The organism is Streptomyces sp. NPDC093510 (genome assembly GCF_040683555.1).
Classification (GTDB): domain Bacteria; phylum Actinomycetota; class Actinomycetes; order Streptomycetales; family Streptomycetaceae; genus Streptomyces.
The window spans coordinates 6,978-62,592 of record NZ_JBFBEE010000043.1 but is presented as its reverse complement, the minus strand read 5'-3'; the positions used below and the strand labels follow the sequence as shown (position 1 = coordinate 62,592).

Annotated in this window: 53 protein-coding genes and 3 pseudogenes; 22 read left to right on the top strand and 34 right to left on the bottom strand. The window is 70.0% G+C overall.

Going from position 1 to position 55,615, the window contains the following annotated elements; genetic code table 11:
* Positions 1-353 precede the first annotated feature (353 nt).
* From AB0N81_RS40150 to AB0N81_RS40130, 5 genes are all read right to left on the bottom strand, one after another.
* Entirely contained in the window at positions 354-992 is a 639-nt protein-coding gene (locus AB0N81_RS40150; RefSeq protein ID WP_365367566.1) for a TetR/AcrR family transcriptional regulator, read from the bottom strand.
* A 320-nt stretch (positions 993-1,312) separates the two neighbouring features.
* Positions 1,313-2,707, bottom strand: coding sequence for a dicarboxylate/amino acid:cation symporter (locus tag AB0N81_RS40145; RefSeq protein WP_365367556.1), 1,395 nt, complete (start codon positions 2,705-2,707; stop codon positions 1,313-1,315).
* A 354-nt stretch (positions 2,708-3,061) separates the two neighbouring features.
* Entirely contained in the window at positions 3,062-3,355 is a 294-nt protein-coding gene (locus AB0N81_RS40140) for a DUF4229 domain-containing protein (RefSeq protein WP_365367554.1), read from the bottom strand.
* A gap of 126 nt (positions 3,356-3,481) precedes the next feature.
* Entirely contained in the window at positions 3,482-4,645 is a 1,164-nt protein-coding gene (gene mqnE / locus AB0N81_RS40135) for an aminofutalosine synthase MqnE (protein ID WP_365367552.1), read from the bottom strand.
* A 90-nt stretch (positions 4,646-4,735) separates the two neighbouring features.
* Positions 4,736-5,191 carry an Lrp/AsnC family transcriptional regulator gene (locus AB0N81_RS40130; RefSeq protein WP_365367564.1) on the bottom strand — a complete coding sequence of 152 codons (456 nt, stop codon included), beginning with the start codon at positions 5,189-5,191 and terminating at the stop codon, positions 4,736-4,738.
* A gap of 133 nt (positions 5,192-5,324) precedes the next feature.
* On the opposite strand from AB0N81_RS40130, the gene AB0N81_RS40125 reads away from it, so the two are divergent.
* A complete protein-coding gene (locus tag AB0N81_RS40125) occupies positions 5,325-5,447 on the top strand; it encodes a hypothetical protein (RefSeq protein ID WP_365367550.1) in 123 nt (40 codons plus the stop codon).
* Here AB0N81_RS40125 and AB0N81_RS40120 read toward each other — a convergent pair.
* Genes AB0N81_RS40120 through AB0N81_RS40110 form a run of 3 tightly spaced genes read right to left on the bottom strand, consistent with a single transcriptional unit; the run spans position 5,444 to position 8,503 of the window.
* Positions 5,444-6,142, bottom strand: coding sequence for a UbiX family flavin prenyltransferase (locus AB0N81_RS40120; protein WP_365367548.1), 699 nt, complete (start codon positions 6,140-6,142; stop codon positions 5,444-5,446). The genes AB0N81_RS40125 and AB0N81_RS40120 overlap by 4 nt on opposite strands.
* 1 nt (position 6,143) lies before the next feature.
* Positions 6,144-7,046 carry a menaquinone biosynthesis prenyltransferase MqnP gene (mqnP, locus tag AB0N81_RS40115; protein ID WP_365367546.1) on the bottom strand — a complete coding sequence of 301 codons (903 nt, stop codon included), beginning with the start codon at positions 7,044-7,046 and terminating at the stop codon, positions 6,144-6,146.
* A complete protein-coding gene (locus tag AB0N81_RS40110) occupies positions 7,043-8,503 on the bottom strand; it encodes a menaquinone biosynthesis decarboxylase (RefSeq protein WP_365367544.1) in 1,461 nt (486 codons plus the stop codon). Before AB0N81_RS40110 ends, mqnP begins: the two co-directional genes overlap by 4 nt.
* Before the next feature lie 89 nt (positions 8,504-8,592).
* On the opposite strand from AB0N81_RS40110, the gene AB0N81_RS40105 reads away from it, so the two are divergent.
* Positions 8,593-8,913, top strand: coding sequence for a PLD nuclease N-terminal domain-containing protein (locus tag AB0N81_RS40105; protein ID WP_365367542.1), 321 nt, complete (start codon positions 8,593-8,595; stop codon positions 8,911-8,913).
* Positions 8,914-8,919: 6 nt separating this feature from the next.
* Positions 8,920-9,810 (top strand): annotated as a pseudogene (locus tag AB0N81_RS40100) (LysR family transcriptional regulator); the annotation flags it as partial.
* Here the strand turns inward: AB0N81_RS40100 and AB0N81_RS40095 are convergent.
* The gene (locus AB0N81_RS40095; RefSeq protein ID WP_365367540.1) at positions 9,713-10,693 is read right to left on the bottom strand and encodes a DMT family transporter; all 981 of its coding nucleotides are present in this window, start codon (positions 10,691-10,693) and stop codon (positions 9,713-9,715) included. The pseudogene AB0N81_RS40100 and the gene AB0N81_RS40095 overlap by 98 nt on opposite strands.
* Positions 10,694-10,815: 122 nt before the next feature.
* Here AB0N81_RS40095 and AB0N81_RS40090 point away from each other — a divergent pair, with 122 nt between their 5' ends.
* Positions 10,816-11,748 (top strand): 2-oxoglutarate and iron-dependent oxygenase domain-containing protein, encoded by a 933-nt coding sequence (locus AB0N81_RS40090; protein WP_365367538.1) that lies wholly within the window; start codon positions 10,816-10,818, stop codon positions 11,746-11,748.
* 54 nt (positions 11,749-11,802) lie between these two features.
* On the opposite strand, the gene AB0N81_RS40085 is transcribed toward AB0N81_RS40090, so the two are convergent.
* The 9 genes from AB0N81_RS40085 to hemL form a co-directional block, all read right to left on the bottom strand.
* Positions 11,803-12,717: a CU044_5270 family protein gene (locus AB0N81_RS40085; RefSeq protein WP_365367536.1), complete on the bottom strand. Its 915-nt coding sequence runs from the start codon at positions 12,715-12,717 to the stop codon at positions 11,803-11,805.
* The gene (locus AB0N81_RS40080) at positions 12,714-13,349 is read right to left on the bottom strand and encodes an RNA polymerase sigma factor (RefSeq protein WP_365367534.1); all 636 of its coding nucleotides are present in this window, start codon (positions 13,347-13,349) and stop codon (positions 12,714-12,716) included. Before AB0N81_RS40080 ends, AB0N81_RS40085 begins: the two co-directional genes overlap by 4 nt.
* An 81-nt stretch (positions 13,350-13,430) precedes the next feature.
* Positions 13,431-14,528 (bottom strand): c-type cytochrome biogenesis protein CcsB, encoded by a 1,098-nt coding sequence (ccsB, locus tag AB0N81_RS40075; protein ID WP_365367532.1) that lies wholly within the window; start codon positions 14,526-14,528, stop codon positions 13,431-13,433.
* A complete protein-coding gene (locus tag AB0N81_RS40070; RefSeq protein ID WP_365367530.1) occupies positions 14,525-16,285 on the bottom strand; it encodes a cytochrome c biogenesis protein ResB in 1,761 nt (586 codons plus the stop codon). Before AB0N81_RS40070 ends, ccsB begins: the two co-directional genes overlap by 4 nt.
* 3 nt (positions 16,286-16,288) lie before the next feature.
* Positions 16,289-17,053, bottom strand: coding sequence for a cytochrome c biogenesis protein CcdA (locus AB0N81_RS40065; protein WP_365367528.1), 765 nt, complete (start codon positions 17,051-17,053; stop codon positions 16,289-16,291).
* Positions 17,053-17,688 carry a TlpA disulfide reductase family protein gene (locus tag AB0N81_RS40060; RefSeq protein ID WP_365367526.1) on the bottom strand — a complete coding sequence of 212 codons (636 nt, stop codon included), beginning with the start codon at positions 17,686-17,688 and terminating at the stop codon, positions 17,053-17,055. The genes AB0N81_RS40065 and AB0N81_RS40060 overlap by 1 nt, the downstream gene beginning before the upstream one ends.
* A gap of 87 nt (positions 17,689-17,775) precedes the next feature.
* Positions 17,776-18,993 carry a hypothetical protein gene (locus tag AB0N81_RS40055; RefSeq protein ID WP_365367524.1) on the bottom strand — a complete coding sequence of 406 codons (1,218 nt, stop codon included), beginning with the start codon at positions 18,991-18,993 and terminating at the stop codon, positions 17,776-17,778.
* A 209-nt stretch (positions 18,994-19,202) separates the two neighbouring features.
* Positions 19,203-19,895, bottom strand: a complete 693-nt coding sequence (locus AB0N81_RS40050) for a histidine phosphatase family protein (protein ID WP_365367522.1) — start codon at positions 19,893-19,895, stop codon at positions 19,203-19,205.
* Positions 19,892-21,217, bottom strand: coding sequence for a glutamate-1-semialdehyde 2,1-aminomutase (hemL, locus tag AB0N81_RS40045; RefSeq protein ID WP_365367520.1), 1,326 nt, complete (start codon positions 21,215-21,217; stop codon positions 19,892-19,894). The genes AB0N81_RS40050 and hemL overlap by 4 nt, the downstream gene beginning before the upstream one ends.
* Before the next feature lie 335 nt (positions 21,218-21,552).
* Between hemL and AB0N81_RS40040 the strand changes: the two genes are divergently transcribed.
* The gene (locus AB0N81_RS40040) at positions 21,553-21,990 is read left to right on the top strand and encodes a hypothetical protein (protein WP_030565229.1); all 438 of its coding nucleotides are present in this window, start codon (positions 21,553-21,555) and stop codon (positions 21,988-21,990) included.
* A 7-nt stretch (positions 21,991-21,997) separates the two neighbouring features.
* On the opposite strand, the gene AB0N81_RS40035 is transcribed toward AB0N81_RS40040, so the two are convergent.
* On the bottom strand, positions 21,998-22,594 hold the full coding sequence (locus tag AB0N81_RS40035; protein WP_365367518.1) for a CE1759 family FMN reductase: 597 nt from the start codon (positions 22,592-22,594) through the stop codon (positions 21,998-22,000).
* Positions 22,591-23,709: an LLM class flavin-dependent oxidoreductase gene (locus AB0N81_RS40030; protein WP_365367516.1), complete on the bottom strand. Its 1,119-nt coding sequence runs from the start codon at positions 23,707-23,709 to the stop codon at positions 22,591-22,593. Before AB0N81_RS40030 ends, AB0N81_RS40035 begins: the two co-directional genes overlap by 4 nt.
* Before the next feature lie 177 nt (positions 23,710-23,886).
* On the opposite strand from AB0N81_RS40030, the gene AB0N81_RS40025 reads away from it, so the two are divergent.
* From AB0N81_RS40025 to AB0N81_RS40005, 5 genes are all read left to right on the top strand, one after another.
* Positions 23,887-24,375 carry a GNAT family N-acetyltransferase gene (locus AB0N81_RS40025; protein ID WP_365367562.1) on the top strand — a complete coding sequence of 163 codons (489 nt, stop codon included), beginning with the start codon at positions 23,887-23,889 and terminating at the stop codon, positions 24,373-24,375.
* A gap of 171 nt (positions 24,376-24,546) precedes the next feature.
* On the top strand, positions 24,547-24,882 hold the full coding sequence (locus AB0N81_RS40020; protein ID WP_365367514.1) for a YnfA family protein: 336 nt from the start codon (positions 24,547-24,549) through the stop codon (positions 24,880-24,882).
* 355 nt (positions 24,883-25,237) lie between these two features.
* Positions 25,238-26,002 carry an SDR family NAD(P)-dependent oxidoreductase gene (locus AB0N81_RS40015; protein WP_365367512.1) on the top strand — a complete coding sequence of 255 codons (765 nt, stop codon included), beginning with the start codon at positions 25,238-25,240 and terminating at the stop codon, positions 26,000-26,002.
* A gap of 2 nt (positions 26,003-26,004) precedes the next feature.
* Positions 26,005-26,214, top strand: a complete 210-nt coding sequence (locus tag AB0N81_RS40010; RefSeq protein ID WP_365367510.1) for a hypothetical protein — start codon at positions 26,005-26,007, stop codon at positions 26,212-26,214.
* A 182-nt stretch (positions 26,215-26,396) separates the two neighbouring features.
* Positions 26,397-27,233, top strand: a complete 837-nt coding sequence (locus AB0N81_RS40005) for a hypothetical protein (RefSeq protein ID WP_365367508.1) — start codon at positions 26,397-26,399, stop codon at positions 27,231-27,233.
* A 50-nt stretch (positions 27,234-27,283) separates the two neighbouring features.
* On the opposite strand, the gene AB0N81_RS40000 is transcribed toward AB0N81_RS40005, so the two are convergent.
* Entirely contained in the window at positions 27,284-28,477 is a 1,194-nt protein-coding gene (locus tag AB0N81_RS40000) for an RtcB family protein (protein ID WP_365367506.1), read from the bottom strand.
* A 201-nt stretch (positions 28,478-28,678) separates the two neighbouring features.
* Here AB0N81_RS40000 and AB0N81_RS39995 point away from each other — a divergent pair, with 201 nt between their 5' ends.
* The 5 genes from AB0N81_RS39995 to AB0N81_RS39975 all read left to right on the top strand — a co-directional run bounded on the left by AB0N81_RS39995 (position 28,679) and on the right by AB0N81_RS39975 (position 33,369).
* Complete coding sequence (locus AB0N81_RS39995) at positions 28,679-29,572, top strand: DUF3558 domain-containing protein (RefSeq protein ID WP_365367504.1); 894 nt, start codon at positions 28,679-28,681, stop codon at positions 29,570-29,572.
* Between the two features lie 144 nt (positions 29,573-29,716).
* Positions 29,717-30,637, top strand: a complete 921-nt coding sequence (locus tag AB0N81_RS39990; RefSeq protein WP_365367502.1) for a DUF3558 family protein — start codon at positions 29,717-29,719, stop codon at positions 30,635-30,637.
* Between the two features lie 218 nt (positions 30,638-30,855).
* Positions 30,856-32,142, top strand: a complete 1,287-nt coding sequence (locus AB0N81_RS39985; RefSeq protein ID WP_365367500.1) for a DUF2637 domain-containing protein — start codon at positions 30,856-30,858, stop codon at positions 32,140-32,142.
* A gap of 86 nt (positions 32,143-32,228) precedes the next feature.
* Positions 32,229-32,954, top strand: coding sequence for a TetR/AcrR family transcriptional regulator (locus tag AB0N81_RS39980; RefSeq protein WP_365367498.1), 726 nt, complete (start codon positions 32,229-32,231; stop codon positions 32,952-32,954).
* A 76-nt stretch (positions 32,955-33,030) separates the two neighbouring features.
* Positions 33,031-33,369 carry a hypothetical protein gene (locus AB0N81_RS39975; protein ID WP_365367496.1) on the top strand — a complete coding sequence of 113 codons (339 nt, stop codon included), beginning with the start codon at positions 33,031-33,033 and terminating at the stop codon, positions 33,367-33,369.
* Between the two features lie 85 nt (positions 33,370-33,454).
* Here the strand turns inward: AB0N81_RS39975 and lysS are convergent, their stop codons facing one another.
* The gene (lysS, locus tag AB0N81_RS39970; protein WP_365367494.1) at positions 33,455-35,233 is read right to left on the bottom strand and encodes a lysine--tRNA ligase; all 1,779 of its coding nucleotides are present in this window, start codon (positions 35,231-35,233) and stop codon (positions 33,455-33,457) included.
* 156 nt (positions 35,234-35,389) lie between these two features.
* On the opposite strand from lysS, the gene argS reads away from it, so the two are divergent.
* Positions 35,390-37,156 carry an arginine--tRNA ligase gene (argS, locus tag AB0N81_RS39965; RefSeq protein ID WP_365367492.1) on the top strand — a complete coding sequence of 589 codons (1,767 nt, stop codon included), beginning with the start codon at positions 35,390-35,392 and terminating at the stop codon, positions 37,154-37,156.
* A gap of 64 nt (positions 37,157-37,220) precedes the next feature.
* On the opposite strand, the gene AB0N81_RS39960 is transcribed toward argS, so the two are convergent.
* From AB0N81_RS39960 to AB0N81_RS39950, 3 genes are all read right to left on the bottom strand, one after another.
* Complete coding sequence (locus AB0N81_RS39960) at positions 37,221-38,150, bottom strand: hypothetical protein (protein WP_365367490.1); 930 nt, start codon at positions 38,148-38,150, stop codon at positions 37,221-37,223.
* A 116-nt stretch (positions 38,151-38,266) separates the two neighbouring features.
* On the bottom strand, positions 38,267-39,484 hold the full coding sequence (locus AB0N81_RS39955; RefSeq protein WP_365367488.1) for a PLP-dependent aminotransferase family protein: 1,218 nt from the start codon (positions 39,482-39,484) through the stop codon (positions 38,267-38,269).
* A 113-nt stretch (positions 39,485-39,597) separates the two neighbouring features.
* A complete protein-coding gene (locus tag AB0N81_RS39950; RefSeq protein WP_365367486.1) occupies positions 39,598-40,899 on the bottom strand; it encodes a helix-turn-helix transcriptional regulator in 1,302 nt (433 codons plus the stop codon).
* A gap of 180 nt (positions 40,900-41,079) precedes the next feature.
* On the opposite strand from AB0N81_RS39950, the gene AB0N81_RS39945 reads away from it, so the two are divergent.
* The 3 genes from AB0N81_RS39945 to AB0N81_RS39935 all read left to right on the top strand — a co-directional run bounded on the left by AB0N81_RS39945 (position 41,080) and on the right by AB0N81_RS39935 (position 43,372).
* A complete protein-coding gene (locus tag AB0N81_RS39945) occupies positions 41,080-41,724 on the top strand; it encodes a DUF4232 domain-containing protein (RefSeq protein ID WP_365367484.1) in 645 nt (214 codons plus the stop codon).
* Between the two features lie 137 nt (positions 41,725-41,861).
* Positions 41,862-42,335, top strand: a complete 474-nt coding sequence (locus tag AB0N81_RS39940) for a carboxymuconolactone decarboxylase family protein (protein WP_365367482.1) — start codon at positions 41,862-41,864, stop codon at positions 42,333-42,335.
* Positions 42,336-42,487: 152 nt separating this feature from the next.
* Complete coding sequence (locus AB0N81_RS39935) at positions 42,488-43,372, top strand: NAD(P)-binding domain-containing protein (protein WP_365367480.1); 885 nt, start codon at positions 42,488-42,490, stop codon at positions 43,370-43,372.
* Between the two features lie 28 nt (positions 43,373-43,400).
* Here AB0N81_RS39935 and AB0N81_RS39930 read toward each other — a convergent pair whose 3' ends face one another.
* The 7 genes from AB0N81_RS39930 to AB0N81_RS39900 all read right to left on the bottom strand — a co-directional run bounded on the left by AB0N81_RS39930 (position 43,401) and on the right by AB0N81_RS39900 (position 51,274).
* The gene (locus tag AB0N81_RS39930; protein WP_365367478.1) at positions 43,401-44,381 is read right to left on the bottom strand and encodes a zinc-binding dehydrogenase; all 981 of its coding nucleotides are present in this window, start codon (positions 44,379-44,381) and stop codon (positions 43,401-43,403) included.
* Between the two features lie 103 nt (positions 44,382-44,484).
* Positions 44,485-45,474 carry a porphobilinogen synthase gene (gene hemB, locus AB0N81_RS39925; RefSeq protein ID WP_365367560.1) on the bottom strand — a complete coding sequence of 330 codons (990 nt, stop codon included), beginning with the start codon at positions 45,472-45,474 and terminating at the stop codon, positions 44,485-44,487.
* A 128-nt stretch (positions 45,475-45,602) separates the two neighbouring features.
* Positions 45,603-47,258, bottom strand: a complete 1,656-nt coding sequence (locus AB0N81_RS39920) for a uroporphyrinogen-III synthase (RefSeq protein ID WP_365367476.1) — start codon at positions 47,256-47,258, stop codon at positions 45,603-45,605.
* On the bottom strand, positions 47,255-48,214 hold the full coding sequence (hemC, locus tag AB0N81_RS39915) for a hydroxymethylbilane synthase (RefSeq protein ID WP_365367474.1): 960 nt from the start codon (positions 48,212-48,214) through the stop codon (positions 47,255-47,257). Before hemC ends, AB0N81_RS39920 begins: the two co-directional genes overlap by 4 nt.
* Positions 48,211-49,917 carry a glutamyl-tRNA reductase gene (locus tag AB0N81_RS39910; protein ID WP_365367472.1) on the bottom strand — a complete coding sequence of 569 codons (1,707 nt, stop codon included), beginning with the start codon at positions 49,915-49,917 and terminating at the stop codon, positions 48,211-48,213. Before AB0N81_RS39910 ends, hemC begins: the two co-directional genes overlap by 4 nt.
* Positions 49,914-50,669 carry a redox-sensing transcriptional repressor Rex gene (locus tag AB0N81_RS39905; RefSeq protein ID WP_150170720.1) on the bottom strand — a complete coding sequence of 252 codons (756 nt, stop codon included), beginning with the start codon at positions 50,667-50,669 and terminating at the stop codon, positions 49,914-49,916. The genes AB0N81_RS39910 and AB0N81_RS39905 overlap by 4 nt, the downstream gene beginning before the upstream one ends.
* Positions 50,670-50,974: 305 nt before the next feature.
* Positions 50,975-51,274: a glutaredoxin family protein gene (locus AB0N81_RS39900; protein WP_365367470.1), complete on the bottom strand. Its 300-nt coding sequence runs from the start codon at positions 51,272-51,274 to the stop codon at positions 50,975-50,977.
* Positions 51,275-51,403: 129 nt separating this feature from the next.
* Here AB0N81_RS39900 and AB0N81_RS39895 point away from each other — a divergent pair, with 129 nt between their 5' ends.
* The 3 genes from AB0N81_RS39895 to AB0N81_RS39885 all read left to right on the top strand — a co-directional run bounded on the left by AB0N81_RS39895 (position 51,404) and on the right by AB0N81_RS39885 (position 55,011).
* The gene (locus AB0N81_RS39895; RefSeq protein ID WP_365367468.1) at positions 51,404-52,357 is read left to right on the top strand and encodes an HAD-IB family hydrolase; all 954 of its coding nucleotides are present in this window, start codon (positions 51,404-51,406) and stop codon (positions 52,355-52,357) included.
* Positions 52,358-52,657: 300 nt separating this feature from the next.
* The gene (locus AB0N81_RS39890) at positions 52,658-53,506 is read left to right on the top strand and encodes an ECF subfamily RNA polymerase sigma factor, BldN family (protein WP_365367466.1); all 849 of its coding nucleotides are present in this window, start codon (positions 52,658-52,660) and stop codon (positions 53,504-53,506) included.
* 239 nt (positions 53,507-53,745) lie between these two features.
* Positions 53,746-55,011: a DUF5667 domain-containing protein gene (locus tag AB0N81_RS39885; RefSeq protein WP_365367464.1), complete on the top strand. Its 1,266-nt coding sequence runs from the start codon at positions 53,746-53,748 to the stop codon at positions 55,009-55,011.
* Between the two features lie 87 nt (positions 55,012-55,098).
* Here AB0N81_RS39885 and AB0N81_RS39880 read toward each other — a convergent pair.
* Both AB0N81_RS39880 and AB0N81_RS39875 read right to left on the bottom strand, forming a co-directional pair.
* Positions 55,099-55,347: pseudogene (locus tag AB0N81_RS39880) on the bottom strand (glycerol acyltransferase); the annotation flags it as partial.
* A 103-nt stretch (positions 55,348-55,450) separates the two neighbouring features.
* A pseudogene (locus tag AB0N81_RS39875) lies at positions 55,451-55,615 on the bottom strand (glycerol acyltransferase); the annotation flags it as partial.

Sequence of the window (55,615 nt, the reverse complement as noted above, 5' to 3'; positions counted from 1 at the left end):
AGCCGCGAACCCACCCCGTAAGCCCAAAACCCCCAAACCCGCCGCTTCGCGGCGGATGTATCCCACCCACCCACCCGTGCACCCCGCGACGTCCCCGCAGGAGTAGGGGCGGGTGGGCGGGGTGTTCCCCGCGACGCCCTGCAGGGGTAGGAGCAGTAGGGGGGTGACCCTCCACCGGCCGGCAGTCGCGAAACCGGCCCGAGGGGACGTGGGGGTATGTGCGCACGGAGCACCGAGCACACATTGGCGTCTTTGGACTTGAGGCGTGGCGAAGGGATAGCGAGTACGTACATACCCCCACGGCCCCGCCCCACAGACGGGCGGAAGGCGAACCCCGCCCAAGGCGTCGCGCCTCACGGGGACGCGGGAGCCGAAGGGCACAGCCACCGGCGCCCCTCCATCAGCCCCCCAAGCCCCGCCCACGCAAAGTTCATGAGCGTGGCCGCCGCCTCCCGCGCCGACACGGACCCGTCCGTATTGGCCCACCCGGCCAGGGACTCCGCCGCCCCCACCAACGCCTGGGCCAGCCCCGCGACCTCCCGCTCGGGCAGCGACGGGTCCCCGTGCGCCGTCCGCGCCGCCTCCGCGATGAGCGAGGTCACGTAGGCGACGATCTCCTCCCGCATCGCGGCCACCTCGGCCGCGAACGGCTCCCCCTGCGTCCGCGCCTGGCTGTGCAGCACGGCCCACCCGTCGGGCCGTTCCGCGGTGTGTGTGAAGAACGCCCGCAGTCCGTCCCACAGTTGGCGGTCGGCGGGCTCACCGACGGAGCCGCCGGCACCCTCCCGCACCGCGGCGACGAGCGCGGCGGCCTCCCGCCGGATGCACGCGCTGAAGAGCTCTTCCTTGGAGTTGAGGTACAGGTACACGAGCGGCTTGGAGACCCCCGCGAGCTCAGCGATCTCGTCCATGGAGGCGGCCCGATACCCCCGCTGCCCGAAGGTCCGCACCGCCGCGTCCAGCATCTGCTGCTCACGCACGGCCCGCGGCATCCGCTTCTGCCGCCGCTTCCCACCCACGCTCACATCCGCGCCCACACCCGCGCCCACACCCGCGCCCACACCCGTGCCCACGCCCACCCCGGCCCCCGCCTTCCCACGCTGTCCGTTCACACGTCAGCGTACGGTCAACGGAAGCCGGGGCACGATTACCGGATGGACCCGCCCACCGGCACGATCAACGCGTCGTCGAGACGCAGCAGCTGGGAACCGGAGCCAGAGCCGGAACCGAAGCCGAAGCCGCGGAAGACTCAACGCCAAGGCCCCTGCACGCCGAAGATGCGTGCAGGGGCCCTGAGCTGACCCTGGGAACGTCAGGCGGCGGCAGGCACCGCACGCGACGACGGCGTCTCGTCGGCCACGTCGGACCCGTCGGACCCGTCGAACTCGTCGAGCGGCGACGCCGACGCACTCTCGTACGCCTCGTGGTCGAGGATCTTCTCGCGGGCCGCGACGATCACAGGCACCAGCGCCTGCCCGGCGACGTTCGTCGCGGTGCGCATCATGTCCAGGACGGGGTCGATGGCGAGGAGCAGACCCACGCCCTCCATCGGCAGGCCGAGCGTCGACAGGGTCAGCGTCAGCATGACCGTGGCGCCCGTCAGGCCCGCCGTGGCGGCCGACCCGACGACCGACACGAACGCGATGAGCAGGTACTCCTTGATGCCCAGGTTCACATCGAAGATCTGCGCGACGAAGATCGCGGCGATCGACGGGTAGATCGCGGCGCAGCCGTCCATCTTCGTCGTAGCACCGAAGGGCACCGCGAAGGACGTGTACTCCTTCGGGACGCCGAGGCGCTCGGTGACCTTCTGGGTGACCGGCATGGTGCCGACCGAGGAGCGGGAGACGAAGGCGAGCTGGATCGCGGGCCAGGCGCCCTTGAAGAACTGGAGCGGGTTGACCTTCGCGACGAACGCGAGCAGCAGCGGGTAGACGCCGAAGAGGACCAGGGCGCAGCCGATGTAGATGTCCGCGGTGAACGTCGCGTACTTGCTGATGAGGTTCCAGCCGTAGTCCGCGATGGCGAAGCCGATGAGGCCGATGGTGCCGATCGGGGAGAGCTTGATGACCCACCACAGGGCCTTCTGGAGGAGGGCGAGAACGGACTCGCTCAGTTCCAGGATGGGCTGCGCCTTGTCGCCGATCTTGAGGACGGCGATGCCCGCGACGGCGGCCATGAAGACGATCTGGAGGACGTTCAGCTCGGTGAAGGGCGTGATGACGTCCTTCGGGATGATGCCGGTCAGGAAGTCGATCCAGGAGCCGGCGTGCTCGGGCGCCTTGCCGTCCTTCGGCGTGAGGCCGGTGCCGGAGCCGGGGTTGGTGAGCAGGCCGATGGTGAGGCCGATGGCGACCGCGATCAGCGACGTGATCATGAACCACAGCAGGGTGCGGGTGGCCAGACGTGCGGCGTTGTTGACCTTCCGCAGGTTGGTGATCGACACCAGGATCGCGAAGAAGACGAGCGGGGCGACCGCGAGCTTCAGCAGCCCGATGAAGGTGTCGCCGACCTTGGACAGGGTGGTGACGAGCCAGTCGACGTCCTGGTTGCGGGCGATCCAGCCGAGCAGCACACCGAGGACCAGGCCGCCGAGGATCTGCGCCCAGAAGGGGATCTTGAGGAACTTGGTTATCCGGAAGCGGGACTCAGGCTGCTTCTCGGTCTTGCCGGCCTTGTCGGCGGGCGTCGCGGAATTCGCGGACACGGACACACTCCGGTGAGGAAAGTCAGGGTGAGGGGGACGTACGGGAGCGGCGACCGCGAAGGGTCAGCAGCGCCGCTGCTGCGGGGGTCACATTCAGATGTGACAGGCCGCGGACATGCAGCGGCAGAGATCGACATGCAGGCGCGCCACGAGCGGGACGCTCATGGCGTGGCGGTGCGCTGCTGCTGTCTTCATGACAAACACGTTAACACTCGTGCTTTGAGAACATCAAAGGTCTTGTTTGAGATAGCGGCCGTCCGCGAGCACCCCGGAGCCGCACGGAACGCACGGAACGCACGGAACGCACGAAACCCCGGCGCCGCAGCGCCGGGGTTCCGGTGAGAGTGATGAACGTTACGAACGCTGGGCGCGCGCCACGTCGTCCGCCTCGTCCTCCTGGGTGCGGTTCGCCTCCAGGTTGGCCTTGGCCCGGTCCACGCGCGCGACGACGTCCATCGAGGCGCGGTCGCGCTCCTTGCGGAGGGCCACGAAGCTGATGGGCGCGGAGATGACCAGCGAGAGCAGCAGCACCCACAGCAGGTTCGAGTCGCCGAGTCCGCGCGGCAGGATCTCGGAGTAGACGAGGCCCCAGACGACCAAGAAGCAACCCACGAAGATTCCGAGGCGCATCAGCGTGTAGCGGAGCATGTCAATCCACTCTTCCGTTCCGAAATGGGCCCGAGCAGGACGAGCCTCTCCAGTGAAGCATGAGAGGGCTCTCCCCCGGCAAGGGGGTCGTCCCCGGCAAGGGGGTCATCCCCGGCAAGGGCGGGGTCAGACCCGCATCGCCTGCGGCGTCTCGCGCAGCATCGGGTCGGGCCCCTCGTACTCGCGGATCGCCTCGTAGCGCGTGTTCCGCTCGACCGGGCGGAAGCCGGCCTCGCGGATCAGGTCGAGGAGGTCCTCGCGGGTCAGCTTGTTCGGGGTGCCGAAGTTGTCCGCGTCGTGCGTGATCTTGTACTCGACGACCGAGCCGTCCATGTCGTCGGCGCCGTGCTGGAGGGCGAGCTGCGTGGTCTGGAGGCCGTGCATGACCCAGAAGACCTTGACGTGCGGGACGTTGTCGAAGAGGAGGCGGGAGACCGCGAAGGTCTTCAGGGCCTCGGCGCCGGAGGCCATGGTCGTGCGCGCCTGGAGGCGGTTCCTGACCTTGCCGTCCTGCATGTCGACGAAGTCGTGCTGGTAGCGCAGGGGGATGAAGACCTGGAAGCCGTTCGTCTCGTCCTGGAGCTCACGCAACCGCAGGACGTGGTCGACGCGGTGGCGCCGCTCCTCGATGTGGCCGTACAGCATCGTGCACGGGGTCTTCAGACCCTTCTCGTGCGCGAGGCGGTGGATGCGCGACCAGTCCTCCCAGTGGGTGCGGTGGTCGACGATGTGCTGGCGGACCTCCCAGTCGAAGATCTCCGCGCCGCCGCCGGTGAGCGACTCCAGGCCCGCCTCGATGAGCTCGTCCAGGATGTCGGAGGCCGACATGCCGGAGATCGTCTCGAAGTGGTGGATCTCGGTGGCCGTGAAGGCCTTCAGGGAGACGTCCGGGAGCGCCTTCTTCAGCTCGCTCAGCGAACGCGGGTAGTAGCGCCACGGCAGGTTGGGGTGCAGGCCGTTGACGATGTGCAGCTCGGTGAGGTTCTCGCCCTCCATCGCCTTGGCCAGGCGGACGGCCTCCTCGATGCGCATCGTGTACGCGTCCTTCTCGCCCGGCTTGCGCTGGAACGAGCAGTACGCGCACGACGCGGTGCACACGTTCGTCATGTTGAGGTGACGGTTGACGTTGAAGTGCACGACGTCACCGTTCTTGCGGGTGCGCACCTCGTGGGCGAGGCCGCCGAGCCAGGCCAGGTCGTCCGACTCGTAGAGCGCGATGCCGTCCTCGCGGGACAGCCTCTCGCCGTCCCGGACCTTCTGCTCCAGCTCGCGCTTGAGACCTGCGTCCATGACCTCGCCCTTACCTCTCCCAGCGACCTACGACCTACGACCCGCGACCCGCCGACGGCGACCTGCGACAAACTCCCGCCAACCGTACGCCTAGGCCTCTTCCGGAAGCTCCCCGACCCGGTTCTCCCACTTGGTGGAGAGCACGATGGTCGTCCGCGTACGGGACACCCCACGCGTACCGCTGAGGCGGCGGATCGTCTTCTCCAGGCCGTCCACGTCGCTGGCCCTGACCTTGAGCATGTACGAGTCGTCGCCCGCGATGAACCAGCAGTCCTCGATCTCGTGCAGGTCCTTCAGGCGCCGCGCCACGTCCTCGTGGTCGGCGGCGTCGGAGAGCGAGATGCCGATGAGGGCGATGACACCGAGGCCGAGCGAGGCGGAGTCGACGGTCGCGCGGTAGCCCGTGATGACACCGGCCGCCTCGAGGCGGTTGATGCGGTCCGTGACGCTGGGCCCGGAGAGGCCCACGAGCCGCCCGAGTTCCGCGTACGAGGCCCGACCGTTCTCCCGCAGGGCCTGGATGAGCTGCCTGTCCACGGCGTCCATAGGTGCGATGCCTTTCATTATTCAGCGATACCGCGAGTCTATGTGTAGAATCTAAGGCGCAACAGGGCTTGCGCCCTGTGAATCTCTCTCAATCTCAGCCGATCAACGACGATCCTTCAGGAGTGAGTCACCCGTGTACTCGATCGAGATGGCCTACGCCCGCATGCGCGAGCTCCAGGACATGGCCAACCGCTCGCGTGCCCACAAGACCGCCGCGCCCGAGGCCCGCGCGAAGCGCGCCGCCAAGAAGCGCTAACCCCCCTGGGAGCCGGAGCCCAGCTCTCCCTCCCACCGGCGGTACAAGCTGTGCGGCACCCGTGCCGCGTCCAGCACCCGCCCGGCGACGAAGTCCACCAGATCCTGGATGTGCGTCGCCCCCGCGTAGAACGCCGGAGAGGCGGGCAGCACGATCGCGCCCGCCTCGTCCAGGCCCACCAAGTGCTTCAGCGTCTGCCCGTTCAGCGGCGTCTCGCGCACGCAGACCACGAGCCGTCGGCCTTCCTTCAGCGTCACGCTCGCCGACCGCTGCAGCAGATCCTTCGAGAGCCCGAGCGCCACCCCGGCCACGCACGCCGTGGACGCCGGCACGATCAGCATCCCCTTCGTCGCGTACGACCCCGAGGAAGGACCCGCCGCCAGATCACCGGCGGCCCAGTACCGCACGTCGGACACGTCCGGGTCGAACACCCCCGGCTTGCCGTCCGCGCCGCGCCCCAGCCACTGCCGCAGATCGTCCCGCCAGTGCGCGTCCCGGAAGGCGATGCCCGTCTCGTCGAGCAGCGTCAGGCGCGAGGCCCGCGACACGACGAGGTCCACGCTCTCCCCCGCCGCGAGCAGCGCGCGCAGCACGGCGGCGGCGTAAGGCGTCCCGGACGCCCCCGACACCCCCACGATCCAAGGCCTACGCTGCGTATCTCCTGGGTTCACGCTCTGCAGCCTATCCGTCGGCATTTCAGACAGTGAGCCCGCGTACGAGCAGATCGAGCAGCGCGCACACGAACAGGGCGATCCCGATGAAGCCGTTCACCTGGAAGAAGGCGCGGTTCAGCCGGGACAGGTCGTGCGGCTTCACGATCGAGTGCTCGTAGACGAAGGCACCGGCCACGATCGCGAGACCGAGCCAGAAGAACCCGCCCGCGTCGGTGGACGCGGCGTACCAGACGAAGAGTGCCGTGGTCACGAGGTGACAGCCGCGCGCGCCCCGGATGGCGGCCGGGATGCCGAAGCGTGCCGGCACCGACTTCACGCCGACCTCGCGGTCCGTCTCCACGTCCTGGCAGGCGTAGATCAGGTCGAAGCCGCCGATCCAGATGCCGACCGCGAGTCCGAGTATCACCGCCTGCCAGGACCACTCGCCGGTCACCGCGAGCCACGCGCCGATCGGGCCGATCGCCTGGGCCAGGCCGAGGATCGCCTGCGGGAAGTTCGTGAACCGCTTGCCGTACGGGTAGACGACCATCGGGATCACCGCGACGGGCGCGAGCGCCAGGCAGAGCGGGTTGAGCAGCGCGGCCGAGCCGAGGAACACGGCGAGCGCGATCAGCGCGCCCGTCCACGCGGACTTCACCGACACCGCGCCCGTGACGAGCTCGCGGTGGGCGGTGCGCGGGTTGCGGGCGTCGATCTCGCGGTCGATGATCCGGTTCGCCGCCATCGCGAACGTCCGCAGGCCCACCATGCAGACGGTGACCAGGAGCAGCCGCCCCCAGTGGATGTTCTCGTCCAGCCGGAACATCGCGGTCAGCGCGGCGATGTAGGCGAACGGCAGCGCGAACACCGAGTGCTCGATCATGACGAGCCGCAGGAATGCCTTGGTGCGCCCCGGCTGCGGGATCGCGGCTGATGCTGAACTCACGAGAGTCCGTACTCCTTCCAGCGACGGTCCACCTTCGCCGCGACGGCCGGGTCGGACTCGACCATGTTCGGCCAGCCGCCGTCCCGGGTGTAGCCCTCCTCGGGCAGCTTCTTCGTCGCGTCTATGCCCGCCTTGCCGCCCCAGAACTGCTGGTAGGAGGCGTGGTCGAGGTGGTCGACCGGGCCCTCGACGACGGTGAGGTCACGGGCGTAGTCCGTGTTGCCGAGCGCGCGCCAGGACACCTCGTGCAGGTCATGGACGTCGCAGTCCTTGTCCACGACGACGATCAGCTTCGTCAGGGACATCATGTGGGCGCCCCAGATGGCGTGCATGACCTTCTGCGCGTGCTTCGGGTACTTCTTGTCGATCGAGACGATCGCGCAGTTGTGGAAGCCGCCCGACTCCGGCAGGTGGTAGTCGACGATGTCCGGGACGATCACCTTGAGGAGGGGGAGGAAGAACCTCTCCGTGGCGCGGCCGAGCGGGCCGTCCTCCGTCGGCGGGCGGCCGACCACGATCGACTGGAGCAGCGGACGCTGCCGCATCGTCACGCAGTCGATCTTCAGTGCGGGGAACGGCTCCTGCGGCGTGTAGAAGCCGGTGTGGTCGCCGAAGGGGCCTTCGGGGAGCATCTCGCCGGGCTCAAGCCAGCCCTCGATGACGACCTCGGCGTGCGCCGGGACCTGGAGCGGGACCGTCTTGCAGTCGACCATCTCCACGCGCTTGCCCTGGATGAACCCGGCCAGCATGTACTCGTCCATGTCACCGGGCAGCGGCGCCGTGGAGGCGTACGTCACGGCCGGCGGGCAGCCGAAGGCGATGGCGACCGGCAGCTTCTCGCCGCGCCGCGCCGCCACCTGGTAGTGGTTGCGGCTGTCCTTGTGGATCTGCCAGTGCATGCCGATGGTGCGCTTGTCGTGGCGCTGGAGGCGGTACAGACCGAGGTTGCGCACCCCGGTGTCCGGGTCCTTGGTGTGGGTCAGGCCCAGGTTGAAGAAGGAGCCGCCGTCCTCGGGCCAGGTGAAGAGCGCGGGCAGCTGCTCCAGGTCGACGTCGTCGCCGGTGAGCACGACCTCCTGGACAGGAGCACTGTCGGACTTCACCTTCTTCGGCGGTACGTGCGTCATCGCGCCGAGCTTGCCGAACGCCTCGCGCACCCCGACGAAGCCGTGCGGCAGCTCCGGCTTGAGCAGGCCGCCGATCTTCTCGCTGATCTCGCCGTACGACTTCAGGCCGAGCGCCTTCAGGAGGCGGCGGTCCGTCCCGTACACGTTCATGGCCAGGGGCATCGCGGAGCCCTTGACGTTCTCGAAGAGGAGCGCGGGCCCGCCGGCCTTCTGCACCCGGTCGACGATCTCACCGACCTCCAGGTACGGGTCGACCTCGGCCTTGATGCGCTTGAGATCGCCCTCGCGGTCCAGTGCCCGGAGCAGGGAGCGAAGATCGTCGTAAGCCATGCGTTCCAGTATCCGGCACCGGTTACCCTGGCCCCGTCACCGGGGGCCCGCACGCCTCCCGCCGCCACCGCTTGGGGGATCCCGCCACCATGCTCAGGTATCTGCCGTTCCTGCTGGTCCTGGCAGTGTGGATCTATGCCTTCATCGATGTCCTGAACACTCCGGAGAAGGAGGTCAGGCATCTGCCCAAGGTGGTGTGGGTCATCATCGTGCTCCTCTTCGGAGAGGTGCTGCTCGGCCCGATCGCCTGGTTCGTCACCGGCAAGAAGCGGCACGCGCCCGGCACCGCCGAGGGCGGCAGGACCCGCTGGGTCGCGCCCGACGACAACCCGGAGTTCCTGAAGTCCCTCAAGGAAGAGGACCCCGACGACGACGGCGACAGGAAGCGCGACAAGGGCACCGAGGGCTGAGAAGCCATGGAACTGCGACTCCTCGTGACCTTCGAGAAGGTCGCCACCGTCCTCAGCTTCACCCGGGCCGCCACCGAGCTGAAGTACGCGCAGTCCAGCGTCACCAGCCAGATCCGCGCCCTGGAGACCTCGCTCGGCACCGAGCTGTTCGACCGGCTCGGCAGCCGCATCCGCCTGACCGATGCGGGGACCCGGCTGCTGCCCTACGCCCGGCAGATCATCGACCTCGCCGACGAGGCGCGGGCCGCAGTCGTCGGCGCCGACGAGCCGTCCGGCACGATCGCGGTCGGCACGATGGAGTCGCTGACGTCCTACCGGCTGCCGCCGCTCCTCGAACTCTTCCACCACCGCTACCCGAAGGTGCGGCTCTCCCTGCGCCCCACGCTGGGCGACGAGACCCGGCAGGCGCTGCGGCAGGGGACGTACGACGTGGGCTTCCTGATGGAGCCGGAGACCGAGCACCAGGGCCTGGAGACCGAGGTCCTCGCCGAGGAGCCGCTGGTCCTGGTCTGCGCCCCGGCCCACCCGCTGGCCGCGCGGGGAGCGGAAAAGCTCACCACGGACGACCTGGCCGCCGCCCAGCTCGTCGGCACCGAGCCCGGCTGCCCCTACCGCGACCTCTTCGAGGAGGAGCTGCGGGAGCGGACCGGTGCGCCGCCGCCGTTCATGGAGTTCGGCACCATCGAGGCGACCAAGCAGGGCGTGGCGGGCGGGCTCGGGGTGGCGCTGCTGCCCGCCGTGGCGGTGGCGCGGGAGCTGGCGGACGGCACGCTCGTACGACTGCCGTGGGAGCCGCCGTTCACGCTGTGGACGCAGCTCGCGTGGCGGTCGGGGAAGCGTCTGCCGCCGCAGGTGCGGCTGTTCGTGGAGCAGGCCGTGCGGCTGGTGCGGGAGCAGAGTTCGTCGCCCGCGCCAGGGTCACCTTGAGGCCGGCCAGCACGATCAGCGGGACGCCGAGCGCCTGGACGAGTCCGATGTGGTGGCCGTAGACGGCCCAGTCGGCGACCATCGCGACGGCCGGGTAGGTGAAGGCGAGCACGGCGATCTTGGCGGTGGGCAGCTTGGCGTACGCCGCGTACATCAGGACGTACATCAGTCCGGTGTGGATCACACCCAGGCCCGCCAGCCAGGCCCACCCGGCGCCCGTGCCGCTCATCGCGCCGAAGTCGGTGAAGGGCAGCAACAGCGGTATGCCGACGAGGACTTGGACCAGGGCGATCAGGTGCGGCCGTACGCCGGTGACCCCCATGGTGACGAGGGTGGACAGGGCGTAGAGGACGGCGGCGAGGAGCGCGAGGCCGATGCCCGCGAGCGAGCCCGCGTCGCCGGGGCGCACTCCGGAGACCAGTACGAGACCGGCGAACGCGGCCGCGAGCCAGCCCAGTTGGGTGCGGGTCAGGCGCTCGCGCAGGACGACGGCGCTGAGCAGCACAAGGAAGAACGGCTGTGTGTGGTAGACGACGGTGGCCAGCGAGATCGAGGTGGCCTCGTACGCCTTGAAGAGGAACACCCAGTTGAAGACGATGAACACGCCGCCGAGCGCGGCGAGGCCGAGCTTCTTCAGGGTGAGGCCGTGGTCGCGGAAGTAGCCGCGGGCGAATGCGTACGCGCCGAGGGCGAGGGCGCCGAACAGGACGCGGAAGAAGACGACGTTGAAGGCGGACGCGCCGGACTCGACGACGAAGATGCCGAGGGTGCCGGACAGCATCATGGCGGCGGTGAGCTGGAGCGCGCCGGAGCGCTCGGAGGACTTGGTGGTGGTCATGCCGTCGGTTGCCATGCCGCTGAAGCTACGAGCGGGTGTACGCGCTGGTCCACGCGCCAGTGGGGCGTCCTCCCGATGGCTCCATCGGCGCTGCCGATGAGGCCTGACCGGGGGCCCGCATGGGCACGATGGGAGGCATGAGCAGCGCATCCCGCATTCCGACGGTCGACCTGCGTCCGTGGCTCTCCGACGGCCCCGGGGCCCGCGCGCGGACGGCGCGGACCGTCGACGAGGCTCTGCGGAGCGCCGGGTTCCTCCTGGTGACCGGACACGGCGTCGATCCGGATCTGCGCGCGGCGATCAGGTCGTCGGCGCGCGGCTTCTTCCGCCTGCCGGACGCGTCGAAGCGGCCGTACGCGGTGAAGGTGGGCGGGCGCGGCTGGCTGGGGCCGGGCGCCGAGGCCAACAGCTACGCGGAGGGCACGCCCGCTCCCCCGGACCTGAAGGAGTCGCTGTCCTTCGCGGCGGAGGACCCGACGGGCGACCCGGCCGTGGACGCCGAGTGGTTCACACCCAACACCTGGCCGGACGAGACACCCGAGCTGCGAGCGCTCGTCCAGACGTACCTGCGCGAGATGCGGTCACTCTCCGACCGCCTCCTGGAACTGCTCGGCGTGGCGCTCGGCGAGGAAGAGGACTTCTTCACCCGCCATACGGGGCACCCCACCTGGGGCTTCAACATCAACTGGTACCCGGGGCGGGAGCGGGTGGGCGAGCCCGAGCCGGGCCAGTTCCGCATCGGCCCGCACACGGACTTCGGCACGGTGACGGTCCTCGACCGGCAGGAGGGCAGGGGCGGGCTCCAGGTGTTCACCGACGAGGGCGGTTGGGAGGACGCGCCGTTCGACCCGGCGGCGTTCACGGTCAACATCGGCGACCTGATGGCGCGCTGGTCCGGCGGCCGCTGGCAGTCCGGCCGCCACCGGGTGCTTCCACCGCCCGCCGAACTGCCCGCCGAGGAGCTGATGTCACTCGTGTACTTCTACGAATGCGACCCGGGCACCGACGTGCGGGGCATCGACTCGCACGTGTACCTGAGGGGGCAGCTGGACGCGATCGCAGTGGAGTAGCCAGGCCGCGGCACGCCTCCGCAGCCCGGGTCCACACCCAGCCCGGGTCCGCACCTACGGACGCCGTCCCGCCTTGTCGACGACGACGCGCTCCAGGACGGCGGTGTGGGCGGTCACCGTGCCCTTCTTGAAGCCCGTCGGCAGATCCTCGACCGCCACCTGCCGCTCACCGAGGAACTGCTTGGTCTTCTTGTCGAAGATCAGCTCCTGGCGCTCGCCGTCGTTCTCGCGGGTGATGGCCACACCGTGCCGTCCCGCCGCGTCCACCACGTCCCCGCGCACCTCGACGCCGGGGATCGTCGACGCGGCGAGGTAGAGCGCGGCAGCCTGCTTCGGCGGCATCAGACCACCGCAGAGGTCGCCGACCTGGACGAACGCGTTCTGGTCCTTGCTCTCGCCCCCCGAGGCCACCCGGTAGAGCCAGTCCCGCATGTTGACCGGGTCGGTCGGCAGCTTCTGCAGGCTGCGGTAGTGCGAGTTGCCCTCCACGAGCGGCAGGTCCGGCGGCAACCGCTCGTGGTCGAAACCGTCGACGCGGTCGTTGATCACCTCCGTGTGCCTGCCGTCCACCGAGTTCCAGTACTCCCGGACGTGCAGGGGCTGGAGGCGGGACTTCTCGTCGCTGCCCGTCTCCATGTACCGCTCTTTGGTCTTGACGTACACGAACTGGTCGTCGCGCAGGTCCTTCGGGGCGGGTTGCGCCTTCGCCGCCGCGGCGATCTCCTCCAGCATCCGCACGGTCTCCTTCGACGGCGGGCCCGCCTGCGCCGCCCGGTCGCCGAACGGCGAGGCGACCAGGACGCCCGCCGCGGTGGCCGCGGCCACCGCTCCCGCGACGAGCGCGGGCCGGAACCAGACCTTCCGCAGCGCGGGCGCCTTCTTCTCGTTCTGCCGGATCTCGGTCAACAGGTGCTCCTTGAGCAGGTGATGACGGCCCGGCGGAAGGTCGCGATCGGGAAATTCGTTCATCGGTTTCCCTCCTTGATGGGCCTGACCGCGGTGGTGCGGTCACCTCTTACCTGTCCGCGCCTCTTGGGTGGTTCCAAGGCTTTTGCGAGTTTCGCGCGGGCCCGGGAGAGCCGGGAGCGCACGGTGCCGACCGGAATGCCGAGGGCCTGCGCGGCGGCGGTGTACTCGAGGCCCGACCAGACGCAGAGCGCGAGCACCTCACGCTCGGCGCGGCGCAGCTTCCCCAGCGCCGTACGGACCAGGGCGAGCTGCTCCTCGTCGTCGATGCGCCCGGCGAGCTCGTCCGCGAAGTCGGGGGCCGTCTCGTCCCGCGGCAGCCGGGCGACGGCGGCCGCGTGCCGGCGGGCCGCCCGGCGCACGTTACGGGTGACGTTCGTGGCGACGCCGAGCAGCCAGGGCCGCAGCGACCCGCCGTCCGCGTCGACCCGGCCGCGCAGCCGCCACGCGTCGAGGAAGGTCAGGGACACGATGTCCTCGGCCGAGGACCAGTCGCCCGTCAGCCGGTAGGCGTGGTTGTAGACGGAGCGCGCGTACGCGTCGAAGAGCTCGCCGAAGGCGTCGGCGTCACCGTCCCTGATGCGGACGCGCAGCGCTCTGTGACGGGCCTGAAGTTCCCCCTGATTCGTCTCCACACCCCCCTACCTGTCCATACGGAAGAAGCCGGTTCCCGTGACCTGGGTCACGGGAACCGGCTTCTCGCGGAGACGCGTCGCTCAGACTCCGGCGTACGAGTGCTTGCCGGTGACGAAGATGTTCACGCCGTAGTAGTTGAACAGCCAGCAGCCGAAGGCGATCAGGGCCAGGTAGGCGGCCTTGCGGCCCTTCCAGCCGGCGGTGGCGCGAGCGTGCAGGTAGCAGGCGTAGGCCACCCAGGTGATGAAGGACCAGACCTCCTTGGGGTCCCAGCCCCAGTAGCGGCCCCACGCGTCGCCCGCCCAGATCGCGCCCGCGATGATCGTGAACGTCCACAGCGGGAAGATCGCGGCGTTCAGGCGGTACGAGAACTTGTCGAGCGAGGCCGCCGAGGGCAGCCGTTCCAGGACGGACGTGGCGAATTTGCCGGGCTTCCCGCCGCTCGCGAGCTTCGACTCGTAGCTGTCCCGGAAGAGGTAGAGCAGGGTGCCGACGCCGCCGACGTAGAAGACCGCGCCGCAGAAGATCGCCGTGGAGACGTGAATCCACAGCCAGTACGAGTGCAGGGCCGGGACCAGCTGGTCGCTGTCGGTGTACAGGACGGTGACGGCGAGACCGAGGTCGAGCAGGACCGTCGTGACCAGCGGGAGGCCGAGCCAGGCGATGTTCTTCTTCAGCGCGAGAAGCACCAGGTACACGGCGACGGCGACGGTGGAGAAGGTGATGCTGAACTCGTACATGTTGCCCCACGGCGCACGCTGCACCGACAGGGCGCGGGTGAGGACACCGCCGAACTCCAGGAGGAACGCGAGCACGGTGAGCGAGACGGCGATGCGGCCGTACAGGTCGCCCTTCTCGTCGCCGCCGGACGCGCCGGGCCCGTCCGGCACGTCACGGGTGCCGGCCACCGACCGGGTGACGACCTTCGGCCGCTCCAGGGTGGCGGTGCCGCCGCCCTTGGCCTGGACGGTGACCGCGGTTGCCTCGGCGGTGGCGGTCTTGCTGGGGGTGAGGGCCGCGGCGGTGCGGGCGACCTTGCTGCGGCTGCCGAAGAGCCACTCCGCCATGTGTGCGAAGAAGGCCAGGAGATAGACGGCCATCGCGGAATAGATCAGCACGTTGCTGATGTGTGCGAGGTTCTCGTTGGGCTCGGCGGCCAGGGTGGCGGCGAGATTCACTTCTCAGCCCCTTCGGCAGGTACAACATCGGGGTCGGAGCCGGAAGGTGCTTCCGCCTCCGGGTCGGGCTCGGGCGCGCTCGGCGCCTGGTCGTGCAGCTGGGCGGCGAGCTGGGCGAGCTCCTCGGGGACCTTCGCGGACTCGCTGCGGCCAAGGCCCGCCATCTCCACGACGGTGACGCCGTCGGCGCCCCTGACCGCCCGCACCCACACGCGGCGGCGCTGGATGAACAGCGATCCCGCGAGACCGGCGACGGCGGCGATCGCGCCGCCCAGCGCCCAGCCGGTGCCGGGCTGCTGGGAGACCTGGAAGGTCGCCCACTCCTTGAGGTTCTTCTCGAAGGTGATCGACCCGGCGCCGTCAGGGAGCGTCATGGTCTCACCGGGGCGCAGCCGCTGCTTGAACAGCTCGCCGTCGGCGTCCTTGAACTTCTTCATCTTGCGGGTGTCCAGCTGGTACACGTTCTGCGGGACACCGGCGTCGACGCCCAGGCTGCCGTGGTACGCGGACAGCGCGAGCACCGGATAGTCGGCGGCGGGGAACTGCGAGAACATCTGCCCCTTGCCCACACCCGCGAAGGTCGGCACGAAGAAGGCGTTGAACCCGAGCTGGTCCGGCTTGCCGTTCTTGTCGCGGTAGTTGTCCATGACCTTGATGGCGCCGGTCGCGGTGCCGTTCTGGTCGATGGGCAGCACCGGCACGGACGCCTGGTAGACGACCTTGCCCTTGCCGTCGCGGACGGTGACCGCGGGGGCGAAGCCGTGGCCGATGAGGTAGACCTTCGAGCCGCCGACCTGAAGCGGCTCGTTGACCTCGATGGACTTCTTCTTCTCGGGGCCGTCGGCGCCCTCGGAGTAGGTGACGTCCGCGCGATAGGTGCGGGCCGTGCCGCGATTGGGGCCCGACTTCTCGTACGTACCGACGAACTTGTCGAGCTTGAAGCTGAACGGCTCCAGGTCCTGGGAGTCGAAGAGGCTGCCGGACTTGAAGTCGTCGTACTGGCTGAGGGTGTTGGAGAAGCCGTCGCCCTCCATGATCAGCTTGCCGCCCTCGGACTTGAAGAGCTGTCCGGCGGCGAAGGCGAGCAGCATCACGATCAGCGCGATGTGGAAGAGCAGGTTGCCCACCTCGCGCAGATAGCCCTTCTCCGCCGCGACCGACCTGCCCGCGCCGGAGCCCTCGGTGTGCGCGCGGAAGCGGCGCTGCTGAAGCATCGCGAGCGCGGCCTCGTGCACCTTCTCCGGCTCGGCGTCGGTGCGCCACGTCGTGTACGCGGGCAGCCGCGTCAGCTTCCTGGGGGCGCCCGGCGGGCGGCTGCGGAGCTGGCCGACGAACTGCCAGGTGCGGGGCACGATGCAGCCGATGAGGGAGACGAACAACAGGATGTAGATCGCGGAGAACCACACCGAGCTGTAGACGTCGAAGAGCTGCAGCTTGTCGTAGAGCGGGCCGAGCGTGGTGTGCCGGTCCATGAAGTCCTGGACCTTGAGCTCGTCGACGTTGTTCTGCGGGATCAGGGAGCCCGGAATCGCGCCGAGCGAGAGCAGCAGGAGCAGGATCAGCGCGACCCGCATCGAGGTGAGCTGCCGCCAGAACCAGCGCAGCCAGCCGATGACGCCGAGCCGGGGCAGGTTGGGCGCGGTGTCCTCCCGGTCCCGGTCCCGCGGGGCGGTGGACATGCTGGCGCCGGCGGCACCGAACTCACCCGGCTCGTCAGGGGTTGCGGTCTTGTCTTCGGGAGCTTCGGTCTTGCTCATGGATCAGATCCCCACCGAGTAGCTGCTGGTCCAGACCTGCATGTCCTGCACGATGCTGTCCCACACACCGGTGACGAGGAGCAGGCCGGTCGCGATCATCATGATGCCGCCGACGCGCATCACCCAGACGTAGTGCCGCTTCACCCAGCCGAAGGCACCGAGGGTCTTACGGAAGGCCACGGCCGCGAGGATGAACGGAATGCCGAGCCCCAGGGAGTACGCGACACCGAGGATCGCGCCGCGCTGCGGATTGCCGCTGTCGGCGGAGAGCGCCATGACCGAGGCGAGGGTCGGGCCGATGCACGGCGTCCAGCCCACGGCGAAGAGGGCGCCCACCACCGGCGCGCCGGCCAGCCCGACGGCGGGCCGCTTGTGGAAGCGGAACTCGCGCTGGGTGAGCCAGGGCATGAGCCCCATGAAGAAGAGCCCGAGCACGATCATCACCACGCCGAGCGTCGTGTTGATGGTGCTCTGGTGCTCCTTGAGCGTGCGGCCGAGGGCACCGAAGAAGACGGTGGCGGAGACGAAGACGACGGTGAAGCCGGCGACGAAGAGACCGGCCCCGGCGGCCATCCGGCCGCGCCGCGCCTCCCCGAGGTCCTGGCCGCCGACCCCGGTGACGTACGACAGATAGCCGGGCACCAGCGGCAGGACGCACGGTGAGAAGAAGGAGACCAGCCCGCCGAGCAGGGCGACCGGGATCGCGAGGAGCAGGGCCCCGCTCATGACGGTCTGGTTCGTACCGCTGACGGCCGCGAGCGTCGACATCACTTCTCCGCGAGCACGGGGTCGATCATCTTCCGCAGCTTCTCCTCGCTCAGCGGCTGCTGCGCGCGGGCCGCGATCTTCCCGTCCCGGTCGACGACGAGCGTGGAGGGGATGGCGTTCGGGTTGAGCGAACCCTGGGGGAAGCGCAGCATGAGCTTCCCCATCGGGTCGTACAGGCTCGGGTAGGGAACCTTGTGCTGCTTCTCGAACTGGATCGCGGGGCCGCGCTCGGGGTCACGGGTGTTGATGCCGACGAACTCGACGCCCTTGGCCTTGGTCTCCTTGGCGATCTTCACGAAGTTCGGCGCCTCGGCCCGGCACGGCGCGCACCAGGAACCCCAGACGTTGATGACCACGATCTTGCCCTTGTAGGCCTTGGTGATGTCCAGCTTCTCGCCGTCGAGGGTCTCCCCGTCGAGCGAGGGGTTCGCCTTGCGGTCGCCCTTCTTGACGGTGGCGATGCCATCCGACCCGGCGACGAAGTTGGTGTTCCCGGAGCCGCCCGACACTCCGCCGGAGCTGCAAGCGGTCAGAGCCAGCGCCGCGACCGCGGCGCCCGAGGCGAGCAGGGCAGCGCGACCACGACGGCGACTGCTGCTATCGATGCGGTGTGGGGCACGGCAGGCGACACTCATGTGAAAAGTTTCGCATGTCCATTTCGCCGATCTTCCGCACCCCCTCCACCGGACGAAGACCGCTCTTCAGAGCGGCTCCGGGACCCCTCAGAGGCTCTTCCAGCCCCCGGTCGGCTGCTGGCCGACCTCCAGGCCCTGGAGCTTGGCGAGGACCTTCGGGTCCTGCACGTCGAGCCAGTCGACGAACTGCCGGAACGAGACGAGGCGCACGTCCTTCTTGCCCGCGATGTGCTTCAGGGCCTCCTCGACGGCATCCATGTAGATGCCGCCGTTCCACTCCTCGAAGTGGTTGCCGATGAAGAACGGCGCGCGGTTGGACTCGTAGGCCCGCTTGAAGCCGGCTATGTAGGCCTCCGTGGCCTGCTTGCGCCAGCCCGGGTAGTTGTACGAGGGCGCCTTCGTCGAGTTCTTCGACTGGTTGGCGAGGATGTTGTAGTCCATCGACAGGACCTCGAAGGAGTGCCCGGGGAAGGGCATGGCCTGCAGCGGCAGGTCCCAGACGCCCATCTTCTTCTGCGGCCACTTCTGGCGGCCGCCGGGCGACGACGCGTCGTAGCGCCAGCCGAGCTTCTTCGCCGTCGGCAGCAGGTTGTCCTGACCGAGCAGACAGGGCGTGCGGCCGCCGACGAGTTCCTTGTCGTAGTCGAAGGGCAGCGACGGCAGATCGGTCCAGCCGGTGTTCGTACGCCACTTCTTCACAAAGGACTTGGCCTGGTCTATCTCGTCCTGCCATTGCGCGGACGTCCAGTTGGCGACGGAACCCGTGCCCGCGCAGAAGTGCCCATTGAAGTGCGTGCCTATTTCATGGCCCTCAAGCCATGCCTGCCGCACGTACTTCAGTGTGTCCTTGATGTGACCGTCGGTGAGATAACCGATGTCCGAGGCGCCGACCGCGTTGTTCGGCGGCCGGTACATGCGCTTCTTCGATTCCGGCAGCAGATAAAGCCCGGAGAGGAAGAACGTCATGTGCGCGCCGTGGTCCTCGGCGAGCTTCAGAAAGCGCGGGAACAGACCGTTCCCCACTTCGCCCGCGCCGTCCCAGGAGAAGATCACGAACTGCGGGGGCGTCTCGCCGGGCTCCAGCGGAACAGGCTTGCCAGGCTGGTGGGGCTGCTTACCGGTGTAGGCGGTCGACCCGTCACCGATCGGCTTGGCCGGGTGCTTCTGCGCACCGGCCTCCTCCCCGGCCTTTCCCGCGGGCTTCGACGAATCGCCGTCACCCCCGGAGCCGCACGCCGCGAGCCCGAAAGCAGCGGCCGTGCCTGCTCCAAGGCCGAGCATTCCCCTGCGGCTGATGTCGCGCATTCCATCCCCATTCGTCGCGCCCTTGGTCCGTTCCTGCGTATCTGCCATGCAAGAGGGACGACCCGTTAGAGGGCGCGACGAACACCGGGGTTCCGGTAAGCCGCAGTTATTTATGTTGTTTTACCGGAAGAGAACATACAGTTGCGACGCGATCACTCGACGTCGATATCGCGGCGGTAAATCCGAAGCCGCAGCGCGAGCCGAAGCCGTCAGGCTCCGAATGCCTTGCCCCTGCCCTTCACCGGCTTGGCGCCCGCGAGGAGATGCGCGGGGACGAGGTCCCGGGCCGGTTCGGAGTAACCCACCGAGATGATCTTGTCGCCGCGGTACGTGAACGTCGTCAGCGACGCCAGCGTGCACTGCCGCTTGCGCGGGTCGTGCCACAGCCGCCGCTTCTCCACGAAGCTGCGCACGATCCAGATCGGCAGCTGGTGGCTGACGCACACCGCCTCGTGCCCGCGGGCCGCGTCCTTCGCCGCGTCCAGGGCACCCATCATCCGTACGACCTGCTCGATGTACGGCTCGCCCCAGGACGGCTTGAAGGGGTTGACGAGGTGCTTCCAGTTGTCGGGGTTCTTCAGCGCGCCGTCGCCCACCCCGAAGGTCTTGCCCTCGAAGACGTTGCCCGCCTCGATGAGACGGCCGTCGGTGGCGAGGTCCAGGCCGTGCGCCTTGGCGATCGGCGTGGCCGTCTCCTGGGCGCGGTCCAGCGGCGAGGCGACGACGTGCGTCACGTCGCGGTGGGCGAGGTGCTCGGCGACGCGGTCGGCCATCTGCCGGCCGAGCTCGGACAGGTGGTAGTCGGGCAGCCGCCCGTACAGAATCCCGTCCGGGTTGTGCACCTCACCGTGGCGCATCACGTGGACGACGGTCAGCTCGTCGCCCGCCGGGGTGCCGCTCATGCGGTGGCCTCCGTCGCTTCCGCGGCCGCGCGCGCGGCGGCCGGCAGGGCGGCGGCGATCCGCTCCACGGCCCGCTCGTCGTGCGCGGTGGACACGAACCACGACTCGAACGACGACGGCGGCAGATAGACGCCCTGCGACAGCATCGAGTGGAAGAACGCGGTGAAACGGAAGGACTCCTGCGCCTTCGCCTCCTCGTAGTTGCGCACCTCGCGGTCGGTGAAGAACACGGTGAACATGTTGGACGCGTTCTGCACCCGGTGGGCGACGCCCTCCTTGCCGAGCGCCTCGCTCACCAGACCGCGCAGCCGCTCGGACACGGCGTTGACCTTGTCGTACGCCGCGTCGTCGAGGAGCCGCAGCTGGGCGAGGCCCGCGGCCGTCGCGACCGGGTTCCCGGACAGCGTGCCCGCCTGGTAGACGGGGCCCGCCGGGGCGAGGTGCGCCATGACGTCGGCGCGGCCGCCGAAGGCAGCCGCGGGGAAGCCGCCGCCCATGACCTTGCCGAAGGTCATCAGGTCGGGCTTCACACCGTCCACGCCGTACCAGCCGGCCTTCGACGTACGGAAGCCGGTCATCACCTCGTCGGAGATGTACAGCGCGCCGTTCTTGGCGCAGGCGGCCTTCAGGCCCTCGTTGAAGCCGGGCCGCGGCGGCACCACGCCCATGTTGCCCGGCGCCGCCTCGGTGATGACGCACGCGATCTCGCCGGGGTGCTTGTGGAAGGCCTCCTGCACCGCTTCGAGGTCGTTGTACGGGACGACGATGGTGTCGCCCGCCTGGGCGCCGGTGACGCCCGGGGTGTCGGGGAGACCGAGGGTCGCCACGCCCGAACCAGCCGAGGCGAGCAGCGCGTCCACGTGCCCGTGGTAGCAGCCGGCGAACTTGATGACCTTGGCGCGGCCGGTGAAGCCGCGCGCCAGACGGATGGCGGACATGGTCGCCTCGGTGCCGCTGGAGACGAGCCGCACCTGCTCGACGGGCTCGATGCGGGCCACGATCTCCTCGGCGAGCGCGACCTCGCCCTCACCGGGCGTACCGAAGGAGGTGCCGTGCGAGACGGCCTCCTGCACGGCGGCGATCACCTCGGGGTGGCTGTGCCCGAGGATCATCGGACCCCACGAACACACGAGGTCGACGTACTCGCGGCCGTCGGCGTCAGTCAGGTACGGACCGGTACCGGACACCATGAAACGGGGCGTACCACCCACAGCGCGGAACGCGCGCACGGGAGAGTTCACACCGCCGGGCGTCACGGCCGCCGCACGGTCGAAAAGAGTCTGCGAAACTGGGGCGCTATACGGGAAGCTCACACGAGCCATGGTGTCAGAGCGTCCGGACATCCTGCGGACAGGTGTTTCACTCCACGTTTTAGAGGGTGACCGTGGGGGAGGTCACTGACACGATGATCGGGTTGCGTGGCGGGGGCCGCGAGGCCTAGAAAAGACAGGGCCGTGCCGCCCTGGAAAAGCAGTCGGGTGGAGATATGCATCGCGGTGGCGGACTGGGCGAGGGGACCGACGGCCTGGGCCCCCGGCGTGCCCGGCGGGGCAAGCACCGACGCGAGGCGGAAGCGGAACCGGCGCAGACGTCCGACCAGACGCTCGGCGCTTCCGGCGAGTCCCGGCAGGACCGGGTGACCAGCAGGAGTGGCGGGGTGGGGGTGACGTACAAGTACTTCGGAGCCCCGGACGGCGCGACCGCCGCCCGCGTGCCGATCTCGATGCGCCCCGAGGAGCTCGGCGGCGACGAACTCGGCATGGGCGGCATGTTCACGAAGATCAAGCCGGAGACGATGGCCGCGATGGTCCTGACCGGCATCGAGGGCATACCCCTGCACAAGGTCCCCCCGCTCGAACTGGTCGTCCTCCACCCCGACTACGCCGTGGTGAAGCTCCCCATGACCGTCGTCGACCCGCTGCGCGGCGTCGGCGAGGAGTCGGTGGGCGCCGCGGCGTTCATCTGGTCCACCGTCCCGGACCGCGGCGGCCCCCGCGACGCCTTCAACGTGTACCAACTCCTCCACGAGTGGCAGGACTTCAGCCACCGCCTGCACGACGCGGGCCATCAGGCGTACTGCCTCGTGTGGCCCTGACGCCCCCTCACTCCACCCTGAGCGCGGCGAGTTGCTGCTCGAAGGGGACGACCTCGAAGCCGCTCGCCGGTGCCGCCTCGCTCTCGGGCGCCATGAAGCGTGCCAGCTCCGCGCCCGCGCGGGTGATCCGTGCCGCGAGGCCCTCCTCGCCCCAGTCCTCCGACGCCGCGTACACGGCGGTCGGCAGGACCAGTGCCCGCAGATAGCTGAAGAGCGGGCGCAGGGCGTGCTCGGTGACCAGCGAGTGACGCGCGGTGCCGCCGGTCGCACCGATCAGCACCGGCTTCCCGGTCAGCGCGTCCTTGTCGAGCACGTCGAAGAACGACTTGAACAGTCCGCTGTACGAACCCGAGAACACCGGCGTGACCGCGATCAGCCCCTGCGCGCCGGCCACCGCGTCGAGCGCGGCGGCCAGCCGGACGGGCGGGAACCCGGTGACGAGGTGCTGGGCGATCTCCGTCGCCAGGTCCCGCAGTTCGACGACTTCGACTTCGACCTCGACCTCGACGTCGGTGTGGTGTGCCGTGGCGGCCGTGAGGCGGTCGGCGAGCAGCCGGGTGGACGAGGGCACGCTCAGCCCTGCCGATACGACGACAAGCTTCATGCGCTGACCTCCTGCTGACCGTGCTGGTTCTTCTGGCCCTTCTGGTCCTTCTGGTTCTTGCGGGTGGCGTGGGTGGGCGCGTCCGGGACGCCGGCCGGGCGGTTCTTCGCGAACTCCTCGCGCAGGACGGGGACGACCTCCTCGCCGAGGATGTCGAGCTGCTCCAGGACGGTCTTCAGCGGCAGCCCGGCGTGGTCCATCAGGAACAGCTGGCGCTGGTAGTCCCCCACGGTGTCGCGGAAGGACAGCGTCCGCTCGATGACCTGCTGCGGGGAGCCCACGGTGAGCGGGGTCTGCGCGGTGAACTCCTCCAGGGAAGGCCCGTGGCCGTAGACGGGCGCGTTGTCGAAGTAGGGCCGGAACTCCCGTACGGCGTCCTGCGAGTTCTTGCGCATGAACACCTGACCGCCGAGCCCGACGATCGCCTGCTCCGGCGTGCCGTGCCCGTAGTGCGCGTACCGCGACCGGTACAGCTCGACCATCTTCGCGGTGTGTTCGGCGGGCCAGAAGATGTTGTTGTGGAAGAAGCCGTCGCCGTAGTACGCGGCCTGCTCGGCGATCTCCGGAGACCTGATCGACCCGTGCCAGACGAAGGGCGCGACACCGTCGAGGGGCCGGGGCGTCGAGGTGAACGACTGCAACGGCGTACGGAACTTGCCCTCCCAGGTCACCACGTCCTCGTCCCAGAGGCGGCGCAGGAGCGCGTAGTTCTCGACGGCGAGGTTGATGCCCTGGCGGATGTCCTTGCCGAACCAGGGGTAGACGGGCCCGGTGTTGCCGCGGCCCATCATCACGTCCACCCGGCCGTCCGCGAGGTGCTGGAGCATCGCGAAGTCCTCGGCGATCTTCACCGGGTCGTTGGTGGTGATGAGCGTGGTGGAGGTGGAGAGGACGAGCCGCTCGGTGCGGGCGGCGATGTAGCCGAGCATCGTGGTCGGGGACGACGGCACGAAGGGCGGGTTGTGGTGCTCGCCGGTCGCGAAGACGTCGAGGCCGACCTCCTCGGCCTTGAGCGCGATGGCGACCATGGCCTTGATGCGGTCACGCTCGGTCGGCGTGCGGCCGGTGGTCGGGTCGGTGGTCACGTCGCCGACGCTGAAGATCCCGAACTGCATGACTGGCTCACTCTCCGCGGGTCCGCGTTTTGTTTACGGTTCAACTATACCCACGGAACGGGGGCGCGCGGCCGGCTATTCCCGTACCCCCCCCGGCCGGGGGCCGTTGTCAGACCCCCCGCCTACGGTGAGCCGGTGGACCGATCACAGGCAGCGACTCCGAACCGGCCGCCGGCCATGCGCCTCGACCCCTGGACCGACGAGGGCGGCCTCGCGCTGCTCCTGCGGCTGAACACTCCCGAGATGACCGCGCACCTGGGCGGCCCCGAGCCCCACGAGAAGGTCGTGGACCGCCACCGCCGCTACCTCCGGCTCGACGGCAGGGGCCAGATGTTCCGCATCACGGTGGACGGGCGGACGGCGGGTTCGATCGGCTTCTGGGAGACGACCTGGCAGGGCGAGCCGGTCTGGGAGACCGGCTGGGGCGTGCTGCCCGAGTTCCAGGGCATGGGAATCGCCGCGGGGGCGGCGCGGCTGGTGGCGGAGGAGGCGAGGGCGGCGGGCCGCCACGCCCACCTGCACGCCTTCCCGGCGACGGGGCACGGCGCGTCGAACGCGGTGTGCCGCAAGGCGGGCTTCACGCTGCGCGGCGAGGCGACGATCGAGTACCCCAAGGGGAACTGGCACGCCTGCAACGACTGGCGGATCGCCTTGAGCGGGGACTGAACCGCCCCCCCACCCCCCCCCCCGCCCACCCTGAAACGGTCAGGAGCAATCAGAGCAGAGCTGACAGGTGAACAGGTGCCCCTCACCCGTCTCACCGCCGGAAACGTCACCTTCTGTCCCGACACACGCCACCCCACTCCCCCAAGGACAACGCATGCCACCCTGTTGACCATGCTCGTCGCCCGCTCCGCCGCCCTCTTCGTCCTCGCCGCGCTGTTCGAGATCGGCGGCGCGTGGCTCGTCTGGCAGGGCGTACGCGAGCACAAGGGCTGGGCCTGGATCGGCGCGGGCGTCATCGCGCTCGGCATCTACGGCTTCGTCGCCACGCTCCAGCCCGACGCCGAGTTCGGCCGCATCCTCGCCGCGTACGGCGGGGTCTTCGTCGCGGGCTCGATCGCCTGGGGCATGGTGGCCGACGGCTACCGGCCCGACCGGTGGGACGTGACCGGGGCGCTGATCTGCCTCGCGGGAATGGCCGTGATCATGTACGCCCCACGAGGCCGCTGACGCACCGACGCCGCGCCGCGGGGGCACTGCCCGCGCGCACCACGGGGGCACCGTGCACTCGCGCCGCGGGGGCACCACGCACACGCACCGCGGGAGCACCACGCGCTCGCACCGCGGGAGCACTGCCCGCCCGCACCGCCGGGGAGGGCACCACGCACCCGCACCGCGGCGGCACCACGCCCACGCACCGCCGGGCCACTGCGCCCTACACCCCCGCACCCCCAACCACCCCCCACCCCACACCCTCGCGAGCCCGCGCAAGCGCACGCATATCCTGGCGAGGACCGACCCTGCCGTACAGCCGCCCGTACGCCGTACACCCGCCGTACGCCGCATCCCTGCCCGAGGAGCGCCCATGACCGCCGCCGCCAACCGCATCGCGATCATCACCGGCGCGAGCAGCGGTATCGGTGCCGCCACCGCCCGCGGGCTCGCCGCCGCCGGCTACCGCGTCGTCCTCACCGCGCGCCGCAAGGACCGCATCGAGGCGCTCGCCGCCGAGCTGAACGACGCCGGGCACGACGCGATGGCGTACGCGCTCGACGTCACCGACCGCGCGGCCGTGGACGAGTTCGCCACCGCCTTCCGCAAGATCGCGGTCCTCGTGAACAACGCGGGCGGCGCGCTGGGCGCGGACCCCGTCGCCAGCAGCGACCCGGCCGACTGGCGCCAGATGTACGAGACGAACGTCATCGGCACGCTGAACGTCACGCAGGCCCTCCTCCCCGCGCTCACCGCGAGCGGCGACGGCACGGTGGTCGTGCTCTCCTCGACCGCCGGGCACGGCACGTACGAGGGAGGCGGCGGCTACGTGGCGGCGAAGCACGCCGAGCACGTACTCGCCGAGACCCTGCGCCTGGAGATCGTCGGCACCCCGGTCCGCGTCATCGAGGTCGCCCCCGGCATGGTCAAGACGGACGAGTTCGCCCTGACCCGCTTCGGCGGCGACACCGAGAAGGCCGCGAAGGTCTACGCGGGCGTCGCCGAGCCGCTCACCGCCGACGACGTGGCGGACACGATCACCTGGGCGGTGACCCGCCCGCCGCACGTCAACATCGACCTCCTGGTGGTCCGCCCGCGCGCCCAGGCCTCGAACACCAAGGTCCACAGGGAGTCCTGACCATGCGCCTCCCCGGCGACGACCCCGGCCGCCCCGCGTACTCCGCGGACTCCCCCGACCCGCTCGAACGCCTCACCCACGAACACGAGGCCCGCGGCCTCGCCGAGGAGAAAAAGAACGAACGCCTGGTCTGGTGGTACCTGGCGTACTTCCTCTTCGGCATCCACATCGTCGCGTTCATCATGATCTACGCGGTCACCCACGCGAAGTAGGCGTCCCGCCTTGAGCGTCCACCGACGAGAGTCACCCACATCGGTGAACGCGACGTATCGCCATGCGCGTTGATGTTCGGCCTGCCTAGGCTCGGCACGACAACATCACATGCGACGGCCCCCGGCCGGGGCTGCAACCCCGAGCCGAGGGCCTGACCACAGCAGGAAGGCACAACTTCCTCATGGCTGAACACGAGCCTAGCGCTCCGCAGTTCATGGACCTCTGCGTACCCGAGTACGCGTACATGTTCGGCTTCTTGCAGGCCGACGGGCACCTTCAGCAAGGAGTCGGCCAGAAAGGCAAGCTGACGGTCGAGATCAGCGTGCGGGACATCGAGATCCTGCGCGAGTTCCAGCGGCTGACCCCGTACAACAGCAGCATCCGCGAGCGAACCCGCTCGACGAACTTCGCCGAGACGCACACGTCGGCCACCTGGACCTTGTGCTCCCTCGAAGCCAGAACCAAGCTCGACGAAATCGGCCTGCCGTACGGCCGCAAATCGAAAAGGATCACGCCTCCGCGCGTCGAATTCTCGCGACGGGACTACCTCCGGGGCGTCATCGACGCGGACGGCGCCGTCGGCTACACCGGCCAAGGGCTGCCGTTCATCTCGCTGACCACGGCAAGCACAGCAGTAGGGATCTACCTCTGCAGGTACGCGCGCATGCTCACCGGCACCGAGCGCCTGATCAAGAGGAACGCACGCGACGACATCTACAACATCACCTACACCAAGGAAACAGCCCTGGAACTGGCGAGCGACCTCTACTATCCGGGATGCCTCGCCCTGGACCGCAAGCGCGCCGCCGCCGCGACGCTGGCCTCATGGGTCCGCCCGGCCGACATGCGGCACGCCCCACCCCGTCGGCGCTGGAAAGAATGGGAAGACCGGATTCTGTTGGAGCACGGCGACCCCGTGTCTTCCGCCACGGAACTGGGGCGGACAGTCCAGAGCTGCAGTCTGCGCCTCTGGCGCCTCCGCAGCGGCCGGGTCCCCATGCCCTCGAACGATCAGTGAGGCACTGAACAGCGGGGCCCGTGCCGGTATCAGCACGGGCCCCGCCCGTTTCACCCCTTGACGCAGACGACCTGCTTCAGCTTCGCCACGACCTCGACCAGATCGCGCTGGTGCTCCATGACCTGCTCGATCGGCTTGTAGGCCGCCGGGATCTCGTCCACGACGCCCGAGTCCTTGCGGCACTCGACGCCCCGCGTCTGCTCCTCCAGGTCCTTCGCCGAGAAGCGGCGCTTCGCCGCGCCCCGGCTCATGCGCCGGCCGGCGCCGTGAGAGGCGGAGTTGAATGCCTTCTCGTTGCCGAGTCCCTTCACGATGTACGTGGCCGTGCCCATCGATCCAGGAATGATCCCGAGGTCCCCCGTACCGGCCCGGATCGCGCCCTTACGCGTCACCAGCAGATCCATGCCTTCGTACCGCTCCTCCGCCACGTAGTTGTGGTGGCAGCTGATCTCCGGCTCGAAGGTCACCTTCGCCTTCTTGAACTCCTTGCGGACCACGTCTTTCAGGAGCCCCATCATGATCGAGCGGTTGTACTTCGCGTACTCCTGCGCCCAGTAAAGATCGTTCCGGTACGCCGCCATCTGCGGGGTGTCCGAAACGAAGACCGCGAGGTCACGGTCGACGAGCCCCTGGTTGTGCGGAAGCTTCTGCGCGACTCCGATGTGATGCTCGGCGAGCTCCTTGCCGATGTTGCGCGACCCGGAGTGGAGCGTGAGCCACACCGCACCTTCGGAATCGAACGACATTTCAATATGATGATTTCCGGAGCCGAGCGTTCCCATTTGCTTGACCGCCCGCTCCTCGCGGAACCTGACCGCCTCCGCGACCCCTTCGAACCGCCCCCAGAAGTCCTCCCACCCGGCCGTAGCCATGCCGTGGAAGCGCCCCGGCCCGACGGGGTCGTCGTGCATGCCGCGCCCCACCGGGATCGCCTGCTCGATCTTCGAGCGCAGGCGGGACAGGTCCCCCGGAAGGTCATTGGCGGTCAGCGACGTCTTGACGGCGCTCATCCCGCAGCCGATGTCGACCCCGACCGCCGCCGGGCAGACCGCACCCCGCATGGCGATGACCGAACCGACCGTCGCGCCCTTGCCGAAGTGGACGTCCGGCATCACGGCCAGGCCCTTGATCCACGGCAGCGTCGCCACGTTCTGGAGCTGGCGCATCGCCGAGTCCTCGACCGTGGCCGGGTCCGTCCACATCCGGATCGGTATCTTCGCCCCGGGAACCTCTACGTACGACATATCGCCCTCTTTCCCCCGTAAACAACCGCAATCAACCCTAAACAACTACAAGCCTAGAAGCGCAAATACCGGCGCCAAGGTCAACGAAAGGGATGACGGACCGGCGTCCACGGCAGCGCGTGCGATACACATTGTGTCCACCGGCCGCCCACCAGCGGCAACCCAATAACCAGGCAGAGCCAGGCGAGAGGAGCCATCACGGTGCAGCGGAAGGCCAAGGCCTGTGTACCCGGCGTCGCCGCACTCCTCGCGGCGCTGCTGACCGGCTGCACCGGCGCGTCCGGCGGTGACGGGAGCGACGACTCCAAGCCGGGCGGCAGCGGCAGTTCGACCGCCCCGGCGCAACCCGGCAAGTACCGCACGCTCCCCGAGCCCTGCGGCGAGGTGGACACCGACACCCTCGACGCGATGCTGCCCGGCATCGCGGAGATGGAGGACACCGAGCAGCGCGAGAAGGCGTACGAGGGCACACCGACCGGGACATACGACACGGACCGGCGCGTGGGCTGCCGCTGGAAGGTCGAGTCGTCCGGCGCCTCCCACCACCTCATGATCGACTTCGAGCGCGTCGTCTCGTACGACGGCACGGTCAGCGACGACGCCCGCGCCGCCGAGGTCTACGCGACGAAGCTGCGCGAGGCGGGCCTCACCCGGCCGACCGGCTCCTCCTCGGAGGACGCGTCCCCCACGGCAGACGACTCCGAGGCGGGCGACAAGCCCCAGGGCGGGAAGAACGCCAGGCGCGACGACGACAAGGGCAAGAGGGACGACGACAAGGGCGAGAAGACGGGGAGTCCTGACGCCGGGACCGACGCCAGGGCCGAGTCCTCCGAGGCCACCACCCCGCCCCCCGGCCTGGAGCCCCGCACCCTCACCGACCTCGGCGACGAGGCGTTCCTCGACGACGCCCTCACCACCGCCGCCTCGGCCTCCCGTCACCGCACCGTGACTGTGGTGTTCCGCACGTCGAACGTGATCGTGACCATCGAGTACGACGAGCAGCCCGGCCGCCGCACGGACGTCCCCGACAGCAAGGAAATGCAGGACAAGGCGCATGAACTGGCCGACGGCCTCGCCGGGGAGTTCGACGAGTAGCGGATGGCCGAAGTGGGTACGGGCGGGGCCCCCGCTCGCCCGAAGCGGAGTCGTCCGTCGTCCCATGCGCGTACCGTGGCCCCTCGGACCCGACGACGTCACGAGACGAACTGGACGTCACGAGACGAACAGAGTGAAGGAACCATGCACCGACCTGCACAGCGAAAGCGACAGCTCCGCAGCCGCCTCCTCGTCTGCGCGGCCGCCGTACCGGCGATCCTCGTCGCCGGTTGCTCCTCCGACTCCGGCTCCGACTCAGGCTCCGACGGGGCCAAGAAGGACTCGGGCGCCAAGGCGTCGGCGTCGGCCAAGGCCGGCGACAAGCCCGCGAGCGTGGAGAAGGCCGCGTACGCCAAGCTGCCCGAGCCCTGCGAGGTCCTGTCGAAGAAGACGCTCGACGACCTGGTGCCGAAGGCGAAGGACAAGTCCGGCAAGGCGGGGACGTCCAGCGACACGGCGCTGCGCGGCAGCTGCTCCTGGGACAGCCTCGACAACAACGGCGTGGACGGCTCCCAGTTCCGCTGGCTGCGCGTCTCGCTGATGCGTTTCGAGTCGGACTCCTCGCTCGGCAGCGGCGCGAAGCGCGCTCAGGACAGCTTCGCCAAGCAGGTCGCGGACGCCCAGGCGACGAAGGACGCGAAGAGCGTCAAGGCGGAGCCGGTGCAGGGCGTCGGCGAGCAGGCGACGCTCGTGCGGTACGACCTGAAGAAGGACAAGGACACCTTCAAGCAGCAGACGTTCGTGACGCGCGTGGAGAACGCGGTCATCACCGTCGACTTCAACGGCGCGGGCCTCGCGGGCGACAAGGCCCCCGACGCCGGCAAGCTCGGCAAGGACGCCCAGAAGGCCGCCAAGGAGGCCGTCGACGCGGTCGTGGCCGCCAACGGCGGTGGCGGCGGCGGCAAGGCGTCGCCCGGCGCGAGCGAGAAGCCGAAGGCCGACGACTCGAAGCCGGCCGACTCGAAGGCCGACGACAGCAAGTCGGAGGACAAGAAGTCGGACGACAGCAAGTCCGACGACAGCAAGACGGACGACAAGAAGAAGAGCAGCGGCAGCAAGTCCTGACGGTTGTTCTGACAGCCGCCCTGCCGAGCGTCAGCCAACTCCCGCCTTCAGCAGGCACGTTGCAGGAGCCCGACCCCTCGGGGGCCGGGCTCCTGGCGTACCGGCACACGGCCTTCCGCACGCATGTGCCAGGCTGTCGCTCGCAACAAGCCGACTGAGGCCTTGTACAAGGGCCTTGTGCAGGGACTTGAACAGGGAGGGGTTCGCGGGTGGCCGCGATGCAGCTGACACGCACGCACCGGATACTCATCGGGGTGGTCGTCGCCGGAGCGGTCGTCATCGCCGGGATCGGTTTCGCGGGGTCGTACGCGGCCGTACGCGAACTCGCCGAGGAGAAGGGCTTCGGCGGCTTCTCGGTGGTCTTCCCCATCGGCGTCGACGCGGGCATCTGTGTTCTTCTCGCCCTCGACCTCCTGCTGACCTGGCTCCGCATCCCCTTCCCGCTGCTGCGGCAGACGGCGTGGCTGCTCACGGCGGGCACGATCCTCTTCAACGCGGCCTCCAGCTGGGGTGATCCGCTCGGCGTCGCCATGCACGCGGTGATCCCGGTGCTGTTCGTGGTCGCCGTCGAGGCGGCGCGGCACGCGGTGGGCCGGATCGCGGACATCACCGCCGACAAGCACATGGAGGGCGTGCGCCTCACGCGCTGGCTGCTCTCCCCCGTGCCCACGTTCAAGCTGTGGCGCCGCATGAAGCTGTGGGAGCTGCGCTCGTACGAGCAGGTCATCAAGCTCGAACAGGAACGTCTCGTCTACCAGGCGCGCCTGCAGGCCCGGTTCGGCCGCGCCTGGCGCCGCAAGGCCCCGGTCGAGTCGCTGATGCCGCTGCGTCTCGCGCGTTACGGCGTTCCTCTCGCGGAGACGGCCCCGGCGGGGCTCGCCGCGGCGGGCATCGAGCCGGTGCTGCTCCCGCCCGCGCCGGCTGCCACGACGCCCTCTGCGGTGTCGACGGCGAAGCCCACGGGCGAGCAGCCGCACCACCCGCAGCTGACCGCCGCGCCGCAGCCCACCGAGCCCGCCGAGCCCGAGCCCTCCCCGGACTCGGCCCCGGAGCCGGAGTCGGAGTCGGAGTCGGAGCCGCAGCACCCCGAAGAGGCGCTCCCCGTGGCCAATCACGCGAGCCCCTGGTTCGCGGCGCACAACGCGTCGTACGCGCCCGTGGCCCCGTACGACGAGTGGTACGCGGAGCAGGAACGCCAACAGGCGTCCGGCGAGATCCCGGAGCCGTCCCCCGAGTTCCCCGCCCAGGACTTCCCCGCCCCCGACGCCCAGGACTTCCCCGGCCCGGCCCCCACCCCCGCTTCCGTCCCCGCCCCCTCCGACGAGGACCTGTACCAGGTGTTCCGGCAGTCGATAGAGGGCGAGGGAATGCCGACCCCCGGCGCCTTCGCGGCGAACGCCGAGGCGGCCTTCGGCCTGCGCCTCCAGTCCCGCGAGCTGAACAATTACATGGACCGCTTCTCGGCCCGCCTGGAGAACGAGTTCGTGGAAGACCACATCGCGTAACAACCGCCGCGCTGCCGCGTGTGGCGTCCGGGGAAGATTGTTGACCAGTGGTCGATTCCCGACCACCGGTCACCCATAATTTCCCCATGCGGACATCCCAGAGGAAGACACGAGAAGTGGCGGAGCGCGATCAGGCGCTCGTGCGCCTGGCGCTGGACATGGTCAGCAGGGACGGCTTCCACAATCTGACCCTGGGGAAGCTCGCCCAGGAGGCGGGCTACTCGAAGGGCACGGTGTACAACCACTTCGCGTGCCGCGAGGACCTCCTCATCGAGCTGTCCGCCGAGAGCGCGCGCCGCCAGCTGCGCTACTTCCAGGCCATCGCGGATCTCCCGTGGAGCGGCGTCCGGGCGCTCTACGGCATGGCCTTCGCCTATCTGCACCACGCGGTGGTGGCCCCCGTGCTGTTCGAGTGCAGCCTCACCGCACGCACGGACGCGGTCTGCCGGACGGCCTCCGAGGACCGGATGACCCGACGTGACCTGGTCGAATCGCAGATGGCTCAGGTGGTCGGCTTCGCCGTGCAGCGCACGGTGACGGAGGGGGCGTACAGCAATCCCGGCGTACCGACCGACGTGGCGGTGGACGCCCTGCGCGGCTGCGTCCTCGGATACGCGGCGACGCATCTGATCTCCCGCCGCTTCCTGTGGGCCGATGAGGAGCACCTGGACGGCCGGCTCTCCGTGATGGCCTCGATGATGGGCGGCCTCGGCTGGCCCAGGCTGGACAAGGCCGAGCTGACGGAGATCCACAAGGTCGTCGTCGATGTCGTCGGCGAGATCGCCCGCGCCCACTCTTTGCCGGATCATTAAATCGACCGTTCGTCAAAAAACGACTACTAGTCATAATCTGAGGCGTGAACGTCCGGAGCCAGGCCAGGAGCTGATCATGAAGTACGGCATCGTCATACGCTACGAATTCGACGCGGCGTGGCTGCGGCTCAGCAGGGACGAGCGCAACGCGAAGGCCCGGGTCTTCCAGCAGGAGATCGTCGGGCCCTTCGCCGACAGGCTGTCCGTGCGGCACTTCGACGCGGAGGCGTTCTCCACCGACTACTCGGACTTCCTGTTCGTGGAGACCGACGACCTCACGCCCTACTACTACTTCGTCGAGAAGCTCCGCGACAGCGAGTTCATCGCCCACGGCTGGGCGCGCCTGCGCGACATCTCCATCGGACTGCAGGACGGCTACAAGAAGTACGAGAAGGACAACGCGGCGCTCCCGTAGAGCGCGAGTCCCGCGCCCACCACGAAGAGCGCGACGGGGGCGTCGCCGAAGGTTCGTCCGGCGACGCCCGGGGCGCCCTGAATTCCTACGCGGCCAGCAGCTTGCGTACGCGGTCCGCGCCGACGGCGAGGAGCAGCGTGGGCAGGCGCGGGCCGGTCTCCCGGGTGACCAGGAGGCGGTACAGGAGGGCGAAGAAGGAGCGCTGGGCGACCTTGATCTCCGGCGGGAGTTCCTTCGCCGTGGCGTCCGATGAGAAGCCGGCCTGCACCTTCGGCACGCCGTACACGAGGTGGGTCAGGCCGTCCAGGGACCAGTGCGAGTCGAGGCCCTCCAGGAGGAGGCGCAGCGATTCGCGGCCCGCGTCGTCCAGGGAGGACAGGAGCTCCGTGTCCGGCTCGGAGCGGACGACGGTGCGGGCCTCGGCCGGGACCTGGGTGGTGATCCAGTTCTCGGCGCGGTCGAGGCGCGGCCGGGTCTCGTCCAGGGACGTGATCGGGTCGGTCGGGTCCAGGTCGCGCAGGATGCGCAGCGTCTGGTCCTCGGCGCCGGCGGTGATGTCGGCGACGGAGGCCAGCGTCCGGTACGGCAGCGGGCGCGGGGTCCGGGGCAGTTCACCCGCGGCCGTGCGCACCGCGCGGGAGTGCGCGGCGGCGTCGGCGGGCAGCACGGTCCCGTCGGCGACCTTCGCGTTCAGCTTGTCCCACTCGTCGTAGAGCCGCTGGATCTCCTGGTCGAAGGCGATCTTGAAGGACTGGTTGGGCTTGCGGCGGGCGTACAGCCAGCGCAGCAGCGGCGCCTCCATGATCTTCAGCGCGTCGGCCGGAGTCGGCACGCCACCCTTCGACGACGACATCTTCGCCATCCCGGAGATGCCGACGAACGCGTACATGGGGCCGATCGGCTGCACGCCGTCGAAGATCTCGCGCACGATCTGCCCGCCGACGACGAAGGAGGACCCGGGGGACGAGTGGTCGACGCCGGACGGCTCGAAGATGACGCCCTCGTACGCCCAGCGCATGGGCCAGTCGACCTTCCAGACCAGCTTGCCGCGGTTGAACTCGCTGAGCAGCACCGTCTCGGTGTGCCCGCAGTCCGCGCAGACGTAGGAGAGCTCGGTGCTCTCGTCGTCGTACGACGTGACCGTCGTCAGGTCCTTCTCGCACGCGCCGCAGTACGGCTTGTACGGGAAGTACCCGCTGGAGCCGCCGCTGCCGTCGTCCTCGCTCGCGGCGCCGGAGCCCTCGGCGGCCTCCAGCTCGGCCTCGTCGACCGGCTTCTGCGACTGCTTCTGGCCGCCCTTCCCGGGGGCCTTCTTGGTGCGGTACTGGTCGAGGATCGCGTCGATGTCGCCGCGGTGCTTCATCGCGTGCAGGATCTGCTCGCGGTAGACGCCCGAGGTGTACTGCTCGGTCTGGCTGATCCCGTCGTACTCCACACCCAGCTCGTCGAGCGCCTCGATCATGGCCGCCTTGAAGTGCTCGGCCCAGTTCGCGTACGCGGAACCGGCCGGGGCGGGCACGGAGGTGAGGGGCTTGCCGATGTGCTGGGCCCAGGTCTCGTCGATGCCGGGGACACCGGCCGGGACCTTGCGGTACCGGTCGTAGTCGTCCCAGGAGATGAGGTGGCGGACCTCGTGCCCGCGCCGCCGGATCTCGTCCGCGACCAGGTGCGGGGTCATGACCTCGCGGAGGTTGCCCAGGTGGATCGGGCCGGAGGGGGAGAGCCCGGAGGCGATGACGATCCCCGGCGCGGCAGTGCCGGACTGTTTCGCGCCCTGGGCACGACGCTCCGACTCGGCGATGACCTCGTCCGCGTAGCGGGAGACCCAGTCGGTGGTATCGGTGCTCTGAGCCACGATCGGCACGCCTTTCTTCTACGTGTTTCTTCTACGTGAGTACCGCTTGTCGGGGCCATTCTCCCAGGTCGCCCCTCAACCGCGAAAACCGCTTTTCACCGCGTGGGATACTCGGTTTCTGTAGCTGCAGCAAACCCAGGCACCCGAGCAGAACGGCACCCATTCATGGCCTCGGTCACGTCCCTCACCGCCTCCGTCCACCAGCGCCTCGCGGACGCCCTCTCGGCTGCCCTGCCGGAGGCCGGCTCCGCGGACCCGCTGCTGCGACGTAGCGACCGGGCCGACTTCCAGGCCAACGGCATCCTGGCGCTCGCGAAGAAGGCCAAGGCCAACCCGCGTGAGCTGGCCGCCCAGGTCGTCGAGCGGATCACCAACGGCGACCTGCTCGCCGACGTCGAGGTGTCGGGTCCCGGCTTCCTGAACGTCACGGTCACCGACAAGGCGATCGTCGGGACGCTCGCGGCGCGTGCCGCCGACGGCGACCGGCTCGGCGTGCCGCTGAACCCGCACGCGGGCACGACCGTCATCGACTACGCCCAGCCGAACGTGGCGAAGGAGATGCACGTCGGGCACCTGCGGTCCGCCGTCATCGGTGACGCCCTGCGGCACATGCTGGACTTCACGGGCGAGAAGACGATCGGCCGCCACCACATCGGCGACTGGGGCACCCAGTTCGGCATGCTCATCCAGTATCTGATCGAGAACCCGGGCGAGCTGGCTCCCGCCGACGAGGTCGACGGCGAGCAGGCCATGTCGAACCTGAACCGGATCTACAAGGCGTCGCGCGCGGTCTTCGACGCGGACGAGCAGTTCAAGGAGCGGGCCCGCAAGCGGGTCGTGGCGCTCCAGTCCGGGGACGAGGAGACGCTCGACCTGTGGCAGCGGTTCGTGGACGAGTCGAAGGTCTACTTCTACTCGGTCTTCGAGAAGCTGGACATGGAGGTCCGCGACGACGAGATCGTCGGCGAGTCCGCGTACAACGACATGATGCCGGAGACCGCCCGCCTCCTGGAGGAGTCGGGTGTGGCCGTCCGCTCCGAAGGTGCCCTCGTCGTCTTCTTCGACGAGATCCGCGGCAAGGACGACCAGCCGGTCCCGCTGATCGTGCAGAAGGCGGACGGCGGCTTCGGGTACGCGGCCTCCGACCTCTCGGCGATCCGCAACCGTGTCGTCGACCTGGACGCGACGACCTTGCTGTACGTCGTGGACGTGCGCCAGTCGCTGCACTTCAAGATGGTCTTCGAGGCGGCCCGCCGGATGGGCTGGCTGAACGACGACGTCAAGGCCCACAACATGGGCTACGGCACGGTGCTCGGCGCGGACGGCAAGCCGTTCAAGACGCGTGCGGGCGAGACGGTGCGCCTGGAGGATCTCCTCGACGAGGCGGTCGAGCGGGCGACGGCCGTGGTGCGGGAGAAGGCCGAGAAGATCGGTCTCACCGAGGAAGAGATCGTCGAGAACGGACGGTACGTCGGTATCGGCGCCGTGAAGTACGCGGACCTGTCGACGTCGGCGAACCGCGACTACAAGTTCGACCTGGACCAGATGGTGTCGCTGCACGGCGACACGAGCGTGTATCTGCAGTACGCGTACGCGCGGATCAAGTCGATCCTGCGCAAGTCCGAGGGCGACGCCGCCGCCGCGCACCCGGAGCTGGCGCTGGCTCCGGCCGAGCGGGCGCTCGGCCTGCACCTCGACGCGTTCGGCGACCTCGTCCACGAGGCGTCGGCCGAGTACGCCCCGCACAAGCTGGCCGCGTACTTGTACCAGCTGGCGTCGCTGTTCACGACGTTCTACGACCAGTGCCCGGTGATCAAGCCGCGCCCCGCGCAGGACGTGGTGGAGAACCGTCTGTTCCTGTGCGACATCACGGCCCGGACGCTGCACAAGGGCATGGAGCTGCTGGGTATCAGGACACCCGAGCGCCTCTGACGCCCGAGCGCCTCTGACGCCCGAGCGCCTCTGACGCCCGGGCGGCCCTGACGGGCGGGCGGGGTCAGGCGTAGTAGTGGATGGTGCCGTGCATGCCGGCTTCCCCGCCCCCGCAGTAGTGGCTGTAGCGGGCGGCGAGCGCCTTGATGGTGCCGTCGTCCGCCGTGGCGAGGCGGGTGACGGTCAGGCTGCCGCTCGCCTCACCGCATGAGCGGCCGTTGCCGTACATCGACAGGCCGCCCTTCTCGGTGGTGACGGTGTAGGTGCGGCCCGCTTCGAGCCTGTCGCCCTCCGGCACGTAGAAGTGGACGGTCCAGTCCTCGCGCTTGCCCTCGACGGCGTACCTGAAGCCGGTGTCGGCCTTGCCCTCCAGGAGGAAGGTGCTGCGGGCCCCGGTGTGCGAGCCCGACGTGCCCTGGCCGATCCAGTCGTCCGCGTCGCTCTTGTAGCTGTACGAGAGCGGGAACGCGTCGTACTTGACGGTGCCCTTGAGCGCGGGGGCCGTGGCGCTCTCGCAGTTCTGCGTGAAGGTGGCGTCGAGCCGGGTGACCTGGCCCGACGCGTCGGTCTCGATCTGGTGGACGGAGAACTGGCCCCAGACCCGGTTGCAGCCGCGGTGCTCGCCGGTCACCTCCAGGCCGGGCGCGCGGCCGGTGCGGAAGTCGGCGCGCTCGGCGTCGCGGTAGACCCCGGGGTGCAGCTTCTCGCCCTTGGGCGCCGCGAGCTGGATCTCCCAGTTCGCGTCGGGCAGCTCCACCGTCACGTCCTCCGCGGTGCCGCTGACCCGCAGGGAGGTGGCCGGGGCCTTGTACGAGGCGGACTTGCCGTCACCGATGTAGTCGCCCTCGGCGCTCGTGTACGCGTACGAGCTGACGGCGACCGGGGCACCGGGCGCGGCCTGCGCGGGGGCGGCGGTGGCGATCAGGCCGCCGGCCACCGCGAGGCCGATCAGGGCGCGCCCGAGTCTCTTGGCGGGCAGAGCTGAACTGCGCATGGGAGATCCCCTCTGTGAAGCATCCGCACTCCCCAGGCGGATGAACTCTCAACCATGGTCACCCTAGGCACCCGGGCGGACAACTGCCCCTGATATCACTGGAGTTCGCTCACTCTTCACCGGGCGCCACCGAGCGCCCGGCCGAGCCGCCGCAGCCCTTCCGCGATCTCCTCCTCGGTCTGCGTCACGAAGCACATGCGCAGGGTCGACCGGTCCGGTTCGCCCGCGTAGAACGGCGCACCGGGCACGTAGGCCACGTCGTACGTGATGACCGTGCGCAGCAGCTCCGTCGTGTCGTGTCCGTCGGGGAGCTTCGCCCACACGAACATGCCGCCCTCGGGACGCATCCAGCCGGACCCCTCCGGGAGGGCGTCCGCGAGGCCCGCGAGCATCGCGTCCCTGCGGTCGCGGTAGACGGCCGCGACGCGGGCGACGTGCGCGTCCAGGTCCTGGTCGGCCAGGTACCGCGCGGCGGCGAGCTGGTTGACGGTCGGCGTGTGCAGGTCGGCGGCCTGCTTGGCGACGGCGCAGGCGCGCAGCAGCGCGGCGGGCGCGCGCAGCCAGCCGAGGCGCAGGCCGGGCGCCATGACCTTGGAGAAGCTGGAGAGGAGGACGGTGCGGTCGGCGGCGCCGGGGTACGTGGCGATCCACGGTGCCCGCTCGCCCTCGAAGCGCAGCTCGCCGTACGGGTCGTCCTCGACGATCCACAGGCCGCGCCGCTCGGCGACCAGGGCGATCGCCGCGCGGCGGTCGGCGGGCAGGGTGCGGCCGGTGGGGTTCTGGAAGGTGGGGACGGTGTAGAGCAGCTTGGGGCGGTGCAGGGCGACGAGTTCGTCGAGGGCGTCGGGGTCGATGCCGTACGAGTCGCAGGGTACGGGCACGACGCGGGCGCCCGCGAAGGCGAAGGCCTGAAGTGCCGCCAGGTAGCAGGGGTTCTCGACGAGGACGGTGTCGCCGGGCTCGATGAGCGCGGTCGCGAGGAGCGAGAGCGCCTGCTGCGATCCGGTGGTGACGAGCACGTCGTCGGCGTCGGTCGGCAGTCCGCGTACGGTCGTGCGCGCGGCTATGGCGGTACGCAGCGCCGGCTCGCCCTCGGTCGTCGCGTACTGGAGCGCGCGCTCGGGGGTCTCCTCGAGGACCGCGCGGAAGGCGGCCGCGATGCCGGCGCGGTCGAAGAGGCCGGGTGCGGGCAGTCCGCCCGCGAAGTTGATGACCTCGGGCCGCGCGGTGACCGCGAGGATGTCCCGTACCGGCGAGCCCCCGACCGCTGCGGCGCGCGCGGCGAGCGGCGGCATGGGGGCGGCTGCGGTACGGGCGGGCTCGGTGACGGTCACGGCGTCGGCTCCTTCGGCTGTGGCGGCTCTTGTGCAGAGCGATTGCCCGCACCCTAAGCAGGTAGGTGCGGGCTACACACGCCGTTCCGGGATGCGGACGCGGCCGTACCGGGTCAGCCGTCCTGCAGCTGCCTGACCCACTTGTCGTAACCGGGCGGCCAGCCGTAGGTGGGGCGCCCCTTCTTGCCGCTGGTGCGGAACGGCTTGCCCTGGTCGTCGACGCGCAGGGTGTTGTGCCGCTTGCCGCTGGACCACTCCAGCTCCAGGTACCAGCGCACGTCGTGCAGATCGGTGTCGGCCACGATGTAGAAGACCTCCGGGTCGTTCTCGCTGACCTTGTACGGGAAGTCGCGCTGCCCCGCCCGGGGCTTGGCGTCCGGCGTCCCCGCGTCGAGGTCGACGGCGAACGACTTGGTGTTCACGTTGCCGCCGCAGCCGGTCGCCATCTGGAAGTTGTTCCAGGCCAGCGGCTCGCTGGTGCTCTGCACGCGGACGTTCATGTCCTGAAGGACGACGGTGTCCTTGCCCATGCCCTGCACGGTGACCTCGATGTACTGGCGGCCGGCCGCGACGGCACCGAGGTCGCCGACCCAGCTGGCGGCGTCCTGGAGCGGGGGCTGCTGCGGCACCTCCGCGGCCTTGCGGTTCACCAGGAAGTCCTGGAGGCACGGGTCGTCATAGGCGTACGGCCTGGTGCGTGCCGTCAGCGGAGCGCCGGAGTCCCCCTGTACGCCGCCGGACGTGGGGCCCTTGCCGCCGTGGCGGGAGGCGTCGGGCGACGGGCCGCCGTTCTTGGAGGGCGAGGCGGAGGGGCCGCCCTTCTTGTTCTTGCCGTTGTCCTTGTCGTCGTTCTTGTTCTTGCCCTTGTCGCCCTTGTCGCCCTTTTCATCGGACTTGCCCGGCGAGGTGTCCGGGGTGTCGCCGGGGTCCGGGGAGGAGGCGGCCCCGGCCTTCCGCTCGTGCCCGTCGCCGTCGCCGCCGTTCATGGCGAGGGCGATGGAGCCGAGCCCGACGACCGCGGCGACGACGGCGGCCGCGAGCACGAGGGTGCGCCGCTTCCGCGCCGGGGACCGCTCGGAAAGGACGACCACCTGGTCCGGTTCGGGCTGCGACCCGGGCTGCGACGCCGGGTCCGGTTCCGGCTGGGCCCGCACCGGCGCAGGCTCGGGCTCCGCCTTCCGGCCCCGCGTCGCGTCCGCGAGGATCCACCGCCTGTGGACCTCGACGAGCTCTTCGGGGGTCGCCTTGCAGAGCCGGGCCAGCCGCTCCACAGGGGCGAACTCCGTCGGCACGGCATCCCCGTTGCAGTACCGGTGCAACGTCGACGTACTCATGTGGAGCCGTTTGGCCAGCACCCCATAACTGAGCCCGGACCGCTCCTTGAGCTCCCGCAGCAACTCCGCGAGAGACGCCATCTCCGCCCTCCACCATTCCATTCAGACGTTCCAGGGAGAGGTCATTCCCCCAGGTCACAGCCGGTACGAACGTTCCGGCGTCCCCAACTCCCCCGCGCTTGTGGCGATCGGGACGAACCACGGCACAAGCTGTGGTCATCCAAACACGCCGCTTCCGGCACACCACACAGAGGATCAGCCATGTTCCGTACCGGCCCCCGCTCCCGCACCCGCCTCCCCCTCGCTGTCCGTGCGGTCGTGGCCGCCGGAATCGCCCTGAGCGGACTCTCCCTGACGGCCTGTTCGGACGGCACCGGCACCCGCGACGAGGGTGCGGCGACACTCGTGGCACAGACGAGCGCCAAGCACAGCACGGTTCCGCATCCCGCCACCAACCGGCGCACCGCGGACAGCCGGAAGCCCGTCACATGCACCGGCGACACCATGAAGGTGAAGGTCACCGAGGTCTCCCGCCCCCTGAACCACCTCCTGATCACCGCCACGAACACCGGCACCAGGCCCTGCCACGCCTACAACGCCCCCTACCTCCGCTTCGACGACGCCCGGTCCGCGGTCGGCGTGAACCGCGACTCCATGCCGCAGGCGGTCGTCACCCTCCAGCCCGGCGAGTCGGTGTACGCGGGCGTCACCACCTCGGCGGGCGACGGCAGCGGCACGGACGGCCGCACCACGCACAGCCTCGGCCTGTACTTCTCCAACCGGGCGACGGACGGGAGCGTCGGCCCCGAGGTGACCGTCGGGCTCCCCGCGGGCGGCGTGTACGTCGACGGCTCGGCCACGACCACCTACTGGCAGGCGACGCGGGAGGACGCCCTGAGCTGGTGAGAGGCGGCCGGATACCGGTGAGGAAGGCAGAGGAGGGGACAGAGACGCAGGTCACACAGGCCCGTGTCACATTTCGCCGCTCCGGTCCGTCGTAGCTGTGTAGTACCTGGCACCGAATGACGGCATAGGAGCACATCATGGAAGCCCGTTTGAACGTCTTCACCAGCCCGACCGCGGGCAAGGCCCTGAAGCACCTCACCGCGGTGGGCAAGGCCATCTCGGACACGGGGCTGCCGACCGCCACGCAGGAGCTGGTGAGGATTCGCGCGAGCCAGATCAACGGCTGTGGATTCTGCCTCGACATGCACACCAAGGAAGCGGTCGCCGCCGGCGAGACCGCGACGCGTCTGCACCTGGTCGCCACCTGGCGCGAGGCCACCGTCTTCACCGAGGCCGAGCGCGCGGCGCTTGCGCTGACGGAGGAGGGCACCCGGATCGCCGACGCGGCCGGCGGGGTCTCGGACGACGTCTGGGCCGAGGCCGCAAAGCACTACGACGAGGAGCAGCTCGTCGGCCTGATCACGGCGATCGCCCTCATCAACAGCTTCAACCGGCTGAACGTCATCGTCCAGCAGCCCGCGGGCGACTACCAGCCCGGCCAGTTCGGATAGCACCACCGGCACGGGGAGCTCCGGTCGGCCCACCCACCTTTTGGTGAGTACCGCACAAAAAAGTCGGTACTTGTCCGGTCGGCGGGGCCGAACGAGGATCGAACACGTACCCGGCGGAACCCCCGGCGGAACGCCCTCGAAGGAGCTCCCTCGTGCCCAGCAACGGCAGCACGTCCCCCGTCACCGTCCTCGGTCTCGGCCTGATGGGCTCTGCCCTCGCCTCCGCCCTGATCGAGGCCGGGCACCCCACGACCGTGTGGAACCGCACGGCGTCCAAGACCGGCCCGCTGGTGGCCCAGGGCGCCGCCCCCGCCGACACCGCGCGGGCGGCCGTCACCGCGAGCGACCTGGTCATCGTCTGCCTCACGACCAACGACAGCGTGCGCACTCTCCTGGAGCCGGAGGCGGAGGCGCTCGCGGGCCGTACCGTCGTCAACCTCACCAACGGAACTCCCGCCCAGGCACGGGAGTTGGCGTCCTGGGCGGCCGCGCACGGCATCACGTACATCGACGGCGGCATCATGGCCGTGCCGCAGATGATCGCGACGCCCGGCGCGTACATCCTCTACAGCGGCACCGACGAGACCGCCTTCACGACGCACCGCCCGACGCTGGCCGCGCTCGCCGACACGAAGTGGGTCGGCAAGGACCCTGGCCTCGCCGCGCTGTACGACCTGTCGCTGCTCACCGGCATGTACGGCATGGCGATGGGCGTCGCCCAGGCGTTCGCGCTGATCCGCAGCGAGGGCATCCCGGCCCAGGAGTTCGCGCCGCTGCTGACCGACTGGATCGTCGCGATGACGCACGGCATCGTGCCCGGGGGCGCCGAGGCGCTGGACACCGACCAGCACCTGACGGACGTCTCGAACCTCGCCATGAACCGCGAGGCGTTCCCCAACTTCACCGCCGCGTTCGCCGAACAGGGCCTGCGCACGGACCTGTTCGAGCCGCTCCAGGACCTCCTGGACCGCGCCGTCGAGCAGGGCCACGGCGCCGACGGCTTCTCCCGCATGTCCCTCCTGCTCAGGAAGGACTGATCCCCGGCGCCCGGCAGATCCGGAACCCTCAGGGGACCAGCACCACCTTCCCCGTGGTCTCCCGGCGCTCAAGGGCGGCGTGCGCCTCGGCGGCCCGCTCCAGGGGGAACGTCTGGAACGCGGGCACCAACTGGCCCTTGGCGGCGGCCTCCAGAGCCTCACGCTCGTGCGCGGGACCTCCCTCGGGATTCTCGAGCAGCTGGAGCAGCGCGTTGGTGGAGGTGATCCGCCGCTCCGCGAGCAGCTCCGGGCCCGGCTCGAAGGCCTCCTGCGACGACCAGCCGATGACGACGTACCGTCCGCCGTCGGCGATCAACTCGAAGGCCGCCGCACCCTTCTCACCGCTCACCCCGTCGAGTACGGCGGTGACGCGCCGCCCGCCGCCGAGCCGCTCGGCGACCTCGTGCTGCCAGCCGGGCCGGTTGTAGTCGACGGCGATGTCGGCGCCGAGCTCACGTACGGCCTCGACCTTGGCGGGGCCGCCGGCCGCGCCGATCACCGTCGCCCCGAGGGCGTGCGCGTACTGGACCACGAGGCGCCCCACGCCCCCGGCGGCGGACGTCACGAGCACCACGTCGTCGGGGCGGAGCCGGGCCGCGCCGAGGAGCCCCATGGTGGTGGCCCCGGTCACCACCATGGTCACCGCGGCCTCGAAGCCGAGCCCGTCCGGCACGACGTGCAGGTTCCCGGCGTCGGCGACCGTCAGCTCGGCGTACCCGCCGGGGGCCGAGCGCGAGACCACCACGGGCCGCCCGAGCCACTCTCGGTCGACGTCGGGCCCGACGGACTCCACCGTCCCCGCGACCTCACCGCCGAAGACGGCGGGCAGTTCGGGCAGCGGCGGCGCCATGCCGGACGCCTCGCCCCTGCGCATGACGGTCTCGACGAAGTGGACTCCCGCCGCCTTCACGGCGATCCGCACCTGCCCGGGGCCCGCGACGGGGTCGGGCAGGGTCTCGTTGCGGAGGTTCTCGGCGGGGCCGAACTCGTGCAGGACTACAGCGCGCATGGTGTGCTCCTCGGAACGTGGGAACGAACGTCGATGCACACCACCCTCCGACTTCAACCAAGGTTGAGGTCAAGGGCTGCCCGCGAGGGCCCCCGCGCGGGGCTCAGAGCTGCCGCGCGACCTCGGTCGCCCAGTACGTCAGGATCATGTTGGCGCCCGCACGCTTGATGCCCGTCAGGGACTCCATGATCGCCTTGTCCCGGTCGATCCAGCCCCGCTCGGCGGCGGCCTCGATCATCGAGTACTCGCCACTGATCTGGTACGCCGCCACCGGCACGTCGGCCACCTCGGCGACCTTCGCCAGGATGTCGAGGTAGGGGCCCGCGGGCTTCACCATGACCATGTCGGCGCCCTCTTCGAGGTCGAGCGCCAGCTCCCGCAGGGACTCCCGGGCGTTCGCCGGGTCCTGCTGGTAGGTCTTGCGGTCGCCCTTGAGCGAGGAGCCGACGGCCTCACGGAAGGGGCCGAAGAAGGCCGAGGAGTACTTCACGGAGTACGCGAGGATGGACACGTCCTCGTGGCCGACCTGGTCCAACGCGTCACGGATGACGCCGATCTGACCATCCATCATGCCGCTGGGGCCCACCACGTGGGCGCCCGCGTCGGCCTGCACCTGCGCCATCTCCGCGTACCGCTCCAGGGTCGCGTCGTTGTCGACCCGGCCCTCGGAGTCGAGGACACCGCAGTGCCCGTGGTCGGTGGTCTCGTCGAGGCACAGGTCCGACATGACGAGCAGGTCGTCGCCGACCTCGGCCCGCACGTCGCGCAGCGCCACCTGAAGGATGCCGTCCGGGTCCGTGCCCGCCGTGCCCAGGGCGTCCTTCTTCGACTCCTCCGGCACACCGAACAGCATGATCCCGGAGACCCCGGCCTCCAGCGCCTCCACCGCGGCCTTCTTCAGGCTGTCGCGGGTGTGCTGATAGACACCGGGCATGGCCCCGATCTCCACCGGGTCGCTGATCCCTTCCCGCACGAACGCGGGCAGGATCAGATCGGCCGGATGCAACCGCGTCTCCGCCACCATGCGCCGCATGGCGGGAGTGGTCCGCAGCCGCCGCGGCCGCGCCCCGGGAAACGATCCGTACTTGGTCACTGTCTCTCTCACCTCACGAAAGATTCCGGCCCCGGCTGTAAATGCTCAGCCGGGGCCGGGGAAATATTCAGCCCGTCCGGCGTTTGAGGACGAACTCGGCGAAGCCGGTGATCGACGGTGCCGGACCTTCAGGGTGCCGCGCGTCGCCGACGCGAACCCGGCCGACGCTCACTGGGACGGGTAACAGGGTCCCCCGCCTCCAGCGCGGCGGCCCGCCGACCCGCACCGAACTCCGCCAGGGCCTCGGCCAGCTTGTGCACGGACGGCTCCGGAGCCATCACGTCCACCCGCAGCCCGTGCTCCTCCGCGGTCTTCGCGGTGGCGGGCCCGATGCACGCGATCACCGTCACGTTGTGCGGCTTCCCCGCGATCCCGACGAGATTGCGCACCGTGGACGACGAGGTGAAGAGCACCGCGTCGAAGCCGCCGCCCTTGATCGCCTCGCGCGTCTCCGCCGGCGGCGGCGACGCCCGCACCGTCCGGTAGGCGGTGACGTCGTCGACCTCCCACCCGAGGTCGATGAGACCGGCGACCAGCGTCTCCGTGGCGATGTCCGCGCGCGGCAGGAACACCCGGTCGATCGGGTCGAAGACCGGGTCGTACGGCGGCCAGTCCTCCAGAAGACCGGCGGCCGACTGCTCCCCGCTCGGCACCAGGTCCGGCTTCACACCGAAGGCGATCAGCGCGGCGGCGGTCTGCTCGCCGACGGCCGCGACCTTGATCCCGGCGAAGGCACGCGCGTCGAGCCCGTACTCCTCGAACTTCTCCCGCACCGCCTTGACGGCGTTGACGGACGTGAAGGCGATCCACTCGTAACGGCCGGTGACCAGGCCCTTGACCGCGCGCTCCATCTGCTGGGGCGTGCGCGGCGGCTCGACCGCGATGGTCGGGACCTCGTGCGGCACGGCGCCGTAGGACCGCAGCTGGTCGGAGAGCGAGGCCGCCTGTTCCTTCGTACGCGGTACGAGGACACGCCACCCGAAGAGCGGCTTCGACTCGAACCACGACAGCTGGTCGCGCTGGGCGGCGGCGCAGCACTCGCCGACCACGGCTATGACGGGCCGGCCGCCCTCCGGCGAGGGCAGCACCTTCGCCTGCTTGAGGACCTGCGCGACGGTGCCGAGCGTCGCGGTCCAGGTGCGCTGGCGCGTCGTCGTACCGGCGACGGTCACGGTCATCGGGGTGTCCGGCTTGCGGCCCGCGGCCACCAGCTCGCCGGCCGCCGCGGCCACGGAGTCGAGCGCCACCGAGACGACGACGGTCCCGTCGGACGCGCCGACCTCGCTCCAACAGCGGTCGGACGCCGTCCGCGCGTCGATGAACCGCACATCGGTGCCCTGCGCGTCCCGCAGCGGCACACCCGCGTACGCCGGCACACCGACGGCGGCCGCGACGCCCGGCACGACTTCGAAGGGGATGCCCTCGGCGGCGCAGGCCAGCATCTCGCCGGCCGCGTACGTGTCGAGGCCCGGGTCGCCGCTCACCGCACGCACGACCCGCCTGCCGCCCCTCGCGGCCTCCATGACAAGATTGGCGGCAGCTCGGAAAGGCGTCGCGTCGGCGGTCATTGACGCGTCGTCAGCTGTCGGCTGGGGTGTGTCCACACCTCCCCTGGCATGCACGCGGACGACGTCGAGCACATCAGGCTCGGCGATCAGCACATCCGCTCGGGCCAGCGCCTCGACGGCGCGGAGGGTCAGCAGTCCCGGATCTCCGGGTCCGGCACCGAGGAAGGTGACGTGCCCGTGTGCGGGAAGGCCGGGAAGGTTCGAGGTGGGGCTCAAAGTGCTCGCTCCCCCATCAGACCGGCCGCGCCCTTGGCAAGCATCTCGACCGCGAGTTCGCGGCCCAGCGCCATGGCTTGGGTCTCCGTCTCGGGCACGGGACCGGTGGTGGACAGCTGCACCAGCGTGGAACCGTCGGTCGTACCGACGACACCGCGCAGGCGCATTTCCTTGACAATCTGCCCGTCGGCCAAGAGGTCGGCCAGTGCGCCCACGGGCGCGCTGCAACCGGCTTCCAGGGCGGCGAGCAGGGACCGCTCGGCGGTCACGGCGGCCCGGGTGTACGGGTCGTCGAGCTCCGCGAGCGCGGCGGCGAGTGACGCGTTGTGCGCGGCACACTCGATCGCCAGTGCCCCCTGGCCGGGGGCGGGCAGAACAGTGTCGACCGACAGGAAGTCGGTCACCGCGTCGGCCCTGCCGACGCGGTTGAGTCCGGCGGCGGCGAGCACGACGGCGTCGAGCTCGCCCTTGTGCACGTATCCGATGCGGGTGTCGACGTTCCCGCGGATCGGCACGGTCTCGATGGTCATGCCGTGGCTGCGCGCGTAGGCGTTCAGCTGCGCCATGCGGCGCGGCGAGCCGGTGCCGATCCGGGCCCCCGCCGGGAGCTCCGTGAAGGTCAGCCCGTCGCGCGCCACCAGGGCGTCGCGCGGGTCCTCGCGCACCGGCACGGCCGCGAGGGTGAGCTCGGCGGGCTGCGCGGTGGGCAGGTCCTTCAGCGAATGCACGGCGAAGTCGACCTCGTCGCGGGCCAGCGCCTCGCGCAGCGCCGCGACGAAGACGCCGGTGCCACCGATCTGCGCGAGGTGCTCGCGCGAGGTGTCGCCGTACGTCGTGATCTCCACCAGCTCGACGGGCCGCCCCGTCAACTCCTTGACTGCCTCGGCCACTTGGCCGGACTGGGCCATGGCCAGCCTGCTGCGCCTGGTCCCGAGCCGATAAGCCCTCTCGGTCATGCCCGGCCTCTATTCGGGTCGTCGTTCTCGTTGTTCATGTGGTCAGCCCTGCTGACCGCCGCGACCGTCTGCGGGTCGAGGTCGAAGAGCGTGCGCAGCGCGTCCGCGTACCCGGCGCCGCCGGGCTCGCTCGCCAGCTGCTTGACCCGCACCGTCGGCGCGTGCAGCAGCTTGTCGACGACGCGGCGCACGGTCTGCGTGATCTCCGCGCGCTGCTTGTCCGCCAGGTCCGGCAGGCGTCCTTCGAGCCGGGCCATCTCGCCCGCCACCACGTCGGCGGCCATGGTGCGCAGGGCGACCACGGTCGGCGTGATGTGCGCGGCCCGCTGGGCTGCGCCGAAGGCGGCGACCTCGTCCGAGACGATGCCGCGGACCTGCTCGACGTCGTTGGCCATGGGCGCGTCGGCGGAGGCCTCCGCCAGCGACTCGATGTCCACGAGCCGCACACCGGGGATGCGGTGCGCCGCGGCGTCGATGTCGCGGGGCATGGCGAGGTCGAGGAGGGCGAGCACGGCCGGGCGGGCCGCGCCGGCCGACGACGCGCGCGGGCGCCACTCGGGGAGGCGGCCCGTGACGCGCGCGGCGGCCGCCAGCGCGGCGATCGCCTCGGCCTCGGCCCGCGGGTCCGCGGCCTGGTCCTCGCGCCGCTCGGCCGGGGCGTTGTCCACCCAGGCCGCGTGCTGTTCCAGGGCCGCCGCGTCCATCCCGGCGACGGCCTCCTCACCGGCGACGGAGAATCCGCGCGGTGCGGACAGGTCGACCGGGCAGCCCTCGTCGGCCACGGTGGCCGTCCGGGCGCCCTGGCCCGCCGGACCGTTCCCGGCCTGCGCGGGCGCCTCGCCGGTCGTGCCGTCCGCCGGGGGCACGCGCCCCTCGACGGCGGCGGTGACGGACTCGGCGGTCAGTACGAGGCCGGTCGCCCCTGTACAGGAGACGGCCACATCGGCACGTGTCAGTTCGTCCGCCACGGCGTCCATGGGGACGGCGCGGGCACGCACCCCGTGGCCGGAGTCGCCGAGGATCTCCGCGAGCCGCTCCGCGCGCTCCAGCGTGCGGTTGGCGACCACGATCTCCGCCACACCGGCGCGCGCGAGCGTCGCCGCGGCCAGCGAGGACATGGAGCCGGCGCCGATGATCACGGCGCGCTTGCCCGCCGCCCAGGCGTCGACCGGCTCGCGCACCGCGAGCTGTTCGAGGCCGAAGGTCACCAGCGACTGCCCGGCCCGGTCGATGCCGGTCTCGGAGTGCGCGCGCTTGCCGACCCGCAGGGCCTGCTGGAAGAGATCGTTGAGGAGCTTGCCCGCGGTGTGCAGCTCCTGGGAGCGCGCCAGGGCGTCCTTGATCTGCCCGAGGATCTGCCCCTCGCCGACGACCATCGAGTCGAGCCCGCACGCCACCGAGAAGAGGTGGTGGACGGCACGGTCCTCGTAGTGGACGTACAGATAGGGAGTGAGCTCCTCCAAGCCGACGCCGCTGTGCTGCGCGAGCAGCGTGGACAGCTCGGCGACGCCCGCGTGGAACTTGTCCACGTCGGCGTAGAGCTCGATGCGGTTGCAGGTGGCGAGCACGGCCGCCTCGGCGGCGGGCTCGGCGGCGAGGGTGTCCTGCAGGAGCTTGGCCTGCGCGTCCGCGGACAGCGCGGCGCGCTCCAGGACGCTCACCGGGGCGCTGCGATGGCTCAGCCCCACGACCAGGAGACTCATGCCGGCATCACGGCGGGGACGTCCCCGTCGGGTCCCTTGCGCTGCTGCTTGGCCGACACGGGCGGGACGGGCCCTTCGGGCGCGGCGTCCTCCCCGGCCTTGCGCTGCTCGTGGAAGGCGAGGATCTGCAGCTCGATGGAGAGATCGACCTTGCGTACGTCGACACCGTCCGGCACGGACAGGACGGTCGGCGCGAAGTTCAGGATGGAGGTCACACCGGCGGCGACGAGCCGCTCGCAGACCTGCTGGGCGGCGCCCGCCGGGGTCGAGATGACGCCGATGGAGACGCCGTTGTCGCTGATGATCTTCTCGAGCTCGTCCGTGTGCTGCACCGGCATGCCGGCGACGGGCGTGCCCGCCATCGCCGGATCGGCGTCGATCAGCGCGGCGACCCGGAACCCGCGGGAGGCGAACCCGCCGTAATTGGCGAGGGCGGCGCCGAGGTTGCCGATGCCGACGATGACGACCGGCCAGTCCTGGGTGAGCCCGAGTTCACGGGAGATCTGGTAGACGAGATACTCGACGTCGTAGCCGACGCCGCGCGTCCCGTAGGAACCGAGATACGAGAAGTCCTTGCGCAGCTTCGCGGAGTTGACCCCCGCGGCGGCCGCGAGCTCCTCGGAGGAAACCGTGGGCACCGAGCGCTCCGACAGTGCGGTGAGGGCTCGGAGGTACAGCGGAAGCCTGGCGACGGTGGCCTCGGGAATCCCTCGGCTGCGGGTCGCCGGTCGGTGAGTTCGGCCAGTTGCCACGGTGCTCCTGCGGGTAGAGCGGGGCTGCAGGCGGTCACTCGTCCCCAGACCGCCCCGTCGAATGCAGGCTATGTCTTTGTGAACGCGTGCACAAAGATGGTGTCCGTTTTGCCCGGCCAACGTGACCGGGGTCACGCGCCCCCGGCGCTCGATCGTGGAACCGGCGCACGGGCCGCGTCGTTCCTCTTTTGAAGGGGGCAAAACCGCACACTCTCCTCACGATCATCGCCCCCGAGACCAAAACCGCCCCAAAGCGTAATCGACTTTGCGGGCACTTTGGACTGGTCGGTCAGTAGGTAACGGGCCTAACCCGTGAGCTCGCGCCGCAGCCGGTCTCCGTCCACGCGCCAGAAGGTGTGCTGCTCCCCGTCCACGAGAACCACCGGAATCTGCTCCCAGTAGGCCCGGTGCAGCTCCTCGTCCCGGGTGATGTCCTTCTTCTCCCAGGGCGTGCCGAGCTCCCCGCAGACCTTCTCGATCACCGACTGTGCGTCATCGCACAGATGGCACCCCGGCTTTCCGATCAGGGTGACCAGCCGCTCCTGCGGCTTCCTCTTCTCCGTACGGCCGCCGCTGCGGCGGAAAATGGGACTCATGGTCCCCATTCTCGCCCCGTCGGCCCACCCGGCGGGGTCTGCGGGACGCGGCCCGATTAACGGCATGGACCCGGAGAGTTCACAGGCCCGAATCCTCCCGACTCCGGGACCACCGAACAGACTGGCTATGCTCACGACATGGCCGCTCTCGGATGGCTCACCCCCCGTAGGCGCTCCGCCACCGCGCGGAGCGTGCTGGCTGGCGAGGCCTCGGCCGAGGCAGCGCGCAAGTCCTCCCAGGAGCTGGAGGAGCTCGACGCCCTCGCCGCGAAGGACGCGCCCGACGACGGCCCGCAGGAGCCGGAGTTCCCCGTCGTCGGCGACGACAAGGCCGCCGCCTTCTTCGATCTCGACAACACCGTGATGCAGGGCGCCGCGATCTTCCACTTCGGCCGCGGTCTGTACAAGCGGAAGTTCTTCGAGCGCCAGGAACTCTTCCGGTTCGCCTGGCAGCAGGCCTGGTTCAGGCTCGCCGGCGTCGAGGACCCCGAGCACATGCAGGACGCCCGCGACAGCGCCCTGTCCATCGTCAAGGGCCACCGGGTCGCCGAGCTGATGTCCATCGGCGAGGAGATCTACGACGAGTACATGGCCGAGCGCATCTGGCCCGGCACCCGCGCCCTCGCCCAGGCCCACCTCGACGCAGGCCAGAAGGTCTGGCTGGTCACCGCGGCTCCGGTGGAGATCGCCACGGTCATCGCCCGCCGCCTCGGCCTGACCGGCGCCCTCGGCACGGTCGCCGAGTCCGTCGGCGGCGTCTACACCGGCAAGCTGGTCGGCGAGCCCCTGCACGGCCCCGCGAAGGCCGAGGCCGTCCGCGCCCTGGCCGCCGCCGAGGGCCTGGACCTCGGCCGCTGCGCCGCGTACAGCGATTCGCACAACGACATCCCGATGCTCTCGCTCGTCGGGCATCCGTACGCGATCAATCCTGACGCCAAACTGCGCAAGCACGCCCGCGCCCGTGACTGGCGTCTGCGGGACTATCGCACCGGCCGCAAGGCCGCGAAGGTCGGCATCCCGGCCGCCGCCGGTGTCGGCGCGCTCGCGGGCGGCGCGGCCGCCGCCGTGGCGCTGCACCGCCGCCGCCACTGAGCATCCGTCGGTCCTACCCCGCCCTGTCTCCGGCCAGTCACCCCGGTAGCACTCGGCCACAACACGCCTCAGGCCGACACGGAATGTGAACCCGTTCGATCAACAAGCGGTCACTCTGCGGCACTTGAACGGGCGTCAATCGGTTACAGAAGCGACGTAATCGATGATTTGAGCAACTGGGTGTAGCGCTGCCTGTACGAAGCGTTATTCTCCTCAGACGCATAAGGGACCCCACACGTCGCTACGACGGGTGAACGGTCCCGCACTGCACGTGATGGAAGCTCTGCCTCTGGGAGTCCCGTGTACCCACACGTCGGGGTTGACGCCTCGGGCCTGGCTACGCTGCGCGCAACGGTCATCGACCGCTTGCGCGGCTTCGTCCCCACCGCGTACGCCGTCCCCGCCGTCCCCGCCCTCGCCGTCCCCGCACCCGCCGGGCTGTGCTACGCCCTGGAGAACGGCATCGAAGAGGTGCCGGCACGTAGTGCCATCCTTGAGGGGCGGCGGTCGGGAGACGGGCGTGCGGTCAGCAGACGCGCCCGCTCCGGCGCCGCTGCCGCCACCTCGGCCCCCACCCCCCGCCGTCCCGCCGCGGACAGCGACAGCGCCCGCATGATGGATCTCGTCGAGCGCGCCCAGGCCGGCGAGTCCGACGCCTTCGGCCGTCTCTACGACCAGTACAGCGACACGGTCTACCGCTACATCTACTACCGCGTGGGCGGCAAGGCGACCGCCGAGGACCTCACCAGTGAGACCTTTCTGCGCGCCCTCCGCCGCATCGGCACCTTCACCTGGCAGGGCCGTGACTTCGGCGCCTGGCTGGTCACGATCGCCCGCAACCTGGTCGCCGACCACTTCAAATCGAGCCGGTTCCGCCTCGAAGTGACCACCGGCGAAATGCTCGACGCCAACGAAGTCGAACGCAGCCCCGAGGACTCCGTCCTGGAGTCCCTCTCGAACGCCGCCCTCCTCGAAGCAGTCCGCCGCCTCAACCCCCAGCAGCAGGAATGCGTGACCCTGCGCTTCCTCCAGGGCCTCTCCGTCGCCGAGACCGCGCGCGTCATGGGCAAGAACGAAGGCGCGATCAAAACCCTTCAGTACCGCGCGGTGCGCACCCTTGCGCGCCTGCTGCCCGACGACGCCCGATAGCGCCTCGTAGCGCCCAACTCACCTTCCGTGGCGGCCAGATGGTCGCCACGGAATTGTCGCGGTCCGATCATCCTCCGTCCGTAACCCAAGTGCCGCGACGCTCGTTGTGCGGGATGCAGGCTCCCTGTGGTCGCTACCTGGCTGGCTCCGCTCACTCGATCGTGTGGAAATGGTCAGGACATGGCAACCCTCAGGACCCCCTGGGGAGTCGACCGTCTTGACGAGAGGAGGTGCCGCCAGTGATCGCGAACGTATCGGCCCACCGGCGGGCGAACGCCTTCGCCCAGGCCCTGGAGGAGCGTTCCGACCAGGCCCCGGCGGCCGAGCAGTCCGAGGACTCCGCGCTCACATCCGCACCCGCGGCCGCACCCGTGGAGTCCACCGAAACCACCGCGGCCCGCGCCGCGCCGACCGAGCAGAGCCACATGCTGGCCCTGGCGGACGGTCTCGACGCGCTGCCCAAACCCACCCTCGACCCCGAGGTCAAGGTCGTCCAGCGCGCCCAGCTCGTGGCCGCGATGGAAGCCATGCTCCTCGAGGGCGGTAATCCGTCGGTGCCGAAGCAGCGATCCCGCAAGGGTGCCCACCGAGCGGGCGCCCTCGGGAAGCTGCGTCCGCGCTCCCGTCTGTCCAAGGGCATCGCGGCGGGCGGCCTCACCGTCGGCGTCGCCGCGGGCGCGTTCGGCGGTGTCGCCGCCGCCAGCAACGACGCCCTGCCGGGCGACTCGCTGTACGGCCTCAAGCGCGGCATGGAGGACTTCAAGCGAGGTCTGGCCGACGACGACAGCGACCGTGGCCGGATCTACCTCGACCAGGCCTCCACGCGGCTGAACGAGGCCCGCAGGCTCATGGAGCGGGGCCGTTCCGGCGCCCTCGACCACGAGTCGCTCGGCGAGGTCAGGCGAGCCCTCTCCGGCATGCGGCACGATGCCACGGAAGGCCACCGCCTGCTCCTCGAGGCGTACGAGCGCGACGGCTCCCTCGGCCCCATCCAGGCGCTGTCCGCGTTCTCCCGGTCGCACCGCGAGGCGTGGACCGACCTCCAGGGCCGCCTCCCCGTCCAGCTGGGCGACGTGGGCGCGCAGGTGAACTCCGTCTTCGACGCCATAGACGAAGAGGTCGAACCGCTGCGCTCCCTGCTGCCCCGCCCCCCGGAGAAGGGCGGCACGACCGGCCGGACGTCCCAGAGCCCCGGCGCCTCCGACAGCTCCGACGGCCGTCCCTCCCAAACGTCGGGCGGCGGCAGTTCCCACAGCGGCGGCCCGGGCAGCGACAGCAAGCCCAAGCCGTCCACGTCGGACCGCGAGGACGACGGCCTCATCGGCGGCACCACCGGTGGTCTCCTCGACCCGCCGGACGACAAGAAGACGAGCCCGGCCCCCTCGGAGGGCAAGAGCAAACCCGGCCAGCACAGCACCCCGGCCAAGCCGGACGTCACCCTGCCCCCGCTCCTGCCCGGCCTCCAGCTCCCGGAGCTCGGCATCGAGGGCGAGGACGCGAAGTAGTTCACACGCATACGCAGCTGGGGGCGCCCTCCCGACAAGGAGGACGCCCCCACTGACGCGCACCCACCCCTAAAAGAACACCCGCCCCTAAAAGAACACCGACCGCCGCTGCACCAACAGCTTGTACAGCGAATGCTGAATCTGCTCGCGCACCTGGTCCGTCAGGTTGAACATCAGCATCGGGTCCTCCGCCGCCTCCGGCGGATACCCGTCCGTCGCGATCGGCTCCCCGAACTGAATCGTCCACTTCGTCGGCAACGGCACCGCACCCAGAGGCCCGAGCCACGGAAACGTCGGCGTGATCGGGAAGTACGGAATGCCCAGAACTCGCGCCACCGGCCCATCCACACTGCCGCCCTCGCACCGCTCCGCGGGCTTCGCACGGCTGCGCCGGACTCCGTCCGCCGGCCCACCGCACCCCGGCCGGAACAGCCAACCCCTAAAAGAACACCGACCGCCGCTGCACCAACAACTTGTACAGCGAATGCTGAATCTGCTCGCGCACCTGATCCGTCAGGTTGAACATCAGCATCGGGTCCTCCGCCGCCTCCGGCGGATACCCGTCCGTCGCGATCGGCTCCCCGAACTGAATCGTCCACTTCGT

Coding starts and splice junctions, on each gene's coding strand:
- AB0N81_RS40055 (WP_365367524.1), bottom strand. CDS start 18,993: ATGCGCGACATCAGCCGCAGGGGAATGCTCGGCCTTGGAGCAGGCACG.
- AB0N81_RS39975 (WP_365367496.1), top strand. CDS start 33,031: ATGAAGTACGGCATCGTCATACGCTACGAATTCGACGCGGCGTGGCTG.
- AB0N81_RS39940 (WP_365367482.1), top strand. CDS start 41,862: ATGGAAGCCCGTTTGAACGTCTTCACCAGCCCGACCGCGGGCAAGGCC.
- argS (WP_365367492.1), top strand. CDS start 35,390: ATGGCCTCGGTCACGTCCCTCACCGCCTCCGTCCACCAGCGCCTCGCG.
- AB0N81_RS40065 (WP_365367528.1), bottom strand. CDS start 17,053: ATGTCGACGCTCGCGGCCGTCAGCGGTACGAACCAGACCGTCATGAGC.
- AB0N81_RS40090 (WP_365367538.1), top strand. CDS start 10,816: ATGAGCAGCGCATCCCGCATTCCGACGGTCGACCTGCGTCCGTGGCTC.
- AB0N81_RS40120 (WP_365367548.1), bottom strand. CDS start 6,142: ATGCCGACGGATAGGCTGCAGAGCGTGAACCCAGGAGATACGCAGCGT.
- AB0N81_RS40095 (WP_365367540.1), bottom strand. CDS start 10,693: ATGGCAACCGACGGCATGACCACCACCAAGTCCTCCGAGCGCTCCGGC.
- AB0N81_RS40000 (WP_365367506.1), bottom strand. CDS start 28,477: ATGTCGTACGTAGAGGTTCCCGGGGCGAAGATACCGATCCGGATGTGG.
- AB0N81_RS40025 (WP_365367562.1), top strand. CDS start 23,887: ATGCGCCTCGACCCCTGGACCGACGAGGGCGGCCTCGCGCTGCTCCTG.
- AB0N81_RS40020 (WP_365367514.1), top strand. CDS start 24,547: ATGCTCGTCGCCCGCTCCGCCGCCCTCTTCGTCCTCGCCGCGCTGTTC.
- AB0N81_RS40030 (WP_365367516.1), bottom strand. CDS start 23,709: ATGCAGTTCGGGATCTTCAGCGTCGGCGACGTGACCACCGACCCGACC.
- AB0N81_RS40140 (WP_365367554.1), bottom strand. CDS start 3,355: ATGCTCCGCTACACGCTGATGCGCCTCGGAATCTTCGTGGGTTGCTTC.
- AB0N81_RS39900 (WP_365367470.1), bottom strand. CDS start 51,274: ATGGGGACCATGAGTCCCATTTTCCGCCGCAGCGGCGGCCGTACGGAG.
- hemL (WP_365367520.1), bottom strand. CDS start 21,217: ATGGCTCGTGTGAGCTTCCCGTATAGCGCCCCAGTTTCGCAGACTCTT.
- AB0N81_RS40130 (WP_365367564.1), bottom strand. CDS start 5,191: ATGGACGCCGTGGACAGGCAGCTCATCCAGGCCCTGCGGGAGAACGGT.
- AB0N81_RS39910 (WP_365367472.1), bottom strand. CDS start 49,917: ATGAGTCTCCTGGTCGTGGGGCTGAGCCATCGCAGCGCCCCGGTGAGC.
- AB0N81_RS39985 (WP_365367500.1), top strand. CDS start 30,856: ATGCAGCTGACACGCACGCACCGGATACTCATCGGGGTGGTCGTCGCC.
- hemC (WP_365367474.1), bottom strand. CDS start 48,214: ATGACCGAGAGGGCTTATCGGCTCGGGACCAGGCGCAGCAGGCTGGCC.
- AB0N81_RS40050 (WP_365367522.1), bottom strand. CDS start 19,895: ATGAGCGGCACCCCGGCGGGCGACGAGCTGACCGTCGTCCACGTGATG.
- AB0N81_RS40070 (WP_365367530.1), bottom strand. CDS start 16,285: ATGAGCAAGACCGAAGCTCCCGAAGACAAGACCGCAACCCCTGACGAG.
- mqnE (WP_365367552.1), bottom strand. CDS start 4,645: ATGGACGCAGGTCTCAAGCGCGAGCTGGAGCAGAAGGTCCGGGACGGC.
- AB0N81_RS39960 (WP_365367490.1), bottom strand. CDS start 38,150: ATGCGCAGTTCAGCTCTGCCCGCCAAGAGACTCGGGCGCGCCCTGATC.
- AB0N81_RS39990 (WP_365367502.1), top strand. CDS start 29,717: ATGCACCGACCTGCACAGCGAAAGCGACAGCTCCGCAGCCGCCTCCTC.
- AB0N81_RS40150 (WP_365367566.1), bottom strand. CDS start 992: ATGCCGCGGGCCGTGCGTGAGCAGCAGATGCTGGACGCGGCGGTGCGG.
- AB0N81_RS39930 (WP_365367478.1), bottom strand. CDS start 44,381: ATGCGCGCTGTAGTCCTGCACGAGTTCGGCCCCGCCGAGAACCTCCGC.
- AB0N81_RS39950 (WP_365367486.1), bottom strand. CDS start 40,899: ATGGCGTCTCTCGCGGAGTTGCTGCGGGAGCTCAAGGAGCGGTCCGGG.
- AB0N81_RS40085 (WP_365367536.1), bottom strand. CDS start 12,717: ATGAACGAATTTCCCGATCGCGACCTTCCGCCGGGCCGTCATCACCTG.
- AB0N81_RS39980 (WP_365367498.1), top strand. CDS start 32,229: ATGCGGACATCCCAGAGGAAGACACGAGAAGTGGCGGAGCGCGATCAG.
- AB0N81_RS40035 (WP_365367518.1), bottom strand. CDS start 22,594: ATGAAGCTTGTCGTCGTATCGGCAGGGCTGAGCGTGCCCTCGTCCACC.
- AB0N81_RS40010 (WP_365367510.1), top strand. CDS start 26,005: ATGCGCCTCCCCGGCGACGACCCCGGCCGCCCCGCGTACTCCGCGGAC.
- AB0N81_RS40015 (WP_365367512.1), top strand. CDS start 25,238: ATGACCGCCGCCGCCAACCGCATCGCGATCATCACCGGCGCGAGCAGC.
- AB0N81_RS40005 (WP_365367508.1), top strand. CDS start 26,397: ATGGCTGAACACGAGCCTAGCGCTCCGCAGTTCATGGACCTCTGCGTA.
- AB0N81_RS40110 (WP_365367544.1), bottom strand. CDS start 8,503: ATGGCTTACGACGATCTTCGCTCCCTGCTCCGGGCACTGGACCGCGAG.
- AB0N81_RS39895 (WP_365367468.1), top strand. CDS start 51,404: ATGGCCGCTCTCGGATGGCTCACCCCCCGTAGGCGCTCCGCCACCGCG.
- AB0N81_RS40060 (WP_365367526.1), bottom strand. CDS start 17,688: ATGAGTGTCGCCTGCCGTGCCCCACACCGCATCGATAGCAGCAGTCGC.
- AB0N81_RS39945 (WP_365367484.1), top strand. CDS start 41,080: ATGTTCCGTACCGGCCCCCGCTCCCGCACCCGCCTCCCCCTCGCTGTC.
- AB0N81_RS40105 (WP_365367542.1), top strand. CDS start 8,593: ATGCTCAGGTATCTGCCGTTCCTGCTGGTCCTGGCAGTGTGGATCTAT.